Source organism: Streptomyces sp. NPDC003393, from assembly GCF_053589015.1.
Genome location: NZ_JBSFRB010000056.1, coordinates 1 through 49148 on the forward strand (window position 1 = coordinate 1; position 49148 = coordinate 49148).

39 protein-coding genes and 3 pseudogenes are annotated in these 49148 nt (G+C 71.6%); 34 read left to right on the forward strand and 8 right to left on the reverse strand.

What is annotated here, in order from left to right; genetic code table 11:
• The 3 genes and pseudogenes from ACWDUZ_RS34820 to ACWDUZ_RS34830 all read right to left on the reverse strand — a co-directional run.
• Positions 1-171: pseudogene (locus ACWDUZ_RS34820) on the reverse strand (ergothioneine biosynthesis protein EgtB); the annotation flags it as partial.
• Positions 168-1469, reverse strand: coding sequence for an ergothioneine biosynthesis glutamate--cysteine ligase EgtA (gene egtA / locus ACWDUZ_RS34825; RefSeq protein WP_451635828.1), 1302 nt, complete (start codon positions 1467-1469; stop codon positions 168-170). The pseudogene ACWDUZ_RS34820 and the gene egtA, both read right to left, overlap by 4 nt.
• A gap of 395 nt (positions 1470-1864) precedes the next feature.
• The gene (locus tag ACWDUZ_RS34830) at positions 1865-2194 is read right to left on the reverse strand and encodes a hypothetical protein (RefSeq protein ID WP_451635829.1); all 330 of its coding nucleotides are present in this window, start codon (positions 2192-2194) and stop codon (positions 1865-1867) included.
• Between the two features lie 819 nt (positions 2195-3013).
• Here ACWDUZ_RS34830 and ACWDUZ_RS34835 point away from each other — a divergent pair.
• The 5 genes from ACWDUZ_RS34835 to ACWDUZ_RS34855 all read left to right on the forward strand — a co-directional run bounded on the left by ACWDUZ_RS34835 (position 3014) and on the right by ACWDUZ_RS34855 (position 8962).
• Complete coding sequence (locus ACWDUZ_RS34835; protein WP_451635830.1) at positions 3014-3769, forward strand: HAD family hydrolase; 756 nt, start codon at positions 3014-3016, stop codon at positions 3767-3769.
• A gap of 287 nt (positions 3770-4056) precedes the next feature.
• Positions 4057-5100 carry a Dyp-type peroxidase gene (locus tag ACWDUZ_RS34840; RefSeq protein ID WP_451635831.1) on the forward strand — a complete coding sequence of 348 codons (1044 nt, stop codon included), beginning with the start codon at positions 4057-4059 and terminating at the stop codon, positions 5098-5100.
• A gap of 66 nt (positions 5101-5166) precedes the next feature.
• A complete protein-coding gene (locus tag ACWDUZ_RS34845; RefSeq protein WP_451635832.1) occupies positions 5167-5910 on the forward strand; it encodes a TetR/AcrR family transcriptional regulator in 744 nt (247 codons plus the stop codon).
• 448 nt (positions 5911-6358) lie between these two features.
• On the forward strand, positions 6359-8212 hold the full coding sequence (locus ACWDUZ_RS34850; RefSeq protein WP_451635833.1) for a BTAD domain-containing putative transcriptional regulator: 1854 nt from the start codon (positions 6359-6361) through the stop codon (positions 8210-8212).
• A gap of 90 nt (positions 8213-8302) precedes the next feature.
• Positions 8303-8962, forward strand: a complete 660-nt coding sequence (locus tag ACWDUZ_RS34855) for a TetR/AcrR family transcriptional regulator (protein WP_451635834.1) — start codon at positions 8303-8305, stop codon at positions 8960-8962.
• 364 nt (positions 8963-9326) lie between these two features.
• Here the strand turns inward: ACWDUZ_RS34855 and ACWDUZ_RS34860 are convergent.
• Positions 9327-10027 (reverse strand): annotated as a pseudogene (locus tag ACWDUZ_RS34860) (Type 1 glutamine amidotransferase-like domain-containing protein); the annotation flags it as partial.
• Positions 10028-10174: 147 nt separating this feature from the next.
• On the opposite strand from ACWDUZ_RS34860, the gene ACWDUZ_RS34865 reads away from it, so the two are divergent.
• The 28 genes from ACWDUZ_RS34865 to ACWDUZ_RS35000 all read left to right on the forward strand — a co-directional run bounded on the left by ACWDUZ_RS34865 (position 10175) and on the right by ACWDUZ_RS35000 (position 44935).
• Positions 10175-10579 (forward strand): sortase-dependent protein, encoded by a 405-nt coding sequence (locus tag ACWDUZ_RS34865; RefSeq protein WP_451635835.1) that lies wholly within the window; start codon positions 10175-10177, stop codon positions 10577-10579.
• Positions 10576-11196, forward strand: coding sequence for a class F sortase (locus ACWDUZ_RS34870; protein ID WP_451635836.1), 621 nt, complete (start codon positions 10576-10578; stop codon positions 11194-11196). The genes ACWDUZ_RS34865 and ACWDUZ_RS34870 overlap by 4 nt, the downstream gene beginning before the upstream one ends.
• A 121-nt stretch (positions 11197-11317) precedes the next feature.
• A complete protein-coding gene (locus tag ACWDUZ_RS34875) occupies positions 11318-11809 on the forward strand; it encodes an RNA polymerase sigma factor (protein ID WP_451635837.1) in 492 nt (163 codons plus the stop codon).
• A complete protein-coding gene (locus ACWDUZ_RS34880; RefSeq protein ID WP_451635838.1) occupies positions 11793-12314 on the forward strand; it encodes a hypothetical protein in 522 nt (173 codons plus the stop codon). Before ACWDUZ_RS34875 ends, ACWDUZ_RS34880 begins: the two co-directional genes overlap by 17 nt.
• A gap of 524 nt (positions 12315-12838) precedes the next feature.
• Positions 12839-13807 (forward strand): hypothetical protein, encoded by a 969-nt coding sequence (locus tag ACWDUZ_RS34885; protein ID WP_451635839.1) that lies wholly within the window; start codon positions 12839-12841, stop codon positions 13805-13807.
• 375 nt (positions 13808-14182) lie between these two features.
• On the forward strand, positions 14183-16000 hold the full coding sequence (locus tag ACWDUZ_RS34890) for a hypothetical protein (RefSeq protein WP_451635840.1): 1818 nt from the start codon (positions 14183-14185) through the stop codon (positions 15998-16000).
• A gap of 33 nt (positions 16001-16033) precedes the next feature.
• A complete protein-coding gene (locus ACWDUZ_RS34895) occupies positions 16034-17908 on the forward strand; it encodes an MBL fold metallo-hydrolase (protein ID WP_451635841.1) in 1875 nt (624 codons plus the stop codon).
• 144 nt (positions 17909-18052) lie between these two features.
• Positions 18053-19168 (forward strand): LacI family DNA-binding transcriptional regulator, encoded by a 1116-nt coding sequence (locus ACWDUZ_RS34900; RefSeq protein ID WP_451635842.1) that lies wholly within the window; start codon positions 18053-18055, stop codon positions 19166-19168.
• 304 nt (positions 19169-19472) lie between these two features.
• A complete protein-coding gene (locus tag ACWDUZ_RS34905; RefSeq protein WP_451635843.1) occupies positions 19473-20861 on the forward strand; it encodes a GH1 family beta-glucosidase in 1389 nt (462 codons plus the stop codon).
• Positions 20862-20956: 95 nt separating this feature from the next.
• On the forward strand, positions 20957-22303 hold the full coding sequence (locus ACWDUZ_RS34910) for an extracellular solute-binding protein (RefSeq protein ID WP_451635844.1): 1347 nt from the start codon (positions 20957-20959) through the stop codon (positions 22301-22303).
• Positions 22303-23256: a carbohydrate ABC transporter permease gene (locus ACWDUZ_RS34915; protein WP_451635845.1), complete on the forward strand. Its 954-nt coding sequence runs from the start codon at positions 22303-22305 to the stop codon at positions 23254-23256. Before ACWDUZ_RS34910 ends, ACWDUZ_RS34915 begins: the two co-directional genes overlap by 1 nt.
• Entirely contained in the window at positions 23256-24197 is a 942-nt protein-coding gene (locus ACWDUZ_RS34920) for a carbohydrate ABC transporter permease (RefSeq protein WP_451635846.1), read from the forward strand. The genes ACWDUZ_RS34915 and ACWDUZ_RS34920 overlap by 1 nt, the downstream gene beginning before the upstream one ends.
• Before the next feature lie 76 nt (positions 24198-24273).
• Complete coding sequence (locus tag ACWDUZ_RS34925; protein ID WP_451635847.1) at positions 24274-25533, forward strand: 6-phospho-beta-glucosidase; 1260 nt, start codon at positions 24274-24276, stop codon at positions 25531-25533.
• Positions 25533-26591 carry an N-acetylglucosamine kinase gene (locus ACWDUZ_RS34930; RefSeq protein WP_451635864.1) on the forward strand — a complete coding sequence of 353 codons (1059 nt, stop codon included), beginning with the start codon at positions 25533-25535 and terminating at the stop codon, positions 26589-26591. Before ACWDUZ_RS34925 ends, ACWDUZ_RS34930 begins: the two co-directional genes overlap by 1 nt.
• Positions 26588-27418 (forward strand): 6-phosphogluconolactonase, encoded by an 831-nt coding sequence (locus ACWDUZ_RS34935; protein ID WP_451635848.1) that lies wholly within the window; start codon positions 26588-26590, stop codon positions 27416-27418. Before ACWDUZ_RS34930 ends, ACWDUZ_RS34935 begins: the two co-directional genes overlap by 4 nt.
• 122 nt (positions 27419-27540) lie before the next feature.
• Entirely contained in the window at positions 27541-28575 is a 1035-nt protein-coding gene (locus ACWDUZ_RS34940; RefSeq protein WP_451635849.1) for an ROK family protein, read from the forward strand.
• A complete protein-coding gene (locus ACWDUZ_RS34945) occupies positions 28568-29146 on the forward strand; it encodes a D-sedoheptulose-7-phosphate isomerase (protein WP_451635850.1) in 579 nt (192 codons plus the stop codon). Before ACWDUZ_RS34940 ends, ACWDUZ_RS34945 begins: the two co-directional genes overlap by 8 nt.
• 63 nt (positions 29147-29209) lie before the next feature.
• Positions 29210-31729 (forward strand): alpha-mannosidase, encoded by a 2520-nt coding sequence (locus ACWDUZ_RS34950; RefSeq protein WP_451635851.1) that lies wholly within the window; start codon positions 29210-29212, stop codon positions 31727-31729.
• Positions 31726-34320: a glycoside hydrolase family 2 protein gene (locus ACWDUZ_RS34955; protein ID WP_451635852.1), complete on the forward strand. Its 2595-nt coding sequence runs from the start codon at positions 31726-31728 to the stop codon at positions 34318-34320. Before ACWDUZ_RS34950 ends, ACWDUZ_RS34955 begins: the two co-directional genes overlap by 4 nt.
• The gene (locus tag ACWDUZ_RS34960) at positions 34310-36343 is read left to right on the forward strand and encodes a hypothetical protein (protein WP_451635853.1); all 2034 of its coding nucleotides are present in this window, start codon (positions 34310-34312) and stop codon (positions 36341-36343) included. The genes ACWDUZ_RS34955 and ACWDUZ_RS34960 overlap by 11 nt, the downstream gene beginning before the upstream one ends.
• Complete coding sequence (locus ACWDUZ_RS34965; protein ID WP_451635854.1) at positions 36340-37860, forward strand: FGGY-family carbohydrate kinase; 1521 nt, start codon at positions 36340-36342, stop codon at positions 37858-37860. The genes ACWDUZ_RS34960 and ACWDUZ_RS34965 overlap by 4 nt, the downstream gene beginning before the upstream one ends.
• A 60-nt stretch (positions 37861-37920) precedes the next feature.
• Complete coding sequence (locus tag ACWDUZ_RS34970) at positions 37921-38874, forward strand: hypothetical protein (protein WP_451635855.1); 954 nt, start codon at positions 37921-37923, stop codon at positions 38872-38874.
• Positions 38871-39557: an aspartate/glutamate racemase family protein gene (locus ACWDUZ_RS34975; RefSeq protein ID WP_451635856.1), complete on the forward strand. Its 687-nt coding sequence runs from the start codon at positions 38871-38873 to the stop codon at positions 39555-39557. The genes ACWDUZ_RS34970 and ACWDUZ_RS34975 overlap by 4 nt, the downstream gene beginning before the upstream one ends.
• Positions 39554-40837 carry a 3-oxo-tetronate kinase gene (gene otnK / locus ACWDUZ_RS34980; protein ID WP_451635857.1) on the forward strand — a complete coding sequence of 428 codons (1284 nt, stop codon included), beginning with the start codon at positions 39554-39556 and terminating at the stop codon, positions 40835-40837. Before ACWDUZ_RS34975 ends, otnK begins: the two co-directional genes overlap by 4 nt.
• Positions 40834-41496, forward strand: coding sequence for a class II aldolase/adducin family protein (locus ACWDUZ_RS34985; RefSeq protein WP_451635858.1), 663 nt, complete (start codon positions 40834-40836; stop codon positions 41494-41496). The genes otnK and ACWDUZ_RS34985 overlap by 4 nt, the downstream gene beginning before the upstream one ends.
• Positions 41493-43196, forward strand: coding sequence for a glycoside hydrolase family 13 protein (locus ACWDUZ_RS34990; protein ID WP_451635859.1), 1704 nt, complete (start codon positions 41493-41495; stop codon positions 43194-43196). Before ACWDUZ_RS34985 ends, ACWDUZ_RS34990 begins: the two co-directional genes overlap by 4 nt.
• A 58-nt stretch (positions 43197-43254) precedes the next feature.
• On the forward strand, positions 43255-43944 hold the full coding sequence (locus ACWDUZ_RS34995; protein WP_451635865.1) for a HEAT repeat domain-containing protein: 690 nt from the start codon (positions 43255-43257) through the stop codon (positions 43942-43944).
• The gene (locus tag ACWDUZ_RS35000) at positions 43931-44935 is read left to right on the forward strand and encodes a HEAT repeat domain-containing protein (protein WP_451635866.1); all 1005 of its coding nucleotides are present in this window, start codon (positions 43931-43933) and stop codon (positions 44933-44935) included. Before ACWDUZ_RS34995 ends, ACWDUZ_RS35000 begins: the two co-directional genes overlap by 14 nt.
• A gap of 15 nt (positions 44936-44950) precedes the next feature.
• Here the strand turns inward: ACWDUZ_RS35000 and ACWDUZ_RS35005 are convergent, their stop codons facing one another.
• From ACWDUZ_RS35005 to ACWDUZ_RS35020, 4 genes are all read right to left on the reverse strand, one after another.
• Positions 44951-46018 carry a hypothetical protein gene (locus ACWDUZ_RS35005; RefSeq protein ID WP_451635860.1) on the reverse strand — a complete coding sequence of 356 codons (1068 nt, stop codon included), beginning with the start codon at positions 46016-46018 and terminating at the stop codon, positions 44951-44953.
• Positions 46019-46220: 202 nt separating this feature from the next.
• Entirely contained in the window at positions 46221-47045 is an 825-nt protein-coding gene (locus tag ACWDUZ_RS35010) for an aldo/keto reductase (protein WP_451635861.1), read from the reverse strand.
• A 15-nt stretch (positions 47046-47060) separates the two neighbouring features.
• Positions 47061-47408, reverse strand: coding sequence for a nuclear transport factor 2 family protein (locus tag ACWDUZ_RS35015; RefSeq protein ID WP_451635862.1), 348 nt, complete (start codon positions 47406-47408; stop codon positions 47061-47063).
• A gap of 144 nt (positions 47409-47552) precedes the next feature.
• Complete coding sequence (locus ACWDUZ_RS35020; protein ID WP_451635863.1) at positions 47553-48764, reverse strand: MFS transporter; 1212 nt, start codon at positions 48762-48764, stop codon at positions 47553-47555.
• A 148-nt stretch (positions 48765-48912) separates the two neighbouring features.
• Here ACWDUZ_RS35020 and ACWDUZ_RS35025 point away from each other — a divergent pair.
• Positions 48913-49148 (forward strand): annotated as a pseudogene (locus ACWDUZ_RS35025) (MarR family transcriptional regulator); the annotation flags it as partial.

The window sequence follows — 49148 nt, forward strand, 5'->3', positions numbered from 1 at the left end:
CGACATCAACGGCGAGTGCTGCGCGGTGAGATCGGGCTCCTCGACGCAACTGGTCAGCAGCGTCGTACGCTCCCGGGCGGTGATCAGCGAGGCGATTGCGCGTTCGCGCTGAGTCTCGATGTCCACAGTGGCTTCCCCAGCCCCAGCGCTGTTGTCGGTGGGGTCGGTCATGAGCACGCCTCCCTCGCATGCGGGCCGAGGACGGCACCGTCCGGCATCTCCAGCAGATCGTCGGCGGGACACCGGCCCTGGAGGACGTAGCGCTCCAGATGCCCGGCGACGGCGTCGGTGACCTCGGTTGTCGCACCGAGGCGGGGCAACGCGGCCAGCGCCGCGGTGAAGCATGTGACGGCTGCTTCGCGCAACTCGGGATCGGTCAGCGCGTCATGGGCCGCCACCGCATACAACGGGTTGCACGGCGCGGGCCAGCCCAGCGTGCGCTCAGTCAGGGGTTTCACCGCCCGGTAGGCGGTCTCGGTGGCCTCCGGGTCGTCGAAGAGCGCAGCGGTCACGGCGAGCGGCACGATCCACCCGTCGTCTCCGGGCTGGGCGTCGATCATGCGCAGTTCCAGGTGGCCGCGCGGCCTGACCGGAGGGAACAAGGTCGTCGAGTGGTAGTCGAGATCGTCGCGGGTCGGCGGTCTGGGGCTGCCGGACCTCGTCCACTCCCGGAAGGTCAGATTGTCGGGCACGTGCCACGGCTTGCCGTCGCGGCGTACACACATGACCGGTGCGTCGAGAACGTGGCGCATCCAGGTGCCGCGCGGGTCGGCGTCCAGCACGGGGCCGGCCGACCGGCCGAAGCCGAGCTGTGTCCACCGCAGCTGCCGGGTGGACCGCCAGCCGGTCGGTCGCCCGCAGGACAGCGGTGAGTTGGCGAACGCGGCCAGGAGGACCGCACCCAGGAGATGTGCCAGCCACCAGCGCCGCACATGGCCGAAAGGGCCCGGCTCCTCGTACCCGGCGTCCACACACACCTGCACGGACGCAGAAGCACACATCATGAAACGACCAGCCGGCCCGCTACGGTCGAAGTACGCCTCCATGGCGTCGTAGCGCGGCTGTCTCAGATAGCGACGCGGCGCGTGCCAGGGGTCGTGGCCGATGCCGACGAGGTGGAGGCCGTCCTCGGCCAGTACGGCACGGACGGCGTCGAGGTCGGCGGAGACGGCGGCGATGCACTCCATCAGCGAGCCGGCAGGTGGCGAGCTCAGCTCCAGCTGACCGCCCGGCTCCACGGTCAGCGTCGACCGCAGGGGGACGGTCCGCAGCGTGTCGTAGACCGTCCGCAGTCGTTCCTGCGATACGGGGAGCCGAGGTGCGCGCAGCTCCTGGACGAGCCACTCCACCTCGACGCCCACGAGCCTCGGGGGACCCGTCTTGAAGCAGATGGCGTGGATGAGCGCCTCGGCCTCGGTCTCGCCGACTGCGGCACGCGGCCAGATACTGTCACCGATCGAGTCGGGCATATCGAGATTCTCCTGAGATTTCTTCATGGCACCGGTGATCTGCTGAAAGCCGACTGGTGGACTCGTCGCGCTCGCAGCCTCTGTGCCGGTCAACGTCAAGATGCACATTCGGGTGTGCTCGTGCTGAAACGCTGCGATCCGTTTCCGAGGATTTCCTCTGTCGTTCGACGACGTGATCGCAGGGCATCCGAATGCCTCTGGGGCGCGGGCTCCCAGATTCTTGGGCGGGTCACCGTGCTTTCCGCCACGCGTCCATGCGCGGCGGCGTCTTCGGCGGGTCGGGCAGGGCAACTCCGAGGCCTTTGCGCTGAGTCGAGCCGCGCGCGTCTTCCGGTCGACGATCTTGAGCGGCAGCCCGGGGCAGGGGCCCCGTCCGGAGAGTGTGTTGTGGCCGCTCACCGGTATCGGCCGTCGAAACGGGCCCCGTTCCTGAGGTCGGAGAACCGTAGGCCGACGACGCGCCGCTCTTCCACGATCCACCGAAGGTCGTAGGAGGCACGGTAACTGGGCGGCCAGAAGGAGCAGAAGTGTCCGTCCTCGTCAACAGTCCACGTACCCGTTGTCTCACGTCCGTGCTCGGTGTACTGGGTGGTCCCGTCGGAGTGGAAAGTCTGCGTGGCGCCGTCTTCGTAGACGATGTTCCCCGCGGTGACGGCGGCCGCGATCTGGTCGGCTGGTACTTGAGCGCCGTTTTCGGCGGAGATGCCGTTGAGGTTCTCGATCACAGTGTGGTACTCCTGTCGGCTCGCCCGGTCTCCATCGGTGCCGCTGGAAGAGCGGGCTGGGCCGACCGGTGCTGCGATGTCTGTCCACCTGATCTGCGTCGCCGAGGACGCTGGCCTTACCCGGTGGGGCTGCCGTTCGCACGAGTGGTGTCAGGTGGCAGACCGCCCCGGCGCTTCGGCAGCGTCCTCCTCGGACACGCTGAACAAGCTCGAGTACTGGTCGTAGCCCTCATGTGCGAGTTCCCGAGAGTGGTCCGTCACCCGACCCGGCCCATGACGTCCACGAGCGTGGCACACCCCGGACGGGCGACCTTCGCAGCCGGCGTGTCGTCGTGCATGTGCCGGGCCCTGGCCTCGTCCGGTGCGCAGGCCGGACATCCGGACCTGCCTGCCGGTCACACTCCTGAGCGGCGCCGACGCGCTCTGTGGAGAGGCTACGCGGTCCCGCCGTCGTGGCCTCGCGAGATCCGTGCGGGCCGGCGCCGTCACGGCAGGGTATGCGAACAGCGTCCCCCGACTCCCGGAAGAAGCTGACCCAGCCGACGACGCCGGCGGAACCTCCGCGCCGTGAACGCAGGCACGGCACCACTGCGCCCGGCGCGGTGTCCCGACCCCTCTCCGCGCGCCTCGGACCGGCCGGCGGCTACCGCGTCTCCATCTCGGTGTTGTATGCGCCGCAAGTCCGGAACGACCAGGTGCGTCCCGGGAACGACACTCCTGAGCGTGCACTCCGTGTCTACCGGGGCTCTACCGGCCTTTCGGCGGCTCGGCCTGCAGGGGAGGCTGGCCGTCACACCGGCGCTCGCAAGGAGGACACCTGTGGCACTAGGCCTGCCCGGCACGGTACGGGCCTGTCTCTTCGACCTCGACGGCGTCATCACCGACACGGCCGCAGTCCACGCCGCAACGTGGAAGGAGGCATTCGACGCACTCCTTCGGCAACGCGAGGGCGACGGGTTCCGCCCTTTCACCCTGGAGACGGACTACCGCGAGTTCGTCGACGGGCGGCCGCGCGCCGAAGGGGTACGGTCCTTCCTCTCCTCGCGCGGTATCGAGCTGCCCGAGGGCGGCCCCGGCAGCCCCCCGGGCCTGGACACGGTGCACGGCCTGGAACGTTGGAGGAGCCGCCTGTTCGAGGAGCGGCTCCGGACCGAAGGGGTCAGGGTCTGCCAGGACGCCATGGCCTACCTGGTCGCGGCTCGAGAGGAGAGGCTGCTCACGGCGGTCGTCACGGCCAGCGCCGACTGCCGCGAAATCCTGCGAGCCGCGAACGCCGAGACCCTCTTCGACGCATGGATCGACGGCCTCGTGGCCGCGAGGCGAGGACTGCGGGGCAAGCCTCACCCCGACACCTTCCTGGCAGCAGCCCGCGACCTGGGGCAGCGCCCCTCTGAGTGTGCCGTCTTCGAGGATGCGCTGGCGGGCATGGACGCCGGCCGGTCCGGACACTTCGGCTGGGTGGTCGGCGTCGACCGGGTGAGCCAGGCGGAGGCGCTGTACGCGCACGGCGCCGACACCGTCGTCGCCAACCTGGCCTGCCTGATCGACACCCCCTACGGGAGGGCACAGCCGTGACCGCCTGGTGCACGAGGCGAGGCGTTCGGGAGGACGACGGCCCGGTGAGGAGCAGGCGGCTCGGTGGCCTTGGTCGATGACGAGTGGACGACGGGTAGATCGGCGGCCGGTTGATTGGCCGGGAGGACGCCGTACGAAGGCGGGTGCCACCGAGTTCTCGTTCGCCGCAGGGCGATCGCTCAGCCAGGAGCGGTGGTCCTGCGCGTACTCGTTCGGCGGGACGGCGGCTGGAGGCCGCACCCGAAACAGGGGCGCCGATGGCGCACGGTGATGTGGAGGTGGAGCGAATGGCGGTCGAAGACCGCGCCGGGACAACGGCATCTGAGGTTCGAGCCGTACCCCAGGCGGTCCTGGAGGCGTCGGAACCCAACGCGACGTTCCTTGTTGTGACTGTCGACGAGGGAGGCGAGGGGCGAGTCCGTGAGCTTCTCCCCAAACTGCCCGCCCTTGTCAGGGCCGTGCGGTCGCGGGCTTCCGAAAGCCGCCTCAGCTGCGTCGTGGGCATCGGCTCAGAGGCCTGGGACCGGCTGTTCACCGGACCGCGCCCTGCCCGGCTCCACCCCTTCCGCGAAGTTGCCGCCGAGGGCCGGCGGGCCGTCTCCACGCCCGCGGACCTGCTCTTTCACATCCGGGCGTCGGGCAGCGACCTCTGCTTCGAGCTGACCGGGGAGATCGTCAACAGCTTGAAGGGGGCCGCCACCGTCCAGGACGAAGTTGTGGGATTCAAGTACTTCGGCGAGCGGAACCTGCTGGGGTTCGTCGACGGAACGGAGAACCCGACAGGCCACGCGGCGTCCGACGCCGTACTGGTCGGCGGGGAAGACCGGCCCTACATGGGCGGATCGTATGTGGTGATCCAGAAGTACCTCCACGATCTCTCCGGCTGGAACGCGATGACCGTGGAGCAGCAGCAGAAAATCATCGGCCGTACCAAGATGAGCAATATCGAACTGGACGGCGATCTGCAGGTGCCGGACTCGCACGTGGCGCTGAACAAGATAATCGGCTCCGACGGTGCCGAACAGCAGATTCTGCGCTTCAACTTGCCCTTCGGCAGCGCAGCGAAGGGCGAGTACGGCACCTACTTCATCGGCTATGCACGAACGCCCACGGTGATCGAGCAGATGCTGCGCAACATGTTCCTCGGGACCGCCACGGCCGGCCACGACAGGCTTCTCGACTTCTCCGAAGCCGTCACCGGCGCGCTCTTCTTCGTACCCAGCATGACCTTCCTCGAGGACCTCCCGGGCCCGGCGACCCTCGGCCGGGCGGGCGTACTGCCCTCTCCGGCGCCGGCCCGAAACGGCCGGCACGAGGCCGTGCCCTCGTGAACGGGCTCACGGGGCAGAGGGGGGAGTTTTGTCCGGCGAGGGGGGAGACCACCCGAACACTGGTCTTTGGAGTCCAGTATTGGCCTGCATACCGACCTCGGCACAGGTAACCTGGCCGACGTGGCGGGACAGGCGCGCAAAAACGGCGAAATTCGTCTGACCGAGCGAGGACGAGCGACTCGAGAACGCATTCTGAGAGCTGCTGCGGACATGACGCGTGTCAAGGGTGTCGCTCTCACGACGCTTGACGATGTCAGGGCGGCCAGTGGAACGAGCAAGTCCCAGCTGTACCGTCACTATCCTGACAAGGATGCGTTGATGCGGGACGTTGTCGCCTTGAGGGCTGAAGAAGTGCTCGAACGTCAGCACCAGCTGCTGCGGCGGCTCAATTCCTTGCGTGGACTCGAGTGCTGGCGTGACGCTCTGGTGGAGCGCAACGGGCTGCGCAATGAGGTGTACGGCTGTGCACTCGGCTCCCTGGTCGGCGAGCTGGCCGGCCAGGGCGAAGAGACGCGGCAGGAGCTGGCTCGACACTTAGCTGCCTGGGAGGGCCTCCTGGAGGCAGGCCTCGCAAGAATGAGTGACTCCAGGGTCCTCCGCGCGGACGCCGACGTCGGAAGGCTCGCGACCGGACTCATGGCCGCGCTGCAGGGAGGCTACCTCCTTGCCCAGATGGCGCGAGACGTTGAGCCCATGCGCGTCGCTCTCGACATGGCAATCGCTCACGTCAAGACGTACGCAGTGCCTGCTGGAACCGCGTCCCCAGGAGCTGAAGCCGACACGCGCCACGGAAGTCGCGCCGGCTCCTGACTCACATCGAGCAGCGCTCGAAGGCCGTAGACACCCGCTGACCGGACAGCGGTGCGTTACGACTCGATCACGGAGCGGCCCGTCGCGGGTGCCGCGACAGGTCGAGGGCCGGTCACTGGTTTCACTCACCCTGCGGGCAGCGTGCACGACTCCACCCTGCCTGTCGGGGCTGACACCTGCCTTCACGGATGCGGCCCGGCCGCCCGCATCCGGCGGAGCGGGGCATGGCGAGCCGCGGAGAGAGCCGGGCTCCTCGCTCCGTCTCGCGGCGGCTCTTCTCGGCCCGGCAGTGTTCAAGTTCTCACAAAGAGTGGGCAACGCTCAGCCCTGAAGAGGACTATTTAGTCCTGAACGTGGGAGCGGCCTGGGGTACGTTGGGGCAGCGCAGCCCCCCGGTGGGGCAGCCAGGCAGCCCACCTCACAATGGACTTCAGGACGATTAGAGACCATGCACGCAGGAGTCCAGTTCTCAGTCCTTGGCCCGGTTCGACTGCACAAGCAGGGTGTGGAGGAATCCGCGGGTCAGCCGAGGCAGTGCGCGGTCCTTGCCTCGCTGTTGCTCAGGTCCGGCAGGCCGGTCAGCCTTCCCAGGCTGGTGGAGGATGTGTGGGGCGATGAGGCTCCTGCGTCGGCGGTGGGTTTGGTGCGGACGTACGTGTATCGGCTCAGGCAAGCCCTGGGTGATCAGGGTGGCAGTGCCGTCCGGCTCGTCGACGGGGGCTACCTGCTGCGCATCGAGCCTGACGACCTGGACCTGAACCGCTTCAAGGAGACGACGGCCAGAGCGCGCGAGGCCCGCGGCAGCGGAGACGTCACGCTCGCAGCGGATCTGCTCTCGGAGAGCCTGGGCATGTGGAACGGGGTTGCGCTGGCCGGCGTGCCGGGACCGTTCGCCGGCATGCAGCGCGGTGTCCTGAATGAGCTGCGTCTGGCGTGCATCGAGGAACAGTTGGCGTGCGAGGTTGAGCGTGGCCGTTATGCGGAGGCCGCCGCGGAACTGGCGGCTCTGCTCGTCGAGCACCCTCTGCGCGAGCGTGTGTGCGGGCTTCTCATGACCGCGTTGTGTGGCGCGGGCCGGCAGTCCGAGGCCTTGACGGCCTATCACACGACCAGTCACCTCCTGCGTCAGCGTCTGGGTGTCAGCCCGTCGCCAGAACTGCGGCAGGTGCACGAGCGCATACTCTCCGGGCGGTTCCAGCTCCCGCGGACCTCCGGGCACCCGGTCGCCCAGCACGCCCTTGCCTCGCCTCAGGTACTGACACAGCTGCCCGCGGCGTTGCCGAGCCTTGTCGGACGGGAGAGAGAACAGGAGCAGGTCGAGCGATTGGCGGACGACGCAGCGGCGTCGTCCTCGGTGCCTGTCTGCGTAGTCGGCGGGATGGCGGGTGTCGGCAAGACGGCTTTCGCAACGACCGTTGCTCGCCGCCTTGCAGAACGCTTCCCCGACGGTCAGCTCTTCGCGGCCCTGCACAGTGCTGGACCGCAGGCCGGGCCCCGCGATCCAGCGGGAGTTCTTGCGGACTTCCTGCAGGCCATGGGGGTGCGGCGGCAGGACATGCCCGAGTCGTCGCAGGCGCGAGGGCGGATGTTCCGGGGATGGCTGGCCAAGCGCCGCATGCTCGTCGTGCTCGACGACGCCTGGAGCACGGAGCAGGTCAGAGATCTCCTGCCGGGAAGCCCAGGTTCGATGGCGATCGTCACCAGCCGCGTACAGCTCCACACGCTCGTGGCGTCTCATCAGGCGCTGCCGTTGACGCTGTTTCCGCTGGATCAGGCCGACGCGCGCAGTTTCCTCGCCCGCCGTCTCGGAGTCGCCAGGACAGCAGCCGAGCCCGAAGCGGTCGATCGCATCATCGAGTTCGCCGGGCGCCTCCCCCTCGCCCTGGCCAACGTCGCCGCCCGAGCGGCATACCGCCCTCAGATGTGTTTGGCGAGCCTGGCCGACGAGTACGCCTCGCCCGAGCACCGCGTACTGGACGCTTTCGCGAGCGAAGAGGACCCCGTACTCGACGTCCGCGCTTCCATCGCCCGGTCGTATCACCGGCTCGACCCGGAGACGGCCGCTCTCTTCGGTGCTCTGGGCGCCCGGCCTCACGGGATGTTCGCCGCCTGCGAGGCCGCGAACACGGCCGATCGGCCCGAACAACAGGTACGCCGGACGCTGTCGCGGCTGATCCAGGAACATCTCATTTCCGAGGTCGGTCCGGGCAGGTACAGCTGGAACCGGCTTGTTGCCGCGTTCGCTGCCGAGCAGGCGGGATCCGACGGATCTGAGGAGGCCGGTCAAGCACCTACGACCTGACCGAAGACCGGCACATGGGCGTGCTTCGCAAAAGGACCTTGAAGTCCACTCTTCGTCCTGCTAACCTGCACACGCAGTAGTCTTTCCCGTGTGGCGGAACAGGCGAGCGGCAACGGCGCCCGGCTGACTGAGCGCGGGCGGGCGACCCGAGAGCGCATTGTGCGCGCGGCCGCCGAGATGATGCACGTCAAAGGCGCGACTCTGACAACCCTCGACGATGTCAGGGCGGCCAGCGGGACCAGTAAGTCGCAGCTCTACCGTCACTACCCCGACAAGGATGCGCTGGTGCGGGACGTTGTCGCCTTGCAGGCTGCACAAGTGCTCCAAGGCCAACAGCAGCTGCTGCGAAGGCTGAGCTCCCTTCGAGGGCTGGAGCGCTGGCGGGACGCAGTGGTCGAACACAACGCGCTCCGAAACGGAGCATACGGCTGTCCACTCGGTTCACTCGCAAGCGAGTTGGCCGATCAGGACGAAGCCGCGCGCAAGGCGATCCTCCGATATTTCGACACCTGGGAAGGGCTGCTCAAGGCCGGCCTCGACCGGATGAAGGACACGGGAGTCCTCCGGGCGGACGCGGATACCGAAGAGCTCGCCACCGGCCTCATGGCTGCTCTTCAAGGCGGCTACGTCCTTGCGCAGACGGCCCGGGACGTGAGGCCCATGAGGATTGCCCTCGATATGGCCATCGACCACGTGAAGGTGTTCGCGGCCGCTGCCGACGACGCCACTCCGCCCGGTGAGGGCGGGTGAAGGCACTGAAACCGAGCCCAGCCCCGCGCGAAGGCAGCCGGGCTCGGCAGAGGCCGGGCCTGCGTTCGCTCAAAAAAGAGGACTATTCAGTTCAGAATGGGTCTCGCGGGCGCATGGCGGAGCGAGCCGAGATCGCGCCGGGGGGAACCAGCGGCAGACTGAGCGACACGACGGCCGTGCAGCGGGTGTCACCGGGGCGCGGGCGCGGTCCGTCACGGTGACGCGCGCGGTCTTCGTACTGCTCTGACGCTTGCCGAGTCGGCGCGATCCCCGTGCGCGACCCCGGCCCGCCGGACCGGGGGGACGGGGACTGCCGCCCGAGGTGCTGTCGGCCCCGCAGCGACGGGTGCGCAGGCTCATGGCGTCACGGATGGAACCGCCACCGGCCTTCAGAAATGACATCCCCTTTGCCATCCCTGACGCGGACGGCCGTCTCGTCGTCGATGAAGTAGAGCGGGAAGTCCGCCCGCGCAGCGATGCGATCCGCCCAGGCGTCGTCCCGTTCGGGGAAATCCGGTGAGTACAGGTGAGGCTTGAGATACCAGTCGAAGCGGCCGAACGGCGGCTCCACGGTCCTCGCGCCGAGTACATGGAGGTCCGTGCTGTCGCCGATGACGTCGGCGGAGTGAGCGGTGAGATGACGGCTGAAGATCATCGACCCGGCGCTGAAGCCCACGTAGACCCGGCTCTCCAGCGCCTCCAGGAAGCCGTCGGCCAGGCCGTTGCCGGTGATGCTGCGTGCGAGGTGTTGACGTGCTCCCTGGCCTGAAGTCCGGGATCCCCGGCGTGAACGCCGGGGCTTTCTGCAAAGAACCCGGTAATGGCTGCCGCCCCCGACGTAGATGACGTCGGCGTGGAGCAGCCGGTCGAGCACCATCTGATGGGGCAGGCCATTCAGCTCCAGGACGTCGAACTCCCGCCAGCCGCGTCGTCGCGCCGGTGCGCACCAAGACCCCGGCCGAGTGGGCCGCCGGCTGAGACCGGGAAGACCGGAGGCACGTTCTGACCCGCGAATACACGGTGGAACCAGTTGCGCCGGCTGTCCCGTGACCGAGCCCCGCCTGCCCGGGCCGGCCGTGCCTCACGCTCCGCACCCCGTACGACTTTACCGACCTTTTACAACCTGTGGTGATCCTGTCTCGTCTCTCGGCTCGATCCATCACGCAGTCCGCCCGGCCACAGCCGGGCCGATCGAACGAAAGAGAGCGATTCATGCGCCGAACAGTCCTCAGCGCCACGGCGGCCGCCTGCGTCGCCGTGCTGGCGAGCACGGTGCCCGCGTTCGCCGATGGGGCGAACGCGTCTGCGTCCGAGCGTCCCTCTTCCGCCCCCGCACCGTCCGCCCGGCCGAGTGTGCCGGACGGCGCGGAGCCGAGCGCGGTCCCCACCCGGGAACCGAGCCGGGCGGCGGCCCCCGTGGCGACTGCCGCGCCGGGCAAGGCGCGCGGCCAGGTCCGTGTCGTCCCCAGCGGCGCGCCTGACACCGGCGTGACCACCGGCTCCGACGGCTCCGGCTCGGACAGCATGCTGTTCGGCGGCGGTGCCGCCGGTGCCCTCGCGGTGGGCGGCGCGGCGGTCTTCGTCGTGCGCCGCCGCCGGCAGGCGACCGGGGCATGACCCGTCTCTCCGGGCGCGCGTTCGTCACCGCGGTGCTGGCCTCGCTGCTCGTGAGCTGCGCCGGCCATGGCGGTGACGGGGTGTCGGCCACCCGCCCCAGCGGCACGCACGTGTCCGCCCATTCCTCCGCGGACCCGGCGAACGAGCCGAACGCGCGGGGCCGCTCGGTCCCGGCGCGGCTGGAAATTCCCGAGATCGGCGTCGACACGCCGGTCATGAGACTCGGGCTGGCGCAGGACGGCACCGTGCAGGTGCCTCCGATCACCGCGCACGACCAGGCGGGCTGGTATCAGCACTCCCCGACGCCGGGCCAGTTGGGCCCGTCGGTCATCCTCGGTCATGTCACGGTCGGTGCCTACGGGGACGGCGTCTTCCGCCACCTCGACCGGCTGCGCCGGGGTGACGGGATCACGGTGCGTCTGGAGAACGGCCGATCGGCCGAGTTCACCGTCACCTCCGTACGGACCGTCGCGAAGGACGACTTTCCGACACAGGAGGTCTACGGCGACGTCGACCGGCCCGAACTGCGGCTCATCACATGCGGCGGGCCCCGCACCGGCGACGGCTACCTCGACAACCTGATCGTCTTCGCCGCGCTGAGCGGCGCGAGCCACTGACCCGCCCCCGCTCGCCCCGATCCCGGGCCGATGGAACGTACACCGTCGGTCCGGGCTCTTCCCCACGGGCGTCTTACATGCACCGGGGCGCGACGAGAGACCTCACCCCCTACGGAGAGCAGTGAAACGGTCCCGCGAGAAGGCGGCAGCAGAGCTGTTCGCCGCTCTCTACCCGCGCCTGGCCGGCTGGTGCCGCCGCCTGGTCGACGACGACGAGACCGCCCACGAAGTCGCGTCGGAGGCGTTCACCCGCCTCTGGGCCCGCTGGACTTCTGTGTCGGAGCCCCGCGGTTTCCTCTACGTGACGGCCGCCAACATCGTCCGGGACCACTGGCGCAAGCTGGAGCGCGAACGCAAGGCGATGCGGCGCGTCACCGTGGAGGCGTCCGTCCTCCCGCCCACCGAGCAGACCGACCCCTCGATCCGTCTGCTCGTCCAGGCGCTCCCCGAACGGCTGCGCATACCGACCCTCCTGCACTACTACGCTGACATGCCGATCCGGGAGGTGGCCCTGCTGACCGGGCGCAAGGAAGGAACCGTCAAGGCCGACCTGCACGCGGCCCGCGCACTGCTCCGTGCCCACCTGAGGAGAAGCCTTGATCACGTTCAATGACGACGGTCCGGACTTCGAACCCGACGACCACCTCGCCGTCATCATGCGGCCGCCCTCCAAGCACCTCGCCCCGCCCCCCGGCCGGTTCGAGGAGATCCGCCGTGGCGCGGCCCGCCGCCGCGTCCTGCGTGCTGCCGTCGCAGCCGGCGCGACCTGTGCGGTCGCCGCTCTCCTCGCCACACCATTGCTGCGCGCCACCCACGAGGGCCCCACCGCCCCGACGGTTCCCCTCGCCCCGCCCCCCGCGAGCAGTCCCACGGTCCCACCGACCTCGTCCGACTCGGCTCCCGGGGGCGTCACTCCCAGCCCCAGCGCCCGCCGCACGACGGGTAAGAGGACCATTGCCACCCGTCTCCCGGCCACCACCGCCTCACCCTCCGCCGCCTCCTCGACCACTCCGACAGGACCCCGGCGTCCGACGTCCGCGCCTGGCCGGGGCACGGTGGAGCCATCGACGGACCCGGCGCGCTTCGCGTCCCCGTCCGCGGCCGGTACTCGCCCCTGAACCCGGGGCCGGGAAGAGGGAAGGCGGCGCCAACGCGCCGTCGGCCGCCCCGGTTCGCCCCTTCCGGGTCCCGGACGGCCTGCCGTCGGCCGGCCGGGTGGGCCATCCCGGTTCGGCCTTCCGGGCCGCGGACGGTCTGCCGTCGGCCGGCTCCGCCGCGGCGATGCCCGCCATGGGCCGGGACGACGTGCCAGGGGCGGGCGGAGGGCGGCGCGCCGGCGAGAGAGCCCGCCGGTGTTCGTACTCACGCCTTCTGCTACTTTTCGGCGCGCTGTCGGTCGAGGGGAGCAGTGGCGGTTCCACAACGTCTTCGAAAGCCCGTCATCTCACTGGCGTGCCTGGTTGTGGTGGTGGCGATCGGCTGGGGCGGGACGCATGTGTGGCACACATGGCGGGCGCACCAGAAGATCGATGAGGCCTGCGCCGGGCTTGTACCGGCCGGACGAGTCCTCGCGCTCTCCCCGGCGGGAGGGACCATCTCGCATCGCACGGCCGAGGAGGGCACGATCGATCTCGATGCCGGCATGCCCCAGGACTGCGAGATCTTCAGCACGAAAGCAGGCGAGGCGTACCGCACGCACAGCGGCGAGCGGTGGTTCTTCACGGGCGCGGTGGGTGTCCTGCCCTCGGACGAGACCTGGAAGCCGGAAAACTGGATGGACCGGCCTCTTCGCGACCAGCGGCCCAACTACCCCGACGAGCCGCTCGGTGGCGGCGTCGCGGGCGTGGTCACGAACTCCGGTGTCACCGTGGAACTGCCGTGCGCCGCGGGCCAGGCGAGCGGGCAGCCGATCAAGGCACTGTGGGCACGAGCGACGCTCGAGGCCCGCAAGCCGCCGTTCACCAAGGACGGTCAGGTGACCTCCCACGACCGCGACACCCTCGCCCGTATCGCCGTGGACACCGCGAACAACTTGGCGGAGCGCCTGGGTTGTGCGGACAGGCTGCCTGATCCGCCCGAGAAGATCCCCGCCCTGCCGAAGGGCCCGATCCCGGCCGCTCGGGCCGAGGGCACCTGCGCCTGGTATCGCGAGGGCGGCTTCGCGCGCCAGGACGGTTTCCCGGATCAGGTCCTGGAAGCCCGTACGGACGGCAAGGTCTGGGACGAACGGTGCCTCCTGGTGCTCAGCGGCGCCCGTGCGGACGGGCTGTGGCGGGACGAAGCGGACACGCGCCGTCGGCATCCGCCGCACCCGGACATGGTCGGCGCATGGTGGGTCTCCTTGCACACGTACTCGGGGGAGCAGGCGAAGAAGGTGGCGGAGACCGTACCGGGCAAGGCCGGCCACAGTGATGACGTCGGCTGGTGGGCGTCCTCCGTCTGCGACGGGAAACCCCAGATCCACACGATGACCATGGCCTACGGGTACGAGGAGCTCAGGAAGACGGCGTTCGAGCAGGTCTTCCGCGCCTACGTCTCGGACGTCGCCGCCCGCCGCAACTGCACGGACACCACGCTCCCCGCCTCGTCCACCTTCCACGGCGACCACTGAGGTGCGTTCTCGGGAAGGACGCCGGCCGTTGTGTGCCTTCAACGAGCAGTTGCTGACCGGCTCGCCCCGCTCGTGAGGAGGCCGTGGCCTTGAGCCCGCCCTCGCCGAGACGCCACGACGAAGCCGGTCGACACGTTGACGCCTCGTCGAACTCGCGGTGCATGCGGTCGACCGGACTCAGCCCGTGAGCGATGCCGGTCGCGTCCGTGGCGTCCCGGGTGCCGGTGTCCGTCGACCGGGCGGAGAGGTGTGACAGGACACGACCGTTGCATGCCTGCCGGTTGACCGTGCGAGGCCGACCTGGGTACGTTCTCACATGGGAACGATTCCAGTCGGGCGACCTCGGACGCCGCGCGGACAGAGGGGCGAGTTGTGGTGGCGACAGCATCGGGCGGGGTGTGGCTGGGTCGCTCCGAGGGGCGCATCGAGATACGGACCGAGACCTACGGCATGAGTGTGGCCGCTGATGGCCGCACTGCCCGAGTGTTCGCCCCCGACGGCGGCTGGGACGCCGATGGCCGGGGTCCACAGGTGGCCGTCCTCCAGCTGTTCGGGGCGCTGGACACGCTGGACGGGCCGGACGAGACCGCCGGAACGACCCCGCCGGTGCTCCTGCGCCGGCATCCGTACCCCGTCATCGAGGCCGAGCGGCGCAGCACCCGCTGGGAGAGGGCGGCCGTGCGCATCGAGTGCCGCCCGGAAGCGGTGGAGCTGTCCTGGTCGGTACGGGGCAGCGGGACCCTGGGGGAGGTGCACCTGCTGGCCGGGCGTTCCGTGCTGCCCGGTGGCGGCGGGTACCTGCCGAGCGGCAGTTCCTTCCGCACGCTCTTCTCGCCGAACCCGGGCGACCCCCGCCGCCTGGTGCGTGGCGCCGGCGAGAGCGCGGTCGTGGGAGTGGTGGGGGACGCCCGGCCGGGGCGCGGGCACTGGTTCTTCACGCCCGCTCCGCTGTGCCTGGCGCTGACCACCGCGCCGGCGGTGGAGGACCCCGGGCGGCCCGTTCCCGAGGGGTGGTGGTCGCTCGCCGTCGACGCCCCGGTATCGGACATGACGTTCACGCAGCTCGCCTACGTCCCGGCGGACGGCGGGTTCGCCCTGCGTCTGGACTACGAGGGCCACACCAGGGTGGACGGCGAATTCCGCACGCCGGCGGTGGTGTTCACACCGGGCAGCCCCGACCCCTACGAGGCGCTGCGCCGTTACCGGGCCCGGCTCGTCTCCCGCGGCACGGTGCCGGCAGGCCCGAGGCACCGGCGTCCCGACTGGTGGTCGGCGCCGATGTTCTGCGGCTGGGGAGCGCAGAACCACGAGGCGCGCGTGACCGGCCGGGCTGCCCAGGCCCTGGCCGGCCAGGCCGAGTACGACCGCTATCTCGCGCACCTCGCCGACCAGGGCATCGAGCCGGGCACGATCGTCATCGACGACAAGTGGCAGCTGCAGTACGGCACCTGCGAGCCGGACCCGGACAAGTGGCCCGACCTGCGGGGGTGGATCGCGGCCCGCCGAGAACGCGGGCAGCGCGTCCTGCTGTGGTGGCCCGCCTGGCTGTGGGAGGGCCTCGCCGAGGAGTTGTGCGTCCGTAACCCCGAGGGCGTGCCCGTCGCACTCGACCCGGGCAACCCCGTGGCCCGCAAGGCGCTCGAGGACGGCGTGGCCCGCATGCTCGGCGACGGGCCGGGCGGCCTGGGAGCGGACGGGCTGAAGATCGACTTCACCGCCCGCACGCCCAGCGGTGCGGCCCTGACCCACCACGGTCCGCGCTGGGGGATCGCCCTGCTGCACCAGCTGCTGTCCACGGTGTACGACGCGGCCAAGCGCGTGAAGCCGGACGCGCTCGTCATCACGCACACCCCCCACCCGGGCTTCGCCGACGTCACCGACATGGTGCGGCTCAACGACATGCTGCGCCTGGACGACCCCGAACCCGACGCCCCGATCGTGCCGCAGATGCGACACCGGGCCGCCGTGGTCGCCGCCGCCTGCCCCGACCTGCTCGTCGACACCGACGACTGGTGCGTGCCCGACCGGGAGCAGTGGCGGGCCTACCTGGCCGCCAAGCCCGACCTGGGCGTACCCGCGCTGTACTACAGCACCCACATCGACCGCACCGGGGAGCCGCTCGGCCCCGAGGACTACGCCGCCCTACGGTCCGCGTGGCGCGCCTGGGACGGGCGCCGCCGCGTGCACGCCTGACACCCCTCATCCGACCGGGACCACGGGAGAACCATGCTGATCGGCACGGACGTTTTCCGCTTCCAGGACACCTGCCACGTGTACGTGCTGCGCCGTGGGCGGGAGGCGGTGCTCATCGACTTCGGCAGCGGCGAGATCCTCGACCGCCTCGGCGACTACGGAGTCGACCGGGTCACCGACGTGCTGATCACCCATCACCACCGCGACCAGGTACAGGGGTTGGCACGGGCGGCGCGCGCCGGCATCAGGATCTGGGTGCCGCCGGTGGAGCGGGACCTCATCGAGAACGTCGACGAGCACTGGCGCACCCGGCCGCTCGACAACGACTACGACGTGCGCCAGGACCGGTTCTCCCTGCTGGAGCAGGTCCCGGTGACCGGCAGCGTGGCCGAGTACCGCACCCGCTCCTACGGGCCGTTCGAGGTGTTCACCCTCCCCACCCCCGGCCACACGGTCGGCTCCGTCAGCTACCTGGTGGAGGTCGGCGGAAAGCGCCTCGCCTTCGTCGGCGACCTGATCCACGGCGAGGGCCGGGTGTGGTCGCTGGCGGCCACCCAGTGGGCGTACACGGGAGGCGAGAGCGCCGGCATGGAGGGCGTCGCCGCCACGGCCCTGTCCTGCCGGCAACTGCTCGACCACGCGCCCGCCATGCTGCTTCCCTCGCACGGGGAGCCGGTGACCCGTCCGCGTGCCGCAGTGGCCCGGCTGCGGTCCGCACTCCAGGAACTGCTGGACTCACGCCGCAGACGCCCCTGGGATCTGGACGCCATGCTGGACGACCCCTGGGAGCAGGTGACGCCCCACCTGCTGCGCAACCGCACCAGCAACGCGCTGACCTACGCGCTGCTCTCCGACCACGGCACGGCGCTGCTGCTGGACTTCGGATACGACCTGACCACCGGCCTGCCCGGCGGGCACGACCGCTCCAGCCGGCGGCCCCTGCTGGCGTGCCTGCAGTCGCTGCGGCGCGTGCACGGCATCGACCGGGTCGAGGTGGCGCTGCCCACCCACTACCACGACGACCACGTCGCCGGATTCAACCTGCTGCGCGAGGTGGAGGGCACCGCCGTCTGGTCGCCCTCCAACGTGACCCCGGTGCTCCAGGACCCCAACCGCTGGGACCTGCCCTGTCTGTGGTTCGACCCCATCCCGGTGGACCGCGACCTCCCGCTCGGCGCGCCCGTCACCTGGCGCGAGTACGAGATCGGCGTGCACGAACTGCCGGGCCACACCCTGTACGCGGCCGCGTACGCCTTCGAGGCGGACGGGCGCCGCATCGTGGCGACCGGGGACCAGCAGACCACGGAGTGGCGGCCGGGGGAGCAGCCCGAAGTGCTCAACTACCAGTACCGCAACCGCTTCAGGATCGACGACTTCCGCCGCAGCGCCGAGCTGTACCGCGCCCTGAACCCCGAACTGATGATCAGCGGCCACTGGACGCCTCGCAAGGTCACCCCGGACTACCTGGACATGCTCCTGGAGGAGGGCGAGCGGGTGGCGCGGCTGCACCGCGAACTGCTGCCCCCGGACATCGACTTCGACGCCGAAGGCTTCGGCGCCCGGATCACTCCCTACCGTTCGGCGGTGGAACCGGGCCGGACCCTGGTGCTGGAGGTCTGCGTGCGCAACCCCTTCCCGACGGCACGCACCGCCCGGGTGCGGATGGTCCTGCCGCGGGGCTGGGCGGCCCGGCCCGCCGAGCAGGAGGCGAAACCGCAGGGGGGCGGCGAGGCCACCTTGGTGTTCGAGGTGACCGTCCCCCGGGGGGAGAGCGGCGTCCGGCGGCGGGTGGCCGCGGACCTCACCGTCGGTCGGATGCGGTTCGGACAGCAGGCCGAGGCACTGGTCACGGTGGCCCCACGGCGGCCGCGGCAGGACGGCGACGCGCCCGGGGGAGCGGGAGCGTGAGGCGAGGCCGCCCAAGGAGGCGTTCGACCGCGGTACGGCGCTGCGATCACGTTATTGTGCCAGCAGCGCCTTCCACCGTGCGCGGACACGGCCGCCGGACGGTGTGGAGGCAGGGCGGACTTCGGGGCGAGGGGGCAGCGGCGGATGGCTGATCGCGCAAGGGACGTACCGGTCGCCGGGGGCGAAGGCGACAGGAACGCGTCCGCGGTCGGGCGACGGCGCCCCACCCTGCACGACGTGGCCAGGGAGGCGGGCACGTCCCGCTCCACCGCGTCGCGGGCGCTCAGCGGGCAGGGCTATGTGGCCGCGCACATCCGTGCGGACGTGCTCGCGGCCGCTCAGCGCATCGGCTACGTTCCGGACGCTCTGGCGCGCACGCTGAAGGGGCAGCGCAGCAATGTCGTCGGGCTGCTCGTCTCCGATCTGCGCAACCAGTTCTACGCGGAGCTCGCCGCGGGCGTGGAGCAGGCCCTGCGCGCGGCCGGGTACCAGATGGTGCTGGTGGACGACCACGGCGACCCCGGACAGGAACTCGAGGGAGCCAAGGCGTTCGTCGCCATGCGGGCCACGGGCGTCGTGCTCACCCCGGCTGCCGCGGCGGCCACCGAACTGCTCGTCGAGCGGGGCGTGAGCGTGGTGGAGGCCGACCGGCGCTCCGGGGCCCGCGGGTGCGACTCGGTGGTCATCGACAGCGAGCACGGTGCCCGGCAGGCCACCGAGCACCTGCTGGACCTCGGCCACCGGCGCATCGCGCTGCTGATCGACGAGACGAAATGGGCCACCGGCGCCGAACGGCTGCGCGGCTACCGCGCCGCCCACCGCGCCGCCGGCGTGCCCGTCGACCGGCGGCTGGTGCTCGACCTGGAGTTCCAGGCCGCGGACGCCAGGTCCCGGGTGGCGGAACTGCTGGACAGCCACCCGGACGTCACCGCCATCTTCGCCGTCAACAACCTGATGGCCGAGACGGTCTGGCTGGAGCTGCGCCGACGCGGTCTCGCCGTGCCCCACGACGTGTCGCTGGTGTCGTTCGACGACCTGGCCTGGATGCGGATGGTGGAGCCCGGTCTCACCGCCGTGGCGCAGCCGACCTACGAGATGGGGCGCAGGGCGGCCGAGTTGCTGCTCCGGCGGATCGCCGAGCGGGAAGCCGCCGCGGAGCCGAAGAGAGGCCGGGCAGGGCGTCGCATCCAGGAGACGCTGGAACCGACGCTGGTGCTGCGCGGCTCGACCGCGGCGCCGGCCGGTTCGGCCGGAGCCTGAACCCGGCCGTCCCGGCCGCCGTCCCAGCGCGTCCCGGCCGCCCCGGGGCGGGTGACGTGCGCTGACGCGTGCGGGCCCACATCAAGTGCCGCCGGAGTATTGACGGGCCTTCAACGACCTGAGTACGTTCCCATGTGGGAACGATGCCACACCGGCCCGCGGCCGGACGGCACCCGCTGCCGCACCCTCGGCGAGCCCTCCCGACCTGTCGCAGCAGCCGAGGCGGCTCGTTTCGTCCGCAGGACCACGGCCCGCCGGGCCTTTCCGGCACCGCCACGAACGGATCGAAGGACTGACACCACAGGTGAGCACCGAACCAAGCCGCGTTCTGGACTTCCCCGTCGGCTTCCTCTGGGGCACGTCCACCTCCGCCTATCAGGTGGAGGGCGCCACGGACAGCGACGGACGCGGCGAGTCCGTGTGGGACCGCTTCTGCCGCGTCCCCGGGGCCGTGGAGCGCGCGGAGAGCGGCGAGGGCGCCTGCGACCACTACCACCGGGCGGCCGAGGACATCGAGCTGATGGCGGGCCTCGGCGTCAACGCCTACCGGTTCTCGCTGTCCTGGCCCCGGATCGTCCCCGACGGGCACGGCGAGGTGAACAAGCGGGGCGTCGACCACTACGACCGCCTGATCGACCAGTTGCTCGCCCGCGGCATCAGCCCGCTCGTCACCCTCTACCACTGGGACCTCCCGCAGGTGCTGCAGGAGCGCGGCGGCTGGCGGGCACGCGAGACGGCCGACCGGTTCGCCGAGTACGCGGCCGTCTGCTTCGAGGCCTACGGCGACCGGGTGCAGGACTGGGTGACGATCAACGAACCCTGGATCGTGGGCCTCCTCGGACATCAGCTGGGTCTGCACGCACCCGGCGAACGGGACATCGCGGGGTCGGTGCGCGCGATGCACCACCTCCTGCTGGGCCACGGCAAGGCCGTCCAGGCCCTGCGGGCGAGCCGTCCGCAGGGCAGGGCAGGCGTGGCGTTCAGCCTCTTCCCGCACGTGCCCCACACCGCCGGCGAGGAGGACCGGCTGGCGGCCCACGCCTCCGACGGCTACGTCAACCGCTGGTTCCTCGATGCCGTGCAGAACGGCCGCTACCCCGAGGACATGCGCGAACACTGGGAACGGGCCGCCGGCCCGCTGGACTTCGTCCGCGACGGCGACCTGCCCGTGATCGGCGCCGGCAGCGACTTCCTCGGGGTCAACTACTACACGCGCCGGATCGTCAGCGCCCGCCGGCAGCCCACCGACGGCCCCTTCCCCTGGCGGGTCGAACCCGGCCGGCCGGACGTGGCGCGCACCGACCTCGACTGGGAGATCGTGCCGGAGGCCCTCACCGACCTGCTGGTCCAACTCCACGACAGCTACGGGGACGTACCGGTTCTCATCACGGAGAACGGCGCCGTCTTCAACGACGAGCCCGGCGAGGACGGCGCCGTGCACGACACGCGGCGCACCGACTTCCTGCACCGCCACCTCATCGCCGTGCACCGCGCGATCCAGCAGGGCTGCCCGGTCCGCGGCTACTTCCACTGGTCCTTGATGGACAACTTCGAGTGGGCGATGGGCTACCGGCCCCGGATGGGCCTGGTGCACGTCGACTACGCGACACAGCGCCGCACCGTCAAGGACAGCGGCCACTGGTACGCCCGGGTCGCGCGCGCCAACGCGATCCCGGCCGCCGTGACCGCGTGAGCACGACCGGTCCGCCGTAGGCGCCAGGACCGTCCGCGTCCCCTTCGAAAAACCGCCCCTTCCCAGAAGATCCGCCACTCAATGAGGAGTTCGACATGGTCACTCGACGACGCTTTCTGGCCGGCTCGATAGGAGCGCTCGCCCTCGCTTCGGCCAGCGCCTGCGGTGGTGTCGGCGCCAAGAGCGGCACCGGGGGCGGCAAGGCCGGCGCGGGAGCGTTGTCGACCCAGGGCTTCGGCAAGCCCGACGACGTCGGACAGGCCCGCATCGACGCGTTCAAGAGCGCCTACCCCAAGGTGAAGCTCCACATCAACGAGGGGGACTTCGACCCGCAGCAGTTCCTGTCCGCGGTCTCCAGCGGCAACGCGCCGGACCTGGTCTACCTCGACCGCGACCTCGTCGGCAGCTACGCCGCGAAGGGTGTGATCCAGCCCCTGGACGACCGGATCGCCGGCGCGGGCATCGACACCGGCGCCTACCGCAAGGCCGCCCTCGACGAGGTGACGATCGACGGGAAGATCTACGGCGTCCCCGAGTTCTACAACACCCGCAACATCCTGGTGAACGGCAAGGCGCTCGACGAGGCGGGTCTGTCGCTGTCCGACCTGAGCACCAGCGACTGGGACCGGCTGCACAGCACGACCGTGAAGCTGTACAAGGCCGCCGGCCACCGCATCACCCGCATCGGGTTCGACCCCAAGCTCCCGGAGTTCCTGCCGCTGTGGGCGAAGGCCAACGGCGCCGACCTGGTCCATCCGGACGGCTCCCCGAACCTGGACGACCCGCGGATCGTCGAGGCGCTGACGTACGCCCTGAGCCTGATCGACGAGCAGGGCGGCTGGTCGCGCTTCAAGGCGTTCCGCGACACCTGGGACCTCTTTGGCTCCGGCAACCAGTTCGTGAAGAACCAGGCCGGCGCGTTCCCCTGGGAGGGCTGGTACGTCAACGTCCTGGTGCAGGCCTCGCCCAAGGTGGACCTTCGGTCGATCCCCTTCACCGACCGGCACGGCAAGCCGATCAGCTTCGAGAACGGCAGCGCCTGGTGTCTGCCGAAGGGCGCCGGCAACCCCGACGCGGCCGTCGACTGGATGAAGGTCATGACGAGCACCGACACCTGGCTGCGGGCAGGGGCGGCCCGCCAGGCCACCGTGGAGAAGAACAAGACCATGTTCACCGGGCTGTGGACCGCGAACAAGGAGGCCGACCAGAAGGTCAAGGCCACGTACGTCAAAGGCGGCCGGACCGGTTTCCACCAGGCCATCGAGCACTACTACGCATCCACCGACTACGCCTTCGCCGTCCCGGGCTCCAAGGCCGGCAGCGAGATCAAGACGGCCTGGCAGGAGGCGGTCAACCGGGCCCTGTCCGGTCAGCAGAAGCCGGCCGCGGCCATGAAGCAGGCCCAGGCCGAGGCGGGCAAGGCGTTCGAGGCGGCGAAGTGATGGCCACGCAGGCCACCCTTGCGCGGCCGGCCCCGGCCGCGCCCCGCTCGCGCACCAGGGACTGGCGGCAGATCCGCGCCGCCTACGGCTTCATCTCCCTGTGGATCGTCGGCTTCCTCGTCTTCACGCTCGGCCCCATGATCGCCAGCCTGGTGTTGTCGTTCACCGACTACAACTCGATCGGCACCGCGAAGAACGTGGGCTTCGCGAACTACCGCGAACTGTTCCAGGACCCCAAGGTGGCCCACGCACTGAGCAACACACTCGTGTACGTGGTCATCTACGTGCCGACCGCCATGGCCGTGGCCCTGGGCCTGGCGATGGTGCTCAACCGGGTGGGCCGGGCGGCGGGCTTCTTCCGCACCGTCTTCTACCTGCCGGTCATGACGCCGACCGTGGCCGCGGGCGCGCTGTTCCTGCTGCTGCTCAACGGCCAGCAGGGACTGCTCAACCGCACCCTCGCCCTGGTCGGCATCAGCGGCCCCAACTGGACGACCGACACCCACTGGGTCAAGCCCGGACTGGCCATCACCATGCTCTGGGGCGTGGGCGGAATGGTCGTCATCTACCTGGCGGCCCTCCGGCAGGTGCCCAAGGAGCTCTACGAGGCCGCCGAACTCGACGGCGCCGGGCCGTGGACCAGGTTCCGCCACGTCACCATCCCGATGATCAGCGGCTCCCTGTTCTTCACCATGATCGTCCAGACGATCGCGGGGCTGCAGATGTTCGACCAGGCCTACACGATGTTCTTCGGCGCCCAGCAGAACAGCACGTACTCCAACGAAGCGGCCCTGTTCTACGTCATCTACCTGTTCCAGCAGGCCTTCCAGTTCCTGCACATGGGATACGCGTCCGCCCTCGCCTGGCTGCTCTTCCTGATCACCATGGTCATCACCGCCGTGCAAGTACGTGTCTCGCGCCGGTACGTCTACTACGAAGGCGAGAAGCACTGATGAGCATTCCACGCACCGCGGTGGCACCCGCTCCCCATACCGACGGCGGCCGGGCCGGCACCCGCAACGAGGCCGGCCCCGCCGGCCCTGCGGCGGCCCGCAGGCCGGATGTGCGGCCCCTGCTCAAGCGGGGCCCCTACCTCGTCGTCCTGGCCCTGGCGGCCGTCGTGTTCACCTACCCGTTCATCTGGCTCATCAGCGCCTCGCTCAAACCGCGCACCGAGGTGTTCGACAACCTCCTGATCCCTCAGCACGTACAGGCGTCGAACTACACCGAGGTGTGGAACTACGCGCCGATGCTCACATGGCTGGGCAACAGCGTCGTGGTGGCACTGGCGGCGGCCGCGACGGTGACGATCAGCAGCGCGCTGGTGGCGTTCGGCTTCGCCTACTTCCAGTTCCCGGGGCGCAACGTGCTCTTCGGGCTGGTGCTCGGCACGATGATGCTGCCCCAGGCGGTCACCCTGATCCCGGTCTACCTGATCTGGGACCACCTGGGGCTGACCGGAACCCAGGTGCCGCTGTGGGCGCAGAACATCTTCGGCTCGTCGTTCTACATCTTCCTGCTGCGCCAGTTCTTCCTGTCGCTGCCCCGGGAGGTGTTCGAGGCCGCACGTGTCGACGGCTGCAGCTTCTTCGGGCTGTTCTGGCGCATCGCCCTGCCGCTGTCCCGGCCCGCCCTGGCGATCGTCTTCGTCTTCGAGATCCAGGCCAGTTGGAGCGATCTGCTCAAGCCGCTGGTCTACCTGCAGGACACCTCGCTGTTCACGATTCCGCGCGGCCTGAAGTCGATCATCGACACGTTCGGCAACGGCGGGGAGCAGCACTGGGAGATCATCGCGACGGCCAGCCTGATCGCCACCATCCCCATGATCATCATCTTCGCCTTCGCGCAACGGCACATCATCGACGGCATCGCCACCCAGGGCCGCAAGGGCTGAGGGCCCGGGTCCGAACGGCGCTGCGACGTGAGGGCATGACGAGAACGGCCGCCGCCGGCGGCCCGAAAGGCAGAACGTGAAGCTGACCATCATCGGGGGCGGCTCGACCTACACCCCCGAGATCGTCGACGGCCTGATACGCCTGCGAGACCGCCTGCCGGTGACGGAACTGGCGCTGCAGGACGTCTCTCAGGACCGGCTCGGCGTGCTCGCGGGGATGACCCGGCGGATGCTGTCCGCCGGCGGCCACCCCGCCGCCGTCACCACGCACACCGACCTCCGACCTGCGGTGGAGGGCGCCGACATCGTCCTGGTGCAGCTGCGCGTCGGCGGGCAGACCGCGCGCCTGCGCGACGAGACCCTGCCGCTGCGGTGCGACTGCCTGGGGCAGGAGACCACGGGCGCGGGCGGGCTGGCCAAGGCGCTGCGGACGGTGCCGGTGATGCTGGACATCGCCGCGAGGGTGAGGGCGGTCAACCCGACCGCCTGGCTCATCGACTTCACCAACCCGGTCGGCATCGTCACCCGCGCCCTGTTGCAGGCCGGACACCACCGCGTGGTCGGACTGTGCAGCGCGGCGGCGGTCTTCCAGCGGCACTTCGCCAAGGTGCTCGGCGTAACCCCCGACCGCATCACGCTCGACCACGTGGGTCTCAACCACCTGACGTGGGAGCGGCGGGTGCTGCTCGACGGCACCGACGTGCTGCCGCGCCTGCTCGCCGAGCACGCCGACCGGGTGGCTCCGGCCACGGGGCTTCCCGCCGGCCTCGTCCGCCGCCTGGGCACGGTGCCGTCGTACTACCTGCACTACTACTACAGCCACGACGAGGTCGTCGCACGGCAGCAGAAGGACGGCGTCCGCGCCCAGGAAGTCATGGAGATCGAGGACGAACTGCTGGCCCGGTACGCCGACGAGCAAGTGGCCACCAAGCCCGAGCTGCTGACCCGGCGCGGCGGTGCCTTCTACGCGGACGCCGCGCTGGACCTGATGGCCTCGCTGCAAGGCGGAGACGGCCGCACCCACGTCGTCAACCTGCGCAACGGCACGACGCTGCCGTTCCTGCCGGCCGACGCCGTCATCGAGGTGCCCGCGACGGTCGGCGAGAACGAGGCGGTGGCCCTGCCGGTGGAGCCGCTCGAGCCGCTGATCGCCGGGCTCGTCGCCCATGTCACCGCCTACGAGCACCTGGCACTGGACGCCGCCGTGCACGGCGGCCGCGACCGGGTGTTCCGCGCCCTGCTGGCCCACCCGCTGATCGCTCAGCACGACGTCGCCGACCGGCTGACCGACCTGATCCTCGCCGCCAACCGCGACCACCTGCCGTGGGCGGCGTGATGGCCCTCGTCCTCGCGGTCGACGGCGGCAACTCCAAGACCGACGTGGCGCTGCTGAACGAGGAAGGAGCCCTGCTGTCCTGGGTGCGCGGGCCGGGCAGCGCCCTCGGACCGCGGCAGAGCGCCGCCGTCGTCACCCAGTTGGCCACCGCGGCCGCGCACGACGCCGGACTGGATCCGGGCGAACTCGCCGGCGCGCACGCCGCCTGCTGCCTGGCCGGAGCCGATCTGCCCGTACAGGTCGAGGCCCTGCACACGGCCCTGACGGCCGAACGGGCCTGGGGCTCGGTGGAGGTGTGCAACGACGCCTGGGCACTGCTGCGCACCGGTGCCGAGCCGGGCGCTCGCGCGGTGGGCGTCGTCTGCGGGGCGGGACTGAAATGCGTCGCGCGTGCCGAGGACCAACGCTTCGAGTTCCCCGGGCTGGGCTGGCAGAGCGGTGACCTCAGCGGTGCGGGCGACCTCCTGGCCCGACAGGCGGTCCGGGCCGCGGCGCGGGACGAGGACGGCCGCGGCCCGGCCACCGCACTGCGGCAGGCGGTCTGCCGGCGTCTTGCCGTCACATCCGTCCGGGAGGTCGCCGAGCGGCTCCTGGCCCAGGAGCTGACGGAGCGCCAGTTGGGGGTGCTGGTCCCGGTGGTGCTCTGCCTGGCCGGCGACGGCGATCCGGTGGCCGTCACCCTCGTGGACGGCCTGGCCGTGGAGGTCGCCACCCTGGCGCGCAGCGCACGCAGGCGGTTCGCGCCGGCCCCGGCCGACTGGACCCTGGTCCTGGGAGGCGGGCTGTTCCGGGACCCCGACGGCCGGATGCTCGCCGCGCTCCGCGCGGCCGCGCCCGGCCTGGAGGAGGAGTTCCGGATCACCGTCCCGGACGCGCCCCCCGTGGCCGGCGCCGCGCTGCTCGGGCTGGACCGGGTGGCGGCGGGCGCGCCCGCGCAGACCGTGTGGCGCGCCTTCCGCGATGCCGAACCGCGGATGACCACACCGAAGGAGACGGCGCGTCGGGCCGGGGCGCGGAAGAGGCCGCACAGGGTCGCGGCGGAGGACGTGACACGATGAGCCTGCACACGGTGTTCCCCGACGCCGAAGCGCTCGGGGCGGCCCTGGCCGCCGAGATCGTCACCGGCATGGCCGACGCCGCGGCCCGAGGCCGCCGCTATCTGCTCGGCTGCCCCGGCGGTCGCAGCCTGATCGGGACGTACGAGGCCGTCGCCGGCCGGCTGCGCGCCGCACCCATGGACCTGGCACACGTCGTGATCGTGATGATGGACGACTACCTGGACGACGTGCCCGGACCGGTGCGCCGGGTGCCGGCAGACGCGCCGCACAGCTGCGAGCGCTTCGCCCGCCTGCGGATCGCCGAGCCGTGGAGCCGGGCCGTGGGCCCGGGGCGCGGCATCCGGGGCGAGCACGTGTGGGTTCCCGATCCCGGTGACCCGCCGCGCTACGACGAGCGGATCGCGGCTGCCGGCGGGATCGACCTGTTCCTGCTGGCCACCGGCGCCTCCGACGGCCATGTCGCGTTCAACCCGCCCGGTTGCGGCCTGGCCGAGGGCACCCGTGTGATCCGCCTCGCCGAGTCCACCCGCCGTGACAACCTGGTCACCTTCCCGCACCTGGCAACGCTGGATCAGGTGCCGCGCCGGGGCGTCAGCGTGGGACCGGCGACGATCGCCGGGCTGTCGAAGCGGGTACGGCTGGTGGCGACCGGGGCGGACAAGGCGAAGAGCGTCGCGCGCGTGCGGGCCGCCGGGCGGTGGGAGCCCGACTGGCCCGCGACGATCGTGCACGCCTCGCGGGAGGCGGAGATATGGACCGATCCGGCGGCGGCCGGCCGCCCGACAGCCGCCGAATCCCCGAGCCGCCCGCACCAGTTGGATTACTGATCACTTGCCGCTCGCTGGTTGACGGGCCTGATCGCTATGGGTACGTTCTCATGTGGGAACGATGCCACATCCGGTCAGCACTGGGTCACCACACAGGCACAACGACAACGGACGGAAGATCTGTGGCAGCGAAACACAACTCCGAAGCCGCGGAGGCCACCTCGGCGGTCCTGGGCCTGGACATCGGCGGCACCAAACTGGCGGCGGGAGTCGTCGGCGCCGACGGAACGGTCCACTCCTTCCTCGCCACGCCCACCCTGGTCCAGGAAGGCGTCCAGGCGGTCCTGGCCCGCCTGTTCGACCTCGGGCACAAGGCGGTGGACGAGTCCGGGCTCGCCCCGCAGCACATCGCCGCCGTCGGCATCGGCTGCGGCGGCCCGCTCGACCCGGAGGCGGGCGTGCTGCTGTGCCCCCCGCACCTGCCCGGCTGGATCGACGTACCGATCGCCCGGTTGACCGAGGACCGCTACGGGCGCCCGGCCGTCCTCGACAACGATGCCACCGCCGCCGCGGCGGGGGAGCACCGCTTCGGGGCCGGCCGCGGCACCCGCCACATGATCTACCTGACCGTCTCCACCGGAGTCGGCGGCGGCGTCGTCGTCGACGGCCGCACCTACCGGGGGGCCGCCGGCAACGGGGGAGAACTGGGGCACGTGACGGTCGACCGGAACGGCCGGTACTGCCGCGGCTGCGGACGCGCCGGCTGTCTGGAGGCCTACGTCTCCGGCACGTCCATCGCCGAACGGGCCCGCGAGGCGGTCGCCGAGGCCGAGGCCGCCGGCCGGCCGACCACGCTCTCGGCATGCTCACCCCTCACAGCGGAGGACGTCTCGCGGGAGGCCGCCGCGCAGGACGCCGTCGCCACACAGGTGTGGGTGGCCACCACCCAGGCCCTGGCCTGCGGAGTCACCTCCCTGGTGAACGTCTTCGAACCCGAGCTCGTCGTCCTCGGCGGAGGCGTCACGCGCGCCGGCGAGCAACTCCTGGCTCCCGTCCGCCGCATCGTGCGCGAACGGGCGATGGGTCCGGCCGCGCGTGCGGTGCGCATCGAAGAGGCCCACGGCGGCGACCGGGTCGGTGTCCTCGGCGCGGCAGCCGTGGCCTTCGAACGAGTCGCCACCACCCACGGACCGGAAGGAAACCGCCGCCATGGCTAAGGATCCCGGGCAGCAACTGACCGACCACGTCGAGCTGGCGCGCCGCGTCGAGCAACTCCTGCCGCAGCTGCTGGAGATCTCCCGGCGCCTGGTGGCCGTCTACGAGGCCGGCGGGCGCCTGTACACCTTCGGCAACGGCGGCAGCGCGGCCGACGCCCAGCACCTGGCCGCGGAGCTCGTCGGCCGCTACCTGCGCGAGCGCCGCCCGCTGCCCGCGCTCGCCCTGTCCGTCGACCCGTCCGTGACCACCTGCATCAGCAACGACTACGACTTCGACGACCTCTTCTCCCGGCAGATCGAGGCGTTCGCGAGCCCCGGTGACATGGTCCTGGCGTTCACCACCTCCGGCCGTTCGGAGAACGTGGTGCGCGGGCTGAAGACCGCCCGCGACCGCGGGGCCCTCACCGTCCTGTTCGGCGGCGGCGACGGAGGACCGGCCGCCGAACACGCCGACCTGGCGCTGCTGGTCCCCTCCACCACCACCGCCCGCACCCAGGAGATGCACCTGCTGCTCCTGCACCTGCTCAGCGAACAGATCGACGCCTGGGCCGCCGAGAAAACCCCCGCCTGACCCCGCTGCCCCCGTCCACCGCCCGCCCCCGAAACCGCCGCACGCCCCAGCAGAGGAACACCCATGCGACCCCGTCAGCGCACCATGCACATGGTCGGCAACGCACACATAGACCCCGTCTGGCTCTGGCAGTGGCCCGAGGGCTACCAGGAGGTGCGGGCCACGTTCCAGTCCGCCATCGACCGCATGGACGAGTACCCGGACTTCGTCTTCACCTGCGACTCGGTGCTGTACCTGAAGTGGGTCGAGGAGAGCGACCCCGAGCTGTTCGAGGCCATCCTCAAGCGGGTCGCCGAAGGACGCTGGAAGATCGTCGGCGGCTGGTGGATCGAACCCGACTGCAACATCCCCGGCGGCGAGTCCTTCGCACGCCAGGCCCTGTACGCGCAGCGCTACCTGCACGAGCGCTTCGGCATCGTGGCCACGGTGGGCTGCAACGTCGACCCGTTCGGACACAACGCCGCACTGCCGCAGCTGCTGCGCAAGAGCCGCATCGACTCCTACACGTTCCTGCGCCCGGGCCCCCACGAACTGCCGCTGCCCGGCCAGCACTTCTGGTGGGAGTCCGCCGACGGCTCACGCGTCCTGGCCTACCGCATCCCCCACGAGTACTGCACGCCCGGCTCGGACATCGGCAACCACATCGACAAGTCCCTGGCCGTGATGCCGCCGGACGAACCCGAGCTGATGATCTTCTACGGCGTCGGCAACCACGGCGGCGGCCCCACCAAGGCCAATCTCGACAGCATCCGCCGGCTCGACGAGCTCGGCGGGCTGCCCCGCCTGCCGCTCAGCCACCCCCAGGCCTTCTTCGACGCCGTCCGCGACCGCGACGACATACCCGTGCACGCCGGCGAGCTCCAGCACCACGGCGTGGGCTGCTACTCCGCGCACTCCGGTGTCAAGCGGTGGAACCGCCGCGCCGAGAACCTGCTGCAGCGGGCCGAGAAGTGGTCGGCCGTCGCCCGCGTCGTCGCCGGAGTCCCCTACCCGCGCGCCGAGTTGACCGAGGCCTGGCAGCTGGTGCTGTTCAACCAGTTCCACGACATCCTCGCCGGCACGTCCATCGCCCCGGCCTACGAGGACAGCCGCGACCAGTACGGCCACGCCTGCTCGATCGCCGCGACCGCCTTCAACCGCGCCGTCCAGTCGATCAGCCGACTCATCGACATCCCGGCCGAAGCGGACATGTACCCGCTGGTCGTCTTCAACCCGCACCCCTGGACGCTCAGCGAGGACGTCGAGTTGGAGTTCACCGGCTTCCCCGGCAACGCTCCCGCCCGCATGGTGGACGACGAGGGCACCGACGTGCCCGTGCAGCGCACCCGCTCGTACGCCACCATGGCCGGCAGCCGCCGACGCCTCGCGTTCCGCGCCGAGATCCCGCCGCTGGGCTACCGCGTCTACCGGCTGCTGCCCGGCGAGTCCGCACCCGGCACCGCCGTACGGGCCACGGACACCGTCCTGGAGAACGAGCACCTCCGGGTCGAGGTCGATCCGTCGACGGGCTGGCTGCGCCGCCTGTACGACAAGGACAACGACGCCGAGCTGCTGCCCGAGGCCCCCGGCCCGCACGCCGTCGTCGTGGACGACCCCTCCGACACCTGGGGCCACCGCATCGACGCCTACGACAAGGAGCTCGGCTCCTTCCGCTGCACCCGCGTGCGCCTCGTCGAGGACGGCCCCGTGCGCGCGGTGCTCCGGGTGGAGAGCACATACAACAACTCCACCCTGGCCGAGGAACTGGTCCTGTCCGCCGGCGCCCGCGCCCTGGAGGTGCGCACGGTCGTCGACTGGCACGAGCGACTGCGCCTGCTCAAGCTGCGCTTCCCGACCGCGATCGACACCGCGTCGGCGACCTTCGAGATCCCCTACGGCCACATCGAGCGCCCCGCCGACGGCGCCGAGGAGTCCGCACAGGCGTGGGTGGACGTCAGCGGCACGCTGCCCGACGGGCGCCGGGCCGGACTCTCCGTGCTCAACGACGGCAAGTACGGCCACGACGCGCGCGGCGGCACCATCGGCATGACCGCGCTGCGCAGCCCCGCCTACGCCTGGCACGAGCCGATGGGACTGGCCGAGGACGGCGTCTACGAATACCTCGACCAGGGCCGCCAGGAGTTCCGCTACCGCCTGGTGCCCCACGCCGGGGACTGGCGCGCCGCCGGGACGGTACGGCTGGCCGCCCAGCTCAACCAGCCCGCCTTCCCGCTGCTGGAGACCTACCACCCCGGCCCGCTGCCCAGCAGGAGCGGATACGTGGAGGTGGCGGCGGACTCGGTCGTCGTCAGCGTGGTCAAGGGGGACGAGGACGACAGCGACGCCCTCGTCGTCAGGGCCGTGGAGACGGCAGGGCAGCCGGTGCGCACGACGATCGACCTGCCGCTGCTCTCCCGTTCGATCGAGGCCGACTTCGGCCCGGCGGAGATCAAGACCTTCCGGGTGCCGCTCGACGCCGAACAGCCCGTCACCGAGACCGACTTGCTGGAATGGCCGCTGGACGAGCCCATCGCAACGGCCCCCGCTGCCGCCGGCCGGGAATCCGGCGGCGCCGGCGCGACGGCGGGGAAGGCCGCCGGATGACCGAGACAGTGCTGGACGACGCCGACGGCGCCTGGCAGCTGCGCGGCTTCGTCGGGGACGAATGGCAGTGGCACATCGGCCCCCACAAGCCGTTCACGACGGCCGGCTGGCTCCCGGCCCGCGTCCCCGGGAGCGTCCTGGACGACCTGCACCGCGCCGGCGAGGTCCCCGACCCGTACGTCGGCCGCAACAGCCTGCTGAGCGAGTGGGTACCCAACCGCAACTGGGCCTACCGCCGCACCTTCACGCTGCCCCCGCTGGAGCCGCACGAACGGGCGGTGCTCTGCTTCGACGGTGTCGACCACGAGGCCACCGTGCTCGTCGACGACACCGTCGTCGTCCGCCACGAAGGCATGTTCCGTCCCTTCGAGGCCGACGTCACCCACCTGGTCCGCGGCGGGGGAGAGCACCTGCTGGCCGTCGTCGTGCACCCCGCGCCTCAGAGCGAGCCGCAGGTCGGCCGCACCGACCGGGTCCGCGTGCACAAGGCGCGCATGGGCTACGGGTGGGACTTCTGCCCACCCATGGTCCACCAGGGCCTCTGGCGCGGTGTCCGGCTGGCGGTGAACGGGCCGGCGCGGCTGCGCGGCGTCACCGCGAGCGCCTCGCTCGCACCCGGACCCGAAGGGCTGCGCGAGGGCACCGTGCGCATCGAGGCCGACCTCGCCCTCGCCGAAGGGCAGCGCGCACCCGACGGCACCCGGCTGGCCGTACGGGTGCGCGAGCAGGACCGGGTCCTCGCCGAGACCGAACGCGACCTCACGGGCATGACCGAGGACACCGGCGCGCACATCGAACTGAGCGTGCCCCAGCCACGGCTGTGGTGGCCCAACGGCGCGGGCGAGCAACACCTCCACGCGGTGGAGGTCACCTTCACCTCCGGGCCGCACACCACCACCCGCCGGTTCCAGGTCGGCTTCCGGCGCGTCGAACTGGCCCCCAACGACGGTGCCCCGAAGGACGCGCTGCCCTACACCCTCACCGTCAACGGCCGCCGCCTGTACGCCAACGGCTGGAACTGGGTGCCCCTCGACGCCCAGTACGGCGTCCCGCGCCCGGCCAAGCTCGCCCACCTGCTGGACCTGGCCCGTGCCGCGCACGTCAACCTGCTGCGCGTATGGGGCGGGGGACTGCTGGAGACCGAGGAGTTCTACACCCTCTGCGACCGGCTGGGACTGATGGTCTGGCAGGAGTTCAGCATGTCCAGCTCCGGCATGGCCTCCACCCCGGCCTCGGACCCGGAGTTCGTCGACCTGATGGTGCGCGAGGCGCACGCCGTCGTACCGCCGCGCCGCCACCACCCCTCACTCGTGCTGTGGTGCGGAGGCAACGAACTGCAGGACGACAAGGGCAACCCCCTGGACGAGTCCGCCCCCGTGCTGCGCGCCCTTCGCGACGCGCTCGGCCGGCTCGACCCCGAGCGGGCCTGGCTGCCCAGCTCACCCTCCGGCGTGGAGTTCCTCAACCGGGCCGACAACATCGCCCGCAACCCGGACGGCCTGCACGACGTCCACGGACCCTGGGAACACCAGGGCCTCGCGGAGCACAACCACCTGTACGACTTCGGAACCTGCCTGCTGCACAGCGAGTTCGGCGTCGAGGGCATGGCCAACCGCCGCACCCTCGAACACCTTCTCCCCGACCAGGCGGACCGCTGGCCCGCCGGCCGCGAGAACCCGCTCTACGCCCACCTCGGCGCCTGGTGGAACAACGCCCCGCTGGTCCAGGACTCCTTCGGCGCACGCATCGACGACGTCGACACCATGCGACGCGCCAGCCAGCACCTTCAGTACGACGGGCTGCGCTACGCCCTGGAAGCCAACCGGCGCCGCGCCTTCAGAAGCAGCGGCACCCTTCCCTGGCAGTTCAACGAGCCCGTCCCCAACGCCTGGTGCACGGCGGCCGTCGACCACCGCGGCGATCCCAAGCCCGCCTACCACGGCGTGCGCCGCGCCTACGGCCCGCTGCACGTGTGCGCCGCCTTCACCGGACCCGCCTGGGGCGGGCAGGACACGGTGACGGCCGAGGTGTGGACGTGGGCGACCGCATCGCTGCCCACCGGCACGGCCGTGGCCCGGATCGTGGACGCCCACGGCACCGAGGCCGCCCGCCGCACCTGGCCGCTCACCCCGACGGCAGCCGGGGAGCCCGGCCGGCCGCTGCACCTGGGCACCCTCCGCGCCCCCCTCGAAGCCGTCTGCACCGACGTCTTCTTCCTCGACCTGGCCCTGTACGACGACGCCGGGACACCACTGGCCGGCAACCGCTACCTGTGCAGCCGCACCACCGACCTGGCCCCGCTGCTCGACCTGCCACCCGCACGCATCGAAGCCGTCGCCGAACCCCACCAGGGAAGCGACGACCGGGGCAGAATCCGGCTGCGGCATGTGGCCGGCCCCGCCGCGCCCGGCCTGCTCCTGGAAGACGCACGCCCCTACGACCGCCCCGGCTGGGTGGTGTTCGGCGACAACGTGATCGACCTGCTGCCCGGAGAGGAGACATCCGTGGACGTGGTGTGGCGCGAGGCGCCCCCCGACGACCGGGTCGTGCGCATATCGGGCTGGAACACGGGAGAACACCATGTCCGTTGACGTGACCTCCGGCCGAGCCGCCGCAGTGGAGCTGCGCACGCAGGCCGACGGCGGATGCGTCCGGCTTCCCCATCTCGTGGCCCTCCTGGACGCCAACGGCACCGCCGTGCCCGTACCCGCCCAGGAGAGCAGCGACACCGCCGACGGCTCCATGGTGCTGACCGGCGAGGCCGCAGGATTCCACGCCCGCGCCGTGCTCGCCCCGCCCGCCGGACCGGCCGGGCTGCGCGAGATGGCACTCACCCTCACGCGGACCGGCGAGCAGCCCGCCACCGCCGGCCTGCGCGTCGAGGTCCAGCTGGGAACCACCGACGACCCCGGCTGGCTGATACCGGGCCTGTTCTACGGCGAGAACCGGGTACCCGACTGCGACCGGGTCTTCCCCCGCTTCGAGGCCGGCGCCGACGACCCCGACGCCATGGTCAGCCACACCTGGGCCTTCCGCGCCGACCGCTGCGCCACCCCCGCCGTCTTCGCCCGCGACACCCACGGCGGGGCGGTGCTGGTGACCGGCGAACGCAGTGAACTCGGCCTGTCCGGCGTGGGCCTGTCCCTGGACCCGGACACCTCGCGCCCCGCCCTGCGCCTGCACTTCCCCTACCGCGAAGAGCCGGTCGTCTACTACGGCTCCGCGCAGCCACGGCCCGCCGAGGCCCCGCTGCACACCTGGCAACCGGGGGAGAGCCGCACCGTCACCTTCCGCATCGGCCTGCTCGACGCCGACCCGCACGCCTACGCTGCGGTGCTGCGCGAGGTGCACGAGCGCGACCGGCCCGAGCGCGGCCCGGCGGCCTGGGTGGGCCTGGGGGAGGCCGCCGACCTGGCCGCCTGGGGCCTGTACCGCTGGCACTACCGACCCGATCCGCCGGTGCTGCTGGAGACCGCCGCCTTCGACCGCGAGGCGCTGGGCGAACGCGGCGACCGGCAGGCCATGCACGTCGGCTGGGTCAGCGGAGTGCCGTACGCGTACGCCCTGCTGCGCCACGCCCGGCGCACCGGCCGAACCGACTACCGCAAGGCCGCGGAGGCGGTACTGGACCACATCGCCGGCCATCTGGCCCCCGCCGGCACCTTCTGGGGACAGTGGACGGCCACGCGCGGCTGGACCACCGGCTGGCACCCCGACCGCGACCGGCTGCACGCCCGCACCCTCGCCGAGGCCACCCTCTTCATGCTCCGCGCCCTCACCGAGGAGCGGCGGCACGGCAGCGACCACCCCGCCTGGGAACACGCGGTGCGCAGCAACCTGGCCGTCGCGCTCGCCGCGCAGGACGCCGACGGCCACCTCGGCTCCGCCTACCACCAGGCCACCGGCGCCGTCCTCTCCCGCGCCGGGGCCGCCGGGCTGACCTGGGTGCCGGCCCTGGTGGAGGCCGCCGAGGCGTTCGAACTGCCCGGCCACCTGGAGGCGGCCCGCCGCGCCGGGCGGTGCTACGCCCGTGACGTGCGCTCGGAGTTCTTGTGCGGGGCCCCCGAGGACGTCGACCTCGCCCCCACCTCCGAGGACGGCTACACCGCGGTCATGGCCTACACCGCGCTGCTGGAGGCCGACGGCACACCCGAATGGCTCGACCTGGCGCGCCGCAGCGCCGACTGGATGCTGACCTTCCGTTACACCTACGACGTGGAGTTCTCCCCGCGCACCCTGCTGGGCCGCTACGGTTTCCGCACCCGCGGCGGCGACCAGGCCTCCCCCTCCAACCAGCACCTGCACTCCTACGGCCTGGTGTGCCTGCCCGAGATGGCACGCCTGGCCCGGCGCACCGGCGACCGCTACTACCTGGAGTCCACCCGGGAGAACCTCGACTGCTTCCGGCAGTTCGTCGCCCGCGAGGACGGCGACTTCGACGCCTACCGCGGCATGGTCAGCGAGCGGTTCTACCAAACCTCCTGCTTTCAGGCGAAAGGCATGCTGCTCACCCTCTCGCACGCCTGGTGCGCCGGACTGCTGCTGTACGCGGCCGAGGCGGCCCTGGAACTGCCCGAGCTCACCGACCGGCCGGAAGACGGGCCGACACCATGAGCGGCAGGCGGCGCACCCCGGTGCTGGCCGGAGTGGATGTCGGCACCACGCACTGCAAGGCCGTGCTGTGCACGCCGGACGGCACCGTCCTCGCCCAGGCCCAGCGCCGCACGCCCGTCGACGCCTCGGGCCACTCCCACGACGCGGACCGGCTGGTCGGCGCCGCCCTGGAGGCGCTCGCCGCCTGCACGGCCGCCGCCGGACACGGCCCCGACGCCGTCGGGATCACCGGCATGGCCGAGACCGGCGCACCCCTGGACGCCGGCGGCACCCCGCTGCTGCCCGCGCTGTCCTGGTCGGATCCACGGCCGGCCGCCCACGCCGAGCGCCTGCGCCGCGAGCACGGCGCCGCCGAACTGCACGAGGCCACCGGCGTGCTGCCCAGCCCCAAGGTGCCGCTGGCCAAGTGGCTGTGGCTGAGCGAGGAACACCCCGAAGCGCTGCGCCGCATGCGGACCTGGGCCGGCGCGGCGGACCTGGTGGCCCACGCCCTCACCGGGGCCGTCGGCACCCACGCCACGTTCGCCCAGCGCACCATGGCCTGGGATGTGCACACCGGCGTCTGGCGCTCCGACCTGCTCGCTCTCGCCGGCCTGGACGCCGACCGGATGCCGACGGTGCACCCCCCAGGGACGCCGGTCGGCCGTATCGGCACCGCCACCGCCGGCGCCCTGGGCATGACGGCGGGCGTGCCCGTCGTCGTCGCCGGGCACGACCACCTGGTCGGAGCCTGGGCGGCGGGCGTACGGACGGCCGGGGAGGCGGCCGACTCGATGGGCACCGCCGAAGCCGTCGTGACGTTGGCCGACACCGCGCCGGACGCACGAGCCACCGGCCGCCAGGGCATGTCCTACGGTCGGCACGTGGACGGCGTCCGCTGGTGCACGGTCGCCGGCATGTCGAGCTCCGGAGCCCTGGTGGAATGGTTCTGCGACCGGCTGCTGGGCCTTGGCCACGCCTCGCCCGAGGAGCGCTACCGGCGCTTCGCCGCGCTCGTCGAACAGGCGGGACAGGAACCGACCGGAGTGTGCGCCGAACCGTATCTCCACGGCCGCTCCGCCCCGCACCCGGACCTCGCCCGCCGGCTGACTCTGCACGGCCTTCAGCCCCGCCACGGGCTGCCCGAGGTGGCCAAGGCGCTCCTCGAGGGCGCCTCGTACCAAGCCCGCTGGATGGCCGAAGTGCAAGGGGAACTGGCCGGTGGACCACCGCACACCCTCACCCTGCTCGGCGGCTCCGTACGCCAGCGGACGTGGACGGCGATCAAGGCCGCCGTCTCACCGTGGCGCACCCTGATGTGCGACACGCCCGATGCCGCATGCCTGGGCGCCGCCGCCTGGGCGGGTGCCGCCCTCGGCCTCGACCCCGCCGCGCCGGCGGCCGCCCGCCGCCCGGTGGACGCTCCTCGCGAAGCAGCCGACGCCTACCGACGTGCCTACCAGAGCGTGTTCCTGCCCACCGTCACCGCCCCTGCCACCACATCCGGCACGGGCCCGGCGCCCGGCACGGGCCGCTGATCCCCCTCGAACCGCATCCGCACCTCTGCCCCCTGGCCACCACCTCATGGAGTACTCACCGTGACCATCGTCCAGCCCGTCCCACCGCTGGCCTCGGGATCGCTCGCCCCGGCCGCCCTCGCCCGGCCGTCCGGCACCTTCGCCATGATCGCCATGGACCAGCGCGAGTCACTGCGCGCCATGATGAGCCGGCACATAGCCGACGGCCACGTGAGCGACGAGGCCATGGTGGCCTTCAAACTGTCCGTCGCCCGCGAACTCACCCCGCTGGCCTCCGCGTTCCTCATCGACCGCGAATACGGCTACGACCGGGTCGTGGCCGACCGGCTGCTCCCCGCCGACTGCGCCCTCGTCCTCGCCGCGGACGCACTCGACCAGCCCGGCGGCGTCGTCGCCGATACCGACCTGGACGAGCAGGTCGACCCGGGACAGGCCCGCGCCGACGGAGCCGCCGCCCTCAAACTGCTCATCGTCTGGCGGCGGGACGCACGCCGCGAGCAGCGCGTCGAACTGGCCGCCCGGTTCATCGCCCGCTGCCGCGAGGCAGGCCTGGCCTCCGTGCTGGAGCCCGTGACCCGCCCCACGCCCGAGGAGGAGGCGGCAGGCACCTTCGACCTGAACGCCGCCATCGTCGAGGCGGCCGCCGAACTCGCCCCGCTGGGACCGTCGCTGTACAAGTGCCAGGTGCCCGACCGCGGCATCGGGTCGATCTCCCACCTCGCACGGCAGGCCGAACGCATCGACGCCGTGGTCGACTGCCCCTGGGTGGTGCTCTCCCAGGGCGTCGACCCGCAAGCGTTCCCGCAGGCCGTGGAAGCCGTCTGCCGGGCCGGGGCCTCCGGCTTCCTGGCCGGCAGAGCCCTGTGGACCGACGCCCTGGCCGGCCCCGACCCGCTGCCCGTGCTGCGCGGCGCCTCCGCGACCCGGCTGCGCGAACTCGCCGACATCGTCGACCGGTGCGGCCGCCCCTGGCAGCAGGCGCGGGCCGCCACGGCGCCGGGAGGCGCGGCATGACCACCACCCACCGGCCCAGGGTGTGCGTGCTGCACACCGTCACCACCCTGCCGGCCGTCTTCGCCGCCCTCCTGCCGCAGGAAGCCCCCGGCGTCGACGCCTACCACGTGGTGGACGAAAGCCTGCTCGCCGACACCGTCGCCCACGGCATGCTGCCCCGCACGGTGCGCCGCCTGACCGCCTACGCCGCGCTCGCCGAGGAAGCGGGCGCGAGCGCCGTCCTGGTGACCTGCTCCTCCATCGGCGGCGCCGCCGAACTCGTCCGCCCGCACGTGAACATCCCCGTCCTGCGCGTGGACGAGCCCATGGCCCGGCAGTCCGTGCACACCGGTCGCCGCATCGGCGTCCTGGCCACCCTGCCCTCCACCCTCGGCCCCACCGAGGACCTGATCCGGCGCACAGCCGCCCAGGAGGGCGCCGACGTCGAACTGATCACCTCCATATGCCCCGGCGCGTACGAAGCACGCAGCGCGGGCGACGCGGCGGAGCACGACCGGCTGATCGCCGCCGAGGCGGAACGGCTCGCCGCCCGCACCGACGTCCTGGTCCTCGCGCAGGCCTCCATGGCACAGGCGGTCGGCAGCCTGCCCGCCGACCGCCTCACCGTCCCCGTGCTCACCTCCCCGCGGACAGGCGCCGCCCAACTCGCCGCCCTGCCCGGCGCGCAGGCGGGAGACCGGTGAGCGGGCACCGCGGCCACCCCGTGTGGGGGTGCATCGCCGACGACTTCACCGGCGGCACCGACATCGCCGCCGCCCTGGTCGCCGCCGGTTTCCGTACCACCCTCACCGTCGGCGTACCCGAGCGGCCCCTCCCGCACGAGCGCGACGCCGACGCCGTCGTGGTGGCCCTGAAATCCCGCACCGCGCCCAGGCAGGAGGCCGTCGCCGCCTCCCTCGCCGCTCTGCGCCACCTGACCGCTCTCGGCTGCGAGCGCTACTGGTTCAAGTACTGCTCCACCTTCGACTCCACCGCCCAGGGCAACATCGGGCCGGTCACCGAGGCCCTGCTGGACGCCCTCGGAGAACGGTGCACCGTGCTGTGCCCGGCCTACCCGGACAACGGGCGCACCGTCTACCAGGGCCACCTGTTCGTCGGCGACACGCTGCTGTCGGAGTCGGCCATGCGGCACCACCCGCTCACCCCGATGACCGACTCCGACCTGCGCCGCATCCTCGCCGCCCAGAGCACCCAGCCGGTCGGGCTGCTGCCGCACGCCGTGCTGCGCGCCCCCGAAGGAGCCGCCCGCGCCCATCTGGACCGGCTGACGGCACAGGGCATACGCATGGTCATCGCCGACACCACCGGCAACGAGGACCTGCCCGTCATCGAACGCGCCACCCGCCACCTGCGCCTGGTCACCGGAGGGTCCGGCCTGGCCCATGCTCTTCCCCCGCCCCGGGCAGCCGGAAAGCGGGCCCCGGCCGACCGCATCGAGATCGCCCCCGGCCCCGCGGCCGTCCTCGCCGGCAGCGTCTCCGCGGCCACCCTCGACCAGACGGCGCATGCGCGCCGCCGCCTGCCGCACCGCAAACTCGCGGTAGAGGACCTGCGCGCGGACCCGGCAGCCACCGTCGCCAGGACACTGGCCTGGGCCCGCGACCACCTCGACCCGGCCGTGCCCGTCCTGCTGCACAGCGCCGACGACCGCGCCGACGTCGAGCAGGCCCAGCGGGCCCTGGGCGCCACCGAGGCCGCCGCCCTCGTCGAACACGCACTGGCGCACTGCGCCCGCGGACTGCTCGACGCCGGTGTACGGCGGCTCATCGTCGCCGGCGGGGAGACCTCCGGCGCCGTCGTCTCCGCCCTCGGCCTGCGCAGCCTCCAGATCGGCCCCGCCGCCGCCCCCGGCGTTCCCTGGACCGTGGCCACCTACGCGGGCCACACCGTCAACCTGGCGCTGAAATCAGGAAACTTCGGCGCCCCGGACTTCTTCACCACCGCCCAGGAGGCCCTGAAGTGAACGACCCGCGCCGTGCCGTCACCGAGGCCGGCCGCCGCCTGCACGCGCTGGGCCTGAGCCCCGGCGCCTCGGGCAACATCAGCGTGCGCACCCCCGACGGCATCCTGGTCACCCCCACCGGCCGCGGACTGGACGAACTGACCCCGGAAGAACTGGCCGCACTGGACGCCGACGGGGCACACACCGCCGGACCGCCGCCCACCAAGGAGGTGCCCCTGCACCTGGCCCTGTACGCCCGTGACCCGTCGGCGCGGGCGGTCGTCCACCTGCACTCCACCCACGCCGTCGCCGTCTCCTGCCTGGAACCCGACGACCCCGACAGCTGCCTCCCGCCGCTCACCGCCTACTTCCTGATGCGCGCGGGCCGCACTCCGCTGATCCCCTACGCGGCCCCCGGCGACCCGGCCCTCGCCGCCCACGTCCAAGCAGTCCCCTTCCCCTTCCGCGCGGCACTGCTGGCCAACCACGGACTCGTCGTCACCGGAACCGACGTGGAGCAGGCGGTCTGGTCGGCGATCGAAGTGGAGGAGACCGCACGCCTGCACCTGCTGCTGCACGGCCGCCGAACGCGCCCCCTGAACCCGGCGCAGATCACCGACCTCGCCACGCGGCACAGCGTGCACTGGCCCGCCCGCCCTCAGGAAGACGAGGCCGCATGAAAAGCTCCCCTCCCCCCGCCTCCCGGCCTGCCGCACACAGCGCCGGACGCGAACCCTGGTGGCGGCACGCCGTCATCTACCAGATCTACGTCCGCAGTTTCGCCGACTTTGACGCGGACGGCGTCGGCGACCTGCCCGGCGCCACGTCCAGGCTCGCGCACATCGCCGACCTGGGGGCCGACGCCGTGTGGCTGACACCCTTCTACCGCTCCCCGATGGCCGACGGCGGCTACGACATCGCCGACCACCGCGACGTGGACCCGGCCCTGGGCACCCTGTCCGACGCGGAAGAACTCCTCACCCAGGCCCACCGGCTCGGCCTGCGCGTCATCGTGGACATCGTCCCCAACCACACCTCCGACCGGCACCCGTGGTTCCGTGAGGCACTGGCCTCGCCCCCCGGCTCCGCGGCACGCGCCCGCTACATCTTCCGCGACGGCAAGGGACCCGACGGCTCCCTGCCGCCGAGCGACTGGCAGTCCGTCTTCGGCGGCAGCGCCTGGCAGCGCACCCCAGACGGCCAGTGGTACCTGCACCTGTTCGCCCCCGAACAGCCCGACCTCGACTGGAGCCATCCCGAGGTCCGGGCCGACTTCGAGTCCACCCTGCGTTTCTGGCTCGACCGCGGCGTCGACGGCTTCCGCATCGACGTCGCCCACGGCATGGCCAAGGACCTCACCGAGCCCCTGCGCGACCTCGGCCCCGACCAGGTGCACCACGGCATCGTGGGCGCCGGCGCCCACGGCGACCACCCCCTGTGGGACCGCGAGGAGGTCCACGACATCCTGCGCGGCTGGCGCACTCTGCTCGACACCTACGAACCGCCACGCGCAGCCGTGGCCGAGTCCTGGGCAGAGGGCCCCCGCCGGACCCTCTACACCCGGCCCGACGAACTCCACCAGGCGTTCAACTTCGACTTCCTCCAGGCCCCATGGGAGGCGTCCGCACTGCACCGGGTCATCGACACCTCCCTCACCGCCGCCCACGCCGTGGGCGCGTCGCCGACCTGGGTGCTCTCCAACCACGACGTCGTCCGCCACCCCTCCCGGCTGGCCCTGCCCCCCGGCACGGACCCGAACGCCTGGCTGCTCAGCGACGGCACGCAACCCCCGCTGGACCCCACGACCGTGCAGCGCAGGGCCCGCGCCGCGGCCCTTCTCCTGCTGGCACTTCCCGGCGCCGCCTACCTCTACCAAGGGGAGGAACTGGGCCTGCCCGAAGTCGCCGACCTGCCCGACAACGTCCTCAAGGACCCGGTACGGGTGCGCTCACGGCGGGCCAGAAAGGGAAGGGACGGCTGCCGCGTGCCCATCCCGTGGCAGCGGTCCGGGCCCTCGCTGGGCTTCGGCTCCGCGCCGCCGTGGCTGCCGCAGCCCGCGGACTGGTCTCAGCGGTCGGTGGCCGCGCAGAACGACGACCCCGATTCGGTGCTCAGCCTCTACCGGGCCGCCCTGCGCCTGCGCCGACGCCACGGCGGCGACGGCGACCTGACCTGGCTGGAGCCGCACCCCACGGCAGCGGTCCTCGCCTTCCAGCGGGACACCGGCCTGGTGTGCGCCCTCAACCTGGGCAGCGAGTCCGTACCCCTGCCCGCGGGCGATGTCGTCCTGGCCAGCGGCCCCCTGGAGAAGGACCCATCAGGCCGGCAGACGCTTCCGGCCGACACGGCCGTCTGGCTCCTTGTCGGCTCCTGCCATTGAGCCGGTTGACCTTGACACCGTGACAAGGTCTTCACTGCTGCCCATGGAGGTGGTCCCGATGACCATGACGCAGCAGGACACAGATGCGATGCGAGCGCTCAACGGCCTGGACGACGACCGTGCGCCGGTGCGCCTGCGGGCCGCTCTGGCGGCCGGCACGGCGCCCGAGGCGCGCTTCGTCGGCAAGCTCCTCGAGCGCTGCGCGATCGAACCCGAGTTCTTCGTCCGCGACATGCTGACCTGGGCCCTCACCCGCCACCCCGTGCCCCTGACACTGCCCGCGCTGCTGCGCGAACTGCGCTCGGAGCGGGCGCAGGCGCGCAGCCAGGCACTGCACACCCTGTCCAAGATCCGGGACCGGCAGGCGTGGCCGGCGATCACCGAGGCACTGCTGTGCGACGCGGACGACGAAGTGGCCAGGAGCGCCTGGCGGGCGGCCGTCATACTCGTGCCCGAGGACGACAAGCCCGCCCTGGGCACACTGCTCGCCACCCAGCTCGGGCGCGGCGAGCACGACACACAACTGAGCCTCAGCCAGGCCCTGGTCGCCCTGGGCGACGCGGCGGCGCCCGCCCTGCACGCCGCGACGACGGACCATGACCCGCGCGTGCGGACACACGCACTGGCCACCCAGCGGCTGCGGCGCGACCCGGACACCGGATTCCGGCCGGCCGTCGAGGAGGCCAAGCGGTTCATGGCCCTCACCGGGTCCCCGATCACGGACCATGACAACCGTGCTGATCGGTGAGGTGGCCAAGCGGTCCGGAGTCAGTGCCCGCATGCTCCGGCACTACGAATCCCTCGGCCTGGTACGGCCCTCGGGGCGCAGCGGATCCGGATACCGGGAGTACTCGCCGAAGGACATCCGGCGGATCTTCCAGATCGAGAGCCTGCGGTCACTGGGCCTGTCACTGCGGGAGATCGGGCGGGCGCTCGACGACCCCGGCTTCACGCCCTCGGCGCTCGTCGACGACCTCATCCGCCAGACCCGCGACCGCATCGCCGCCGAGACGGAGCTGCTCACCCGGCTGCGCCGGATCGAGGCCGCGGACCCCGCCGACTGGGAGGACGTCCTGCACGTCGTCGCGCTGCTGCAGGCACTGGGGTCCCAGCGCGCCGACGCCCGCCAGCGCGCCGCCCTCGCCTCGGCCGACCGGGCCCCGGTGCCGGTGGAGGCCCTGGTGGAGGCGGCCCTGAACGAGACCGATCCGAACGTGGCCGGCGCCCTGCGCTGGGCGCTGGCCCGGGCGGGCGACGAGAGTGTCGCACTGCTGGCCGAGGGCCTGGACTCACCGGTGGCCGCGGTGCGCCACCGTGCCGTGCGGTCCCTCGCCGTGATGTCCTCCGCCGAGGCCACCGACCACCTGCGCGGCTTGCTCACGGACCCCGACGCCAGGGTGCGGGGGAGCGCGGCCCTGGCGCTCGGGGAACGGGGAGCACCCGAGGCGGTCCCGGCACTCGTCGAGATGATCGTGGCGGGCATCAACGACACCGACGCGGCCGACACACTGAGCGAGCTGGCGACCGACACCGCGACGGCCGAGCGGATCGCCACCCTGCTCGTCGACCGCCTCACCCACGACACCACCCAGGCCCCGGCACGCGGCCGCCTCACCCAGGCACTGGCCGGCGTCCCGGGAAGGACGGCCACCCAAGCCCTCCACGAGCTGACCCAGGACGACGACCGAGCCGTCGCACTGACCGCCATCTATCTGCTCCGATTCCGCGACACCCGGTAACGGCCCGGCGCAGGCTCACAGGATGCTGTGATCACTCCTCTTGGACAGCGCCCAGACGTAGTACCACTTGTCCTCCCGCAGCGGCCGCGTACTGTTCTCCCCTCTGGTCTGCAGCAGTCCCCACAGGCCAGGGGTTGCGCCGCCGGCCACTCCGACGACCCATTGGAGAGCCGGACCGTACACCGCCACCAGTGTGGCCGACACGCTCGCCACCACAGCTCCGGTCGCGGCCACCGCCCGCCGCGCTTTGACTCTCTTCATCTCGGATCGGACGGACCGCACCTGGTCCCTGATGTCCAGGCCGATCTTCACCAGCTCACGGTCCATTTGGGTGTCGTTCAGAGCGTCGTCGATGTCCAGGAACCGAAGCCGCAGAAAGTCACGGAACGCCGCGTAGGAAGCCAACTCCTCGACGGTGATCCGGCTGAAGTCCGCGAGGCCGACGCCATCGAGGAACGGCAGGTCCATCCGGCATATCGGTCGCACCAGCCGGCCCTTGACCGGCTCGGCACCGGAGGCGTCGACGACCCGGCCGTCCCGGACCAGATAGTCCACCGCCTCGACCGGCTGGGGCGTTTCCGGCTGCCCTCGTGGGATGGTCGCGTAGTTCGGCAGATACCAGGCAAGGCCCGCTCTGAGAAGCGGCTCGGACTCCAGGATCCACCGGCCCAGCGCATCGAGGTCGGGGCAGTTCATCCCGTACCGCAGGGAGAAGGGGTCGGTCACGGTGGAGGACATGGCGGCGCTGGCCATGTCGAAGGGGATCGCGTAGGTGGCGTAGTGGCCGAGCTCATGAAACGGGGACTGCCGGCGATGCGACAGAAGCAAGGTGTCGGATATGAGCGTGGCGCGTTTCGTGAACTCCGTCAGACCGGTCTCCTCGACGGACAGGCCCACGTAGAAGCGGGACCGCGAGAGCTTCTTCTCATCGACCAGAGTGTGGGCCCCCGGATCCCACAGATACCGCCCGTACTGTGTGGCCACCGCCTTCGGGTCGTCGAGGTCGGACGGCACCTGCTGGAAGAAGCGACGCATGTGCCTCGCGACCAGCTTGTTCTGCGTCACCTGGGAGCGAAAGGGCATGCGGCATGCTCCGCCCGGCGCGCAACCGCGTCAAGAAGCAGTCTGGGCACCTACCGTAGGAGCCCGGCACAGGCATCACAGGCACGGCCTTTCGAGGCTCGGTACGCGGGACTTCGGAACGGCAAAGGGGGCTCGTGCGGGCGGGACCTGCCATCCCGCCCGCGCGAGCCGAAGCAACCCGTAAGGGCCGGTCGGGCAGGTGCTAGTTGAGCTCGTCCGGGTGGGGGCCGGTGCGCAGGCCGCGGTCGAGGCCGGCGAGGGCGGCCATCTCGTCGTCGGTGAGGGTGAAGTCGAAGACGTCGAGGTTCTCGCGGATCCGCGCGGGCGTCACCGACTTGGGGATGACGATGGTGCCGAGCTGCAGGTGCCAGCGCAGGACGACCTGCGCGGGCGACTTGCCGTGCCGTGCGGCGAGGGTGGTGATCGCCTCGTCCTTCAGGACGGCACCCTGGGCGAGCGGGCTCCAGGCCTCGGTGGCGATGCCCAGCTCGGCGTGCACGGCGCGCAGTTCGCTCTGCTGCAGGCCGGGGTGCAGCTCGACCTGGTTGACGGCCGGGACGAGCCCGGCGCCGTCGATCAGCCGCTGAAGGTGGCCGGCCTGGAAGTTGGAGACGCCCGCGGTGCGCACCCGGCCCTCGGCGACCAGCTTCTCGATGGCCTTCCACGACTCCCGGTACAGGTCACGGGCCGGGGTGGGCCAGTGGATGAGGTACATGTCGACGTAGTCCAGGCCCAGCTTGGCCAGGCTGGCGTCGAAGGCGCGGAGTGTGGCGTCGTAGCCCTGGTCGGCGTTCCACAGCTTGGTGGTGACGAACAGGTCCTCACGGGGCAGTCCGGAGGCGGCCAGCGCCCGGCCGACGCCGGTCTCGTTGCCGTAGATCGCGGCGGTGTCGATGCTGCGGTAGCCGGCTTCCAGGGCGCTGGTGACGGCGGCGGTGGTCGCCTCGTCGGGGACCTGGAAGACGCCGAAGCCGAGCTGGGGGATGTCCATGCCGTTGTTGAGCTTCACAGTGGGGATGGTGGTCATGGGTTCCTGTCTCGTTCAGCTGGTGCGGTCGGTGAGGGTGTAGCGGACGGTCTGGGCGCTGATGAGGCCGTCGCGGAAGACGAAGGTGTCGACGCCGTCGGTGACCTGGTGGGTGGCGGTGGTGACGGTCCACTGCAGGAACAGGACGTTCCCGGCGAAGTGCGGGGTCAGCTGCCAGTCGGCGTCGGGGAGGTCGGCCGGCAGACGGCCGATGCCCTCCTTCACGCCCCGACGTCCCCGCAGGACGCCTTCGGGGGTGAGGAAGACGGCGTCCTCGATGTAGTTCTGGCTGATCAGGTCGAGATCGCCGGTGCCCAGGCGGGTGCCGTGGTCGGCGAAGACCTCTTGCGGGGTGCGGGGCATCAGGACAGCTCCCCTGGTGCGGTGGTGAGGAGGACCTCCGCGTCCTGTGCGGTCAGCGGGGCGGTGGCGGTGGGCAGGCTCATGTCGGTTGGTGGTTCTTTCCCACGGAGGGGCGTACGGGTCGGGTTCGGCGGTGCGGCCCGGTCAGTGCCGCACGGCCGCCGGGGCGTGCTCGCCCGCCACGGGGTGGGCGACGACGTGGCTCGCGGCGCGGGTGCGGCGGTCGAGGCGGGCGGCGAGGAGGGCGAGCAGCAGGGCCGTGCCGGACAGCAGGGCGCCCACCCAGTTGGGGGAGGTGTAGCCCAGGCCTGCGGCGATGACGATGCCGCCGAGCCAGGCGGCCAGCGCGTTGCCGAGGTTGAAGGCGCCGATGTTGGCGGCGGAGGCCAGGGTCGGGGCGGCCGACGCCTGGTCGAGCACCCACTTCTGCAGGGGCGGCACGGTGGCGAAGCCGAGAGCGCCGATCAGCGAGAGGGTGATCGCGGCGAGCACCTTGTTGTGGGCGGTCGCGGTGAACAGCAGCAGGGCCGCGGACAGGGCCGCCAGGGCGGTGAAGAGCATGGGCATCAGGGCACGGTCGGCGAAGGTGCCGCCGAGCAGGTTGCCCAGGAACATGCCGACGCCGAACAGGACGAGCAGCCAGGTCACGGCGCCCTCGGTGTAGCCGGCGACCTCGGTCATCATCGGGGTGATGTAGGTGATCGCGGCGAACACGCCGCCGTAGCCCAGGACCGTCATCGCCATGGCCAGCCACACCTGCACGTTCTTGAACGCCGCGAACTCGTTGCGCACGTTCGTGGCCTTCGGCCTGCCCGTCTCGGGCACCAGCTTGGCGACGCCCAGGAAGCCGACGATGCCGAGTGCGGCGACGACGGCGAAGGTGACGCGCCAGCCGGCGGCCTGCCCGATGGAGGTGCCGCCGGGGACGCCGACGATGTTGGCCACGGTCAGGCCCATGAACATCAAGGAGATGGCCGAGGCCTTCTTCTCGGGAGCCACCAGCTCGGCGGCGACCACGGAACCGATGCCGAAGAACGCGCCGTGTGCGAGGGAGGCGACGACCCGGCCGATGAGCATGACGCCGAAGCTGGGGGCGAAGGCCGACAGGGCGTTGCCGACGACGAACAGTGCCATCAGGAACATCAGCATCTTCTTGCGGGACACCTTGGTGCCCAGCACGGTCAGGAGCGGCGCGCCGACGACGACGCCGAGGGCGTAGCCGGAGACCAGCCAGCCGGCGGTCGGGATGGTGACACCGAAGTCGTCTGCGACCTGGGGCAGCACGCCCATGATCACGAATTCGGTGGTGCCGATCCCGAAGGCCCCGATGGCCAGTGCCAGGAGCGCGAGAGGCATGGGAGGTACCTTCCAGGTGTTTGCACAGGGCGCTTACGTCATAGGACAATAGTTGCAGACGCTGGCTAAAGGCAAGCGCGGTATGAGGTGGACCGGATTTTGCCGTCATGTGCAACTATTGAGGGGACGGCCGATGAAGGAGGCCCCGATGACCGCTGCCGCTCCCGCGCTCACCGCCCTGGCTCAGGGCTGGTGTGCGCTGTCCCTGCTGCACGACAGGATCGAGTCCCGTCTGGAGCACGCTCTGCAGGCCGGTCACGGGCTGAGTGTGCGCGAGTACTCCCTGCTCGACGTGCTCAGCCGCCAGCACGACGGCGAGGGCGGTCACCTGCAGATGAAGCAGGTCGCCGACGCCGTCGTACTCAGCCAGAGCGCCACCACCCG

What these genes read in the sequence shown, in the direction of transcription:
- egtA (WP_451635828.1), bottom strand. Translation starts at nt 1,469, where the DNA reads ATGCCCGACTCGATCGGTGACAGTATCTGGCCGCGTGCCGCAGTCGGC.
- ACWDUZ_RS34840 (WP_451635831.1), top strand. Translation starts at nt 4,057, where the DNA reads ATGGCGGTCGAAGACCGCGCCGGGACAACGGCATCTGAGGTTCGAGCC.
- ACWDUZ_RS34850 (WP_451635833.1), top strand. Translation starts at nt 6,359, where the DNA reads ATGCACGCAGGAGTCCAGTTCTCAGTCCTTGGCCCGGTTCGACTGCAC.
- ACWDUZ_RS34865 (WP_451635835.1), top strand. Translation starts at nt 10,175, where the DNA reads ATGCGCCGAACAGTCCTCAGCGCCACGGCGGCCGCCTGCGTCGCCGTG.
- ACWDUZ_RS34870 (WP_451635836.1), top strand. Translation starts at nt 10,576, where the DNA reads ATGACCCGTCTCTCCGGGCGCGCGTTCGTCACCGCGGTGCTGGCCTCG.
- ACWDUZ_RS34885 (WP_451635839.1), top strand. Translation starts at nt 12,839, where the DNA reads ATGCCCCAGGACTGCGAGATCTTCAGCACGAAAGCAGGCGAGGCGTAC.
- ACWDUZ_RS34895 (WP_451635841.1), top strand. Translation starts at nt 16,034, where the DNA reads ATGCTGATCGGCACGGACGTTTTCCGCTTCCAGGACACCTGCCACGTG.
- ACWDUZ_RS34900 (WP_451635842.1), top strand. Translation starts at nt 18,053, where the DNA reads ATGGCTGATCGCGCAAGGGACGTACCGGTCGCCGGGGGCGAAGGCGAC.
- ACWDUZ_RS34910 (WP_451635844.1), top strand. Translation starts at nt 20,957, where the DNA reads ATGGTCACTCGACGACGCTTTCTGGCCGGCTCGATAGGAGCGCTCGCC.
- ACWDUZ_RS34915 (WP_451635845.1), top strand. Translation starts at nt 22,303, where the DNA reads ATGGCCACGCAGGCCACCCTTGCGCGGCCGGCCCCGGCCGCGCCCCGC.
- ACWDUZ_RS34920 (WP_451635846.1), top strand. Translation starts at nt 23,256, where the DNA reads ATGAGCATTCCACGCACCGCGGTGGCACCCGCTCCCCATACCGACGGC.
- ACWDUZ_RS34930 (WP_451635864.1), top strand. Translation starts at nt 25,533, where the DNA reads ATGGCCCTCGTCCTCGCGGTCGACGGCGGCAACTCCAAGACCGACGTG.
- ACWDUZ_RS34935 (WP_451635848.1), top strand. Translation starts at nt 26,588, where the DNA reads ATGAGCCTGCACACGGTGTTCCCCGACGCCGAAGCGCTCGGGGCGGCC.
- ACWDUZ_RS34945 (WP_451635850.1), top strand. Translation starts at nt 28,568, where the DNA reads ATGGCTAAGGATCCCGGGCAGCAACTGACCGACCACGTCGAGCTGGCG.
- ACWDUZ_RS34950 (WP_451635851.1), top strand. Translation starts at nt 29,210, where the DNA reads ATGCGACCCCGTCAGCGCACCATGCACATGGTCGGCAACGCACACATA.
- ACWDUZ_RS34955 (WP_451635852.1), top strand. Translation starts at nt 31,726, where the DNA reads ATGACCGAGACAGTGCTGGACGACGCCGACGGCGCCTGGCAGCTGCGC.
- ACWDUZ_RS34960 (WP_451635853.1), top strand. Translation starts at nt 34,310, where the DNA reads ATGTCCGTTGACGTGACCTCCGGCCGAGCCGCCGCAGTGGAGCTGCGC.
- ACWDUZ_RS34965 (WP_451635854.1), top strand. Translation starts at nt 36,340, where the DNA reads ATGAGCGGCAGGCGGCGCACCCCGGTGCTGGCCGGAGTGGATGTCGGC.
- ACWDUZ_RS34975 (WP_451635856.1), top strand. Translation starts at nt 38,871, where the DNA reads ATGACCACCACCCACCGGCCCAGGGTGTGCGTGCTGCACACCGTCACC.
- ACWDUZ_RS34990 (WP_451635859.1), top strand. Translation starts at nt 41,493, where the DNA reads ATGAAAAGCTCCCCTCCCCCCGCCTCCCGGCCTGCCGCACACAGCGCC.
- ACWDUZ_RS34995 (WP_451635865.1), top strand. Translation starts at nt 43,255, where the DNA reads ATGACCATGACGCAGCAGGACACAGATGCGATGCGAGCGCTCAACGGC.
- ACWDUZ_RS35005 (WP_451635860.1), bottom strand. Translation starts at nt 46,018, where the DNA reads ATGCCCTTTCGCTCCCAGGTGACGCAGAACAAGCTGGTCGCGAGGCAC.
- ACWDUZ_RS35010 (WP_451635861.1), bottom strand. Translation starts at nt 47,045, where the DNA reads ATGACCACCATCCCCACTGTGAAGCTCAACAACGGCATGGACATCCCC.
- ACWDUZ_RS35015 (WP_451635862.1), bottom strand. Translation starts at nt 47,408, where the DNA reads ATGCCCCGCACCCCGCAAGAGGTCTTCGCCGACCACGGCACCCGCCTG.
- ACWDUZ_RS35020 (WP_451635863.1), bottom strand. Translation starts at nt 48,764, where the DNA reads ATGCCTCTCGCGCTCCTGGCACTGGCCATCGGGGCCTTCGGGATCGGC.